A 57506-nucleotide genomic window follows, 5' to 3' on the forward strand; every position below is an offset into this window, starting at 1 on the left:
TAAATGCGGAAGAGATAAGTGCTGAAAGCATCTAAGCACGAAACTTGCCCCGAGATGAGTTCTCCCTGAGACTTTAAGTCTCCTGAAGGAACGTTAAAGACGATGACGTTGATAGGTCGGGTGTGTAAGCGCAGCGATGCGTTGAGCTAACCGATACTAATGAACCGTGAGGCTTAACCTTACAACGCCGAAGATGTTTTGGCGAAGAGACAGATTTTCAGCCTGATACAGATTAACAGAATTTGTCTGGCGGCTTTAGCGCGGTGGTCCCACCTGACCCCATGCCGAACTCAGAAGTGAAACGCCGTAGCGCCGATGGTAGTGTGGGGTCTCCCCATGTGAGAGTAGGGAACTGCCAGGCATCAAATTTAGTGTGCTGATATGGCTCAGTTGGTAGAGCGCACCCTTGGTAAGGGTGAGGTCCCCAGTTCGACTCTGGGTATCAGCACCACTTTATACTTAGGTTAAAGTTCGGCAAGAAGTAAAAGAATTTGTCTGGCGGCTTTAGCGCGGTGGTCCCACCTGACCCCATGCCGAACTCAGAAGTGAAACGCCGTAGCGCCGATGGTAGTGTGGGGTCTCCCCATGTGAGAGTAGGGAACTGCCAGACATCAAACAAGTGAAAAGGCCATCCGAAAGGATGGCCTTTTTGCATTTCTACACGGCACACAGCGTAGGCCGGGTACGGCGAAGCCGCCACCCGGCATAACAAACGACTAGTGAATCACCTGTGACAGGAATGCTTGCGTGCGTTCTGACTTCGGATGCGCAAAGAACTCATCCGGTGGCGCCTGTTCAACAATCTCTCCGCGATCCATAAAGATCACCCGATCAGCCACGGTCCTAGCGAACCCCATTTCGTGAGTCACGCACAGCATAGTCATTCCGGATTGCGCCAGTCCAATCATGGTATCCAGAACTTCTTTCACCATTTCAGGATCCAGCGCTGAAGTTGGCTCATCAAAAAGCATAATTTTGGGCTTCATGCACAGTGAACGGGCGATAGCCACACGCTGCTGCTGGCCACCCGATATCTGGCCTGGAAATTTATTGGCGTGCTCAGCAATACGTACACGTTCCAGATAGTGCATCGCTAACGCTTCAGCTTCCTTTTTTGGCATTTTGCGCACCCAAATCGGCGCAAGCGTACAGTTCTGCAGCACCGTCAGATGGGGGAACAGGTTAAAGTGCTGAAACACCATCCCGACTTCCTGACGCACGCGTTCGATGTTGCGAATGTCTTCATTCAGTTCAATACCATCAACAACAATACGCCCCTGCTGATGCTCCTCAAGGTGATTGATGCAGCGAATGGTTGTCGATTTCCCGGACCCGGAAGGGCCGCAAAGGACAATGCGTTCGCCCTGCTTGACCTTAAGATTGATATCTTTCAGGACGTGAAATTGCCCGTACCATTTATTCACGTTTTCCAGCGTAATCATCGCGTCGGCGGGTGTCATAGTTATTTGGCTCATAATTTCCTCAGTGCGGTGTACGCCCGGTGTTAAAGCGCTTTTCCAGATGCTGGCTATAGCGCGACATGCTAAAACAAAAGATCCAGTAGATCAGAGCAGCAAAGACATATCCTTCGGTGGACATGCCAAGCCAGACAGGGTCAACCGTTGCCTGTTGCACGCTGCTAAAGAGATCGAACAATCCGATAATGATCACGAGGCTGGTATCTTTGAAGAGGGCGATGATCGTATTCACCAGCCCGGGGATAACCAGCTTGAGTGCCTGCGGAAGTATCACCAGCCCCTGTGTTTTCCAGTAACCGAGCGCCAGTGATTCCGCAGCCTCATACTGCCCTTTAGGCAATGCCTGCAGACCGCCACGCACCACTTCCGCAACGTAGGCTGACTGGAACAGAATGACTCCTACCAGGGCACGGATCAGTTTGTCTATCGTCGTGCCTTCTGCCATAAACAATGGCAGCATGACCGAAGACATAAAGAGGACGGTAATAAGCGGTACACCGCGCCAGAACTCAATGAAAATAACCGAGAGCACACGGACAACGGGCATTTTTGAGCGACGGCCAAGCGCCAGTAAAATGCCCCACGGCAGTGCGCCAGCGATCCCAACAGAAGCAATAATCAGCGTCAGCGTTAAGCCGCCCCATTGTCGGGTTTCCACGCGTTCCAGCCCCAGGAAACCACCGTACAACAGCACCCACACAACAATCGGATACACCACCGCCCAGCAGGCGATGTACCGTCCGCGTTGCGGCAGCCTTTTCCAGAACATCACGGCGATGGAGAGCAGCCCAATAACCAGCGCCAGATTGATTCGCCAGCGTTGTTCGTGCGGATACAATCCATACATGAACTGACCAAAACGCTCGTGGATAAACACCCAGCAAGCGCCAGCTTTTGTACAATCTGCCCGGGTTGAACCGACCCAGTTAGCCTGCAAGAAAGCCCAGTTAATGAGTGGCGGGATCAACTCCCACATCAGCCACAGACAAATTATTGTCAGCAGACTGTTACCCCAGCTGGAGAACAGATTCTTACGCGCCCAGAGAATAAAACGCCCACCTGTCGGGTTGGCAGGACGCGAAGAGTGCGACAGTATCGCTTTTGTCATCATAGTTCCTTAGCGCTCAACCAGTGCAATACGGCGGTTATACAGGTTCATCAGCAACGAGATCGCCAGGCTGATAATCAGATAGACGGACATAGTGATGGCAATGGTTTCAATGGCCTGTCCTGTCTGGTTAAGCACGGTTCCGGCGAACAGTGACACCATATCCGGGTAGCCAATAGCGGCTGCCAGCGACGAGTTTTTGACAATATTGAGGTACTGGCTGGTCAGGGGCGGAATGATGACCCGTAACGCCTGTGGAATAATGACCTGTCGAAGCGTTACCGTATGAGGTAACCCCAGAGAGCGTGCTGCCTCGTGCTGTCCATGCGGGACTGCCTGGATCCCCGCCCGAATGATTTCGGCAATAAACGCAGACGTATAAATGGAAAGGGCCAGGGTCAGGGCCGCCAGTTCAGGAATTAATACCATCCCGCCCTGGAAGTTAAAGCCCCGCAGATGTGGGACATCCCAGTGTAACGCGCCACCAAAAAGCCAGTGTGTCAGTAGCGGCAGACCGATAATCAAAAGCGCCGCAATTGGCCATGTCTTGCGAAGCTGCCCGGTTTTGATCTGATGTTTGCGGTTATAGCGAAATAGCCCGGCAGAGAGGGCGAGCGCGATGATAATCGCGGCGATAAAAGCATATATCCCTTCTGCGAGTTCAGGAGAAGGAATATAGAGCCCACGGTTGCTCAGGAAAAACAGATCGAAGGCATCGACAGCCTGACGTGGGCCCGGAAGGTTACGCAGTACGGCGAAATACCAGAAAAAAATCTGCAGCAGCGGCGGGATATTACGGAACGTCTCAATGTAAATGGTGGACAGCTTTCGCAGCAGCCAGTTATCTGACAGGCGAGCGAGGCCAATAAAAAAGCCCAGTATGGAGGCGAAAACAATACACAGCGCGGAGACCAGCAGTGTATTGAGTAAACCGACGAGGAACACGCGGCCGTAGGTATCGCCTTCCTGATAGTCAATAAGATGCTGAACAATGCCAAAACCCGCACTGCGATCCAGAAAAGCAAAGCCGGAGGTAATACCGCGATTATTCAGGTTGGTAACCGTGTTATGAATTAAATAAATGGCGATAAGAACAACCGCAAGAATGGCAATAATCTGGAATAGCCAGGCGCGGACCGCGGGATGAGAAAAGGATAACGATCCTTTTACGGGGGAGCGGCGATGGAACATAAAGAAACCTCGGTAACCATGACTCTGGAGTGGGCACTGCGTTCACAGTGCCCGTTACAGCAAAGACTTAACGTACTGGCGGTGCGTACTGAATACCGCCGTTATTCCAGAGATTGTTCTGGCCGCGTTTGATCTTCAGCGGGCTTTCCGATCCCACGTTGCGCTCAAAGATCTCAGCGTAGTTGCCCACCTGTTTAATGATGTGGTACGCCCACTTGTTATCCAGCTTCAGATCCTTGCCAAAATCGCCTTCTGTGCCCAGCAGGTGTGCCATATCCGGGGTTGAGGGTTTGGCAGCTTTCTCATCGACGTTTTTCGAGCTGATACCCATCTCTTCTGCATTTAACATGGCGAACAGGGTCCAGCGAACGATAGAGAACCAGTCTTCGTCGCCACGGCGAACGACGGGTCCAAGGGGTTCTTTGGAGATGACTTCAGGCAGGACGATCCACTCTGCCGGGTTACTCAGCTTAATACGCAGCGCGTAGAGCTGTGACTGGTCAGACGCCAGCGTATCGCAACGGCCAGATTCCAGCGCTTTGGCTGATTCATCAGAGCGATCGAATGTCACCGGGGTATACTTCATATTATTCGCTTTGAAATAATCGGCGACGTTAAGCTCGGTATCGGTACCGGCCTGAATACACACGGTCGCACCGTCCAGCTCTTTGGCGCTTTTCAGGCCCGCTTTATTGTGGGTAAGGAAACCGATGCCGTCATAATAGGTGACACCGGTGAATGACATCCCCATGCCTGCATCACGGGAGGAGGTCCAGGTGGTATTACGGGAGAGCATGTCCACTTCGCCGGACTGCAGCGCGGTGAAACGTTCTTTGGCCGTCAGCGGGGTATATTTTACTTTGCTGTCATCACCGAAAACGGCAGCGGCGACGCCCCGGCAGACGTCAACATCGATACCGGTAAATTTGCCGTTAGCATCGGCATAAGAGAAGCCAGGCAAACCGTCGCTGATACCGCACTGAACAAAACCTTTCTTTTTCACGGCATCCAGCGTTGTGCCCGCATGGGCCTGACCCGCAACAGCAAACAACATACCCGCAGCGGCCAGGCTGGCTATCATCGTCTTTTTCATAATGCATCCTGTGTGGCTAAATTTATCGTTATTTAGGTGTTTTAAACACTTTTACCCATCTGTGGCGTTGGCCGACGTTTATATAGCAAACGTAATGCCAGGTTTCGCGCTCGATGAAATAAGCGATAAGTGAACGCTTAATGCTGAGTGTAGACAGGCTTAAATAAAAGGAGCGCCCCGAAACGGTGCGAAATTACAACCTGTGCCACAAATCGGAGCAAAACTTTTAAGGAGGGTCAGAAAAAAAGAAGAGATAGTTTCCAGAGTGAATATTGGCCGGGTATTCAATAATATGAATGGGTGAAAATCATCAAAACTGAATACAAAATTAAAAGGGGAAGTGAAAAAGAGGTGACAGGTTTCTGGCTAAAATTAATGGTGTGAATAAATACTGTCTTTTTTTTACTGATTTGATATTACTGCACTCATTCAAAGCAAAAGCGCGGCCAGAGCCGCGCTTTCTGAACAGATGTTATCGGGTCAGGGCAACAATACCCAGCGTCAACCCCGCCACCGCGGCAGCACCACCAGCGATAGCACCTGCTGTTTCCCAGTTATCCTGAGTGGTACCTTTCATACAGGTATTGGTATGAACCAGTCGGCCCTGATCGTCGTATACCGGTACACATGGAGAGTCGTGCGCGCATCCAGCCAGCAGCGCAGCGAGTAGTGCAACGGAAATGAATCTTTTCATGATGTTACCTCAGTATTATTTCGCGTCCGCTATAAAGCCAGGAGGGCTATTAACGAACTGGAGGTTATTTTACCACCGGGATAAGCCCACGTTACACGAGGAATAATCTCAAATTATGTTGTTTGTAAACATCGTGGAGAAAAGCGTTTCGTCAGAACGAATTAATGGAGAAATTATGGAGTAACAACGTGGCGTTCTTACTTAATGCAAACTGACTCTTTTTAACACTGCGATCTTAATACACTGTTTATCTTAAAATAAAAAAGGCACCAGAGGTGCCTTTCAGGTATTCATTACTCTTTATGGCGCGTAAAGCGTCGCCGGACGACCACAAAGAAAACGGGCACGAAGAAGATAGCCAAAAGCGTTGCGGAAAGCATGCCCCCCATTACCCCTGTCCCGACCGCGTTTTGCGCACCGCTCCCGGCGCCATGGCTGATTACCAGCGGCATGACGCCAAGAATAAAGGCGAGCGAGGTCATCAGGATCGGTCGAAGGCGCATTCTCGATGCTTCCAGCGTGGCTTCAATGATGCCTTTACCCTCTTTTTCCATCAGATCTTTGGCAAACTCAACGATCAGAATGGCGTTTTTAGCCGACAAACCAATCGTTGTCAGCAAACCCACCTGGAAATAGACGTCATTGTTTAAGCCACGTAACGCTGCTGCAACCAGCGCCCCAATGACTCCCAGCGGAACCACCAGCATCACTGAGAAGGGAATGGACCAGCTTTCGTAAAGAGCAGCCAGACAAAGGAACACCACAATAAGTGAAATAGCGTACAACGCAGGCGCCTGATTTCCGGAAAGTCGCTCCTGATAAGACATTCCTGTCCAGTCATACCCGATGCCGGAAGGCAGTTTTGCAGCAAGACTCTCCATCAGCGCCATGGCCTCACCAGTACTTTTCCCGGGTGCGGACTCACCGATGATCTCCATGGATGGCATCCCGTTATAGCGCTCCAGGCGAGGTGAACCGTACACCCAGTGCGAGGTGCTAAAGGCGGAGAAAGGAACCATCTCACCATTTGCGCTGCGTACATACAGGTTGCTGATGTCACCAGGCAGCATACGGAAGCGCGCATCGGCCTGGACATAGACTTTTTTCACGCGGCCATGATCGATAAAGTCATTTACATAAGTTCCACCCAGGGCCGTTGAGATGGTCTGGTTGACATCAGAAAGACTGATGCCCAGCGCCTGAGCCTTCTCCTGGTCGACATCCAGTTTAAACTGCGGGGTATCTTCCAGACCATTTGGCCGCACGCGCACCAGCATGTCAGGGTGCGCTTTCACCATTCCGAGCAGCTCATTCCGCGCCTGCGTCAGCGAGGTATGCCCCAGGTTTGCCTGATCAATCAATTCGAAGTCGAAGCCCGTTGCGGTTCCCAGTTCGATAATCGCAGGCAGGTTAAACGGAAATACGAGCCCATCTTTTATCTGACTGAAGGCTTTTGTCGCGCGGCCAACAATCGCCTCAACGCTATTTTCCGCCCCCGGTCGTGCATCCCAGGGCTTCAGGCTAATGAAGGCAATACCGGCGTTCTGGCCCTGGCCGCTAAAACTAAAGCCATTAACGGTAAAGACAGATTCAACATTGGCCTTCTCGTTTTTCAGATAATAGTTCTGGACCTGATCGAGGACCTGCTGCGTACGCGTCTGGGTCGCACCGGCCGGAAGTTGCACCATCGTCATAAATACCCCCTGGTCCTCTTCGGGCAGGAAGGAGGTGGGCAAGCGCAGGAATAACACCGCCATACCACCCACAATGATGATGTACACCACCAGGTAGCGTCCGGTCTTGCGTAAAATGCCGCTCACGCTGTTGCTGTAGTGCTCCACGCTGCGGTCAAAAAGCGCATTAAACCAGCCAAAGAAACCGCCTTTCTTTTCGTGGTGATCGCCGGATACCGGTTTAAGCAGGGTTGCGCACAGCGCGGGGGTCAGGATCAGGGCGACCAATACGGAGAGCGCCATTGCCGAAACGATGGTCAGCGAAAACTGCCGATAGATGGCCCCGGTCGAGCCACCGAAAAATGCCATCGGGATAAAGACCGCCGACAGCACCATGGCTATACCCACCAGTGCGCCCTGAATCTGTTCCATCGACTTCTGCGTCGCCTCTTTCGGCGGCAGTTTGTCTTCTACCATCACGCGTTCGACGTTCTCAACGACCACGATGGCATCATCAACCAGCAAGCCTATTGCCAGCACCATCCCGAACATCGTCAGGGTATTGATGGAGAACCCGAACGCCGCCAGCACCGCGAAGGTACCCAGCAAAACAACCGGCACCGCGATAGTGGGGATAAGCGTCGCGCGCAGGTTTTGCAGGAACAGATACATCACCAGGAAGACGAGAATGATCGCTTCAAACAGGGTTTTTACCACTTCGTGAATAGAGATCTTCACAAACGGCGTGGTGTCGTACGGATAAACCACCTTCAGACCCTGTGGGAAGAATTGCTGCAGTTGCGCCAGCTTACTCTTGATGGCCGCCGCCGTATCCAGCGCATTTGCACCGGTCGCCAGCTTAATCCCCAGGCCGGTTGCGGCCTGCCCGTTGATTTTGGTCACCATATTGTAGTTTTCACCGCCCAGTTCAATGCGTGCGACATCCTTCAGGTGCACCATCGAGCCGTCCTGGTTCACCTTCAGCGTCACGCGGCCAAACTCTTCCGGTGATTTCAGGCGGGTTTGCGCAATGATCGAGGCGTTCAATTGCTGGCCCGGCACGGACGGCGTTCCGCCTAGCTGGCCTGCCGCTATCTGGTCATTCTGGGTTTTCAGTTGATTAATAATGTCCAGCGGCGTCAGCTGGTATTTATTCATCGCGTTACTGTCGAGCCAGATGCGCATTGCATACTGGGCACCAAACAGCTGAACATCACCCACCCCAGTGGTTCGACTAATGGCATCTTTCACATTCGAGGCGACGTAGTCGGAAATGTCATCCTGCGAGAGGCTTTTATTGTCTGAAACAAAGCCAGCCACCAGCAGGAAGCTGCTGCTGGACTTCTCAACGCCGATCCCTTGTTGCTGCACTTCCTGCGGCAGCAGCGGCATGGCGAGCTGAAGTTTATTCTGAACCTGAACCTGGGCGATATCCGGATCTGTACCAGACTCAAAGGTCAGGGTGATGGTGACATTACCTGCAGAATCGCTGGTGGATGACATATACATCAGGTTATCGATGCCGTTCATGTTCTGTTCGATAACCTGCGTCACGGTATCCTGCACCGTCTGCGCATCTGCGCCAGGGTAGGTTGCAGTTATGGCAACCGCGGGTGGGGCGATAGTCGGATACTGCGCTACAGGCAGTTTGAGGATTGCCAGCCCACCTGCAATCATCAAAATGATGGCGAGTACCCAGGCGAAAACCGGCCTCTGGATAAAGAAATTAGCCATGACGTCGTTCCTTAACCGGCTGGAGTCGTAGAGGTATCGGGTGTGGCGACGACGGTAGCCCCAGGTTTGGCTTTTTGTAACCCACTGACAATCACGCGGTCACCGTTTTTCAGCCCCTCTGTGACCAGCCAGCGATCGCCAATGGCCTGAGAGGCAACGACGGTGCGTGACTCAACCTGGTTTTTGTCGTTAACAATCAGGACGGTTGCATCCCCACGCGGCGTGCGGGTGACGCCTTGCTGTGGGATCAGAATCGCATTCGGCTGCGTACCCTCATTAATGCGGGCGCGTACAAACATTCCCGGTAACAGCAGGTGTTGCGGATTCGGGAAAATCGCCCGCAGAGTGATGGAGCCAGTGCTTTCATCAACCGTCACATCAGAAAACTGCAGCGTGCCTTTTAGCGGATAGGGCTGACCATTCTCCATCAACAGCTCGACGGTGCTGGTTGTCTCCCCTTTTTGCAGGCTTGTCTGCTTCAGACGCATAAAATCATTGCTGGACTGGGTGACATCGACATACATCGGATCCAGTTGCTGTACCGTTGCCAGGGCGTTTGCCTGGCCGTTGGTGACGAGAGCTCCCTCGGTCACGCTGGATTTACCAATGCGACCATCGACGGGAGAGGTGACTTTGGTATAGGCAAGGTTGATGCGTGCGCTTTCAACTCCTGCTTTTGCAGCAACGACGCTGGCATCCGCCTGCTGAGCCGTCGCAACGGCCTGGTCGTACTCCTGCTTACTGACATACTGTGTGCCCACCAGCGGGAGATAACGTTTTACCGTCAGGTGCGCAATATTGGCTGCCGCCTGGGCTTTCGCCAGCTCTCCTTTTGCGCTGTCATACGCCGCCTGATAGCTGACGGGATCGATCTGATAAAGTGACTGGCCAGCTTTGACATCGCTGCCTTCGGTGAAATTGCGACGCAGGATAATGCCGCTAACCTGAGGACGCACTTCCGCAACGCGAAACGCATCTGTTCTACCCGGCAGCTCTGTTGTCACAGTGAGGGGGGCACTTTTGACAATGTGTACACTCACCTGAGGCGGCTGCGGTTGATGTTGCTGATTTTCCTGCCCATCGCATCCGGCAAGCAGTGCGGCGCAGACAATAAAACCGGTTAAGGGCAAGCGTCTGAAATGATTCGTCATTACTGTTCCTTTAAATACCCATTAACCGATATTTCCGTGGATCGGTGACAGGGCAGGGGACAAAAACAAAAAATGTAGCTGCGTATAATAATGAGGGTATTTAATGTTTTTTAATTTATAAGTGCGGATAAATGCGGCAGGAAAGAAAATCAGAAGAAGGCTTTGCGTTTACAGCAATATACTTTAACAAAAGTAATCAGGAGAGTGATGTTTCATAGAGGGCATTCATCTGTTTTGTGAATTTAATTATTGGTATGCATTTGCCTCAGTTATAAATAAAGCGAATTGACTTTTTTTGTGCAGAATTCACCTTGTCTTTCATGAATACTTCCGATTACAAAACCCTACTAAACAGCTTAATTCTTGTGAGTAACGAGTAGTCGTCCATGGCGCGTAAAAAGAAAGCAGAGGCTCAACAAACCCGTCAACAGCTGATTGAAGCGGCTATCGGGCAGTTTGCGACACGTGGCGTAACCAACACAACGCTGACGGATATCGCCGATGCGGCAAAGGTGACGCGTGGGGCCGTCTACTGGCATTTCACCAGTAAAACAGAGATATTTAATGCTATCTGGGAACAGCAATTGCCGCTTCGCGATCTCATTCGCGACAGACTTTCTCTTTCCGAAAAAGATGATCCCTTGTTAATGCTTCGTGAGCAATTTATCACTGCGTTGCAATATATTGCGCATGAGCCTCGCCAGTGGGCGCTGTTGCAGATTTTGTATCATAAGTGTGAATTTACCAGTGATATGGTTTCCGAGTATGAAATCAGGAAACGTATTGGTTTCAACAATGATTTTCTACGTGCGACACTGGAGCGCTGTATTTCACGAAACATCATTTCTTCGCAGGTCAATGTGGATTTAACGCTGATAGTGTTCCACGGATTTTTTAGCGGAATAATTAAAAACTGGTTAATGAATAACGACAGCTTCAACCTCTATCAACAGGCACCTGCTCTGGTCGATAACATTCTGGCGACACTCCCGGTGATGCGCGTGTCGCCACGTGAAGAGGCTTACGACTCGGTGTCGGGCAAGATCTCTCCCTGCTCGCAAAGCGTTTCAATGGTCTGCGCACTGACAGGTTTTCCTAACAAATAGCCCTGAAGGGTATTACAGCCCAGTTCTGTCAAAAAGGCTTGCTGTGCTTCGGTTTCTACGCCTTCAGCCACCACTTTCAGATTCAGCGTTTTCGCCAGGGCGACAATCGCGGAGACAATGGTCGCATCTTCGCTTTCTCCACTGAGCTCTTTTACAAACGCCCTGTCGATTTTCAATTCACAGGCGGGTAAGCGTTTAAGATACAGCAGGCTCGAGTAGCCGGTACCAAAGTCATCAATAGAGGCTTTCACACCCGCATTCGTCAGCTCTGTCAGCACCCGCACGCTCTCATCCGGGTTACTCATCGCAGTGGTTTCCGTCACTTCAAGGATCAGCATTTCCGGTGGCACCTGGTGACGTGTCAGACAATCAAGCACCGTACTCACCAGCGAAGGTTGTTCAAACTGAAGTGTCGACAGGTTCACCGCCATTGACCAGTTTTGATGCCCTTTAAGGTGCCATTCCCGCAACTGGCGGCAGGCTTCGTTGATAACCCAGTTGCCAATGGGAATGATCTGTCCCGTTTTTTCCGCCAGCGGCAGGAACAGGTCTGGCGTCAGCAATCCCAGCTTCGGGTGTTGCCAGCGCAGGAGTGCCTCAAACCCGAGTACGGGGCCTGCCGGCGCGTGGAATTTGGGCTGATAATGCAGCTGTAGCTCATTACGATCGATGGCCAGCCACAGATCGTTCATCAGCTGCAGATGGGTTTGCGCCAGCGTGTTCATGGAGGGCTGGAAAAAGTGATAACCGTTACGGCCCATATGCTTGGTGTGGTACATCGCCGCATCGGCGTTAAACATCAGCTCGCGATCGGTTTTGCCATCGTGAGGATAAAGCGCAATGCCAATACTGAGGGTCACCACCAGCTCATACGGATCCACATTGAATGGACTATCGATAGTGCGCACCAGGGCATTGGCAAGGGAGGCTGCATCGTCCGGCCCCCCAACTTCTGCCAGCAGAACAAATTCATCACCGCCAATACGTGCAAGGGTGAACTGGCCTTTCAGAGGGAGCAGCAGGCGTTGCGTAACGGCAACCAGCAGTTTATCGCCGACATCATGCCCGTAGGCGTCATTGACGGTTTTAAAGCCGTCGAGATCCATAAACATCAATGCGAAATGCGTGCCTTCACGATCTGCTTTGTTGATGGCCTGATCGAGTCGATCTTCCAGCAGGATACGATTGGGCAGGCGCGTCAGCGTATCCTGTAACGCCAGCTGGGCCAGCTCCCGGTTTGCTTCCGCCAGAGACGAGGCGAGGAGAGAGGTGCGCGCCTGCAGGCGCGCATCCAGCATCGACACCAGCAGGGTGATACCAAGGATGGCGAGTGCGACAACGCTCACCAGCACGGCCAGCCAACTGCCGTTAATCCCCTCATGGTGAGCCATGGTCGACACTGGAAACTGTGCGGCTTTCATCCCCGCATAATGCATTCCGGCAATCGCAATCCCCATCGTAATTGCAGCACCCATGCGCATCAGCGCGACCTGAGCGGCCTCATGACGCAGGCGGAACGTCAGCCACAGTGCCGCGAGCGATGCAGCAAGCGCAATAGCGACTGATATCGCCACCCATGTTTTATCCCAGATAATACCGGGCGTAACCTCCAGGGCCGCCATGCCGGTGTAATGCATGACCACAATACCGGTTCCCATGACTAGTGCACCGGGCAGCAGACGGCGCAAACGCAGCTGCTCACAGCTGACAAGCCACAGCGCAAACAAGGATGAACCCACGGCGATAACCATCGATAACCCCGTCAGGGTGGCGTTGTAGCTCATGCTCATGGAGAGATCCATCGCCAGCATGCCGATAAAATGCATCGCCCATACGCCAATACCCATTGCAACACCGCCACCGGCCAGCCAGATGCGCGCTGCCACGCCCTGACTTCCCGCCACACGCGCGGCCATATTCAGCGCGGTATAGGCAGCAAGGATAGCGACAACAAAGGAGAGGACGACAAGGATATGGTTGTATTGGCTAACCAGCATGATCGGTTCAACTCGAGTGTGAGGTTACGCAAGGGCGGTGGTGAAGGGCGAGACATTATCATCGTAAGGTAATGACTCAAAGGGATTTAAATCCCCGTTTTTATTAAGTGATTTCGGGGTTTTTGACGACGTTGGCGGCTCAGTCCAGCTCTGAACAATTGACGAGTTTAAGCGGGTTCACGGAATCCATATTGCGACACTTATCGGTTTCGGTGCTCATCAGTTCAATCCACTGCATCAGCAGCGCATCAAAGAGAAAAACTGAGACAGCAAAGACAACCAGCCACCAGTATTTACGAATCATTATGACATTCCGGGAGAAGAGAGCCAGTAAGGTGGTGGAAATATACACGAAAAGCGGCGGTTGAAAAGTGGGGAAAGCGAAGGTTTACAAAGCGTTGACGGTGGCAAATGTGGAGCAATAAAAAAGGCGCATCCCCATGCCAGGTAGCGCCTTTTTAAACAAGCATTTCGCTAACCGAAATTAGTTCATGCCGTATTTTTTCAGTTTCTTACGCAGAGTACCACGGTTGATACCCATCATCAGCGCAGCGCGGGTTTGGTTACCGCGGGTGTATTGCATCACCATGTCCAACAGTGGCTGTTCAACTTCAGCCAGTACCAGCTCATACAGGTCATTAACATCCTGACCATTCAGTTGAGCAAAATAGTTCTTCAGTGCCTGTTTAACCGAGTCACGCAGGGGTTTTTGAGTTACCTGATCCTGAGAGTTAACGGTAGAAACGGTCAGTACGTCAGAATTTACGCGTTGTTCGAACATAGTTCTGTCAGCTCTTTATTTCATTACGCAAGATTTTCGAAGTATGCCTCCAACGCCTCCAGCTGTTCGCTGGCATCCTCTATGGCGTTGAATGTGCGCCGAAACTGGTCATTTGGAGCGTGCTCCTGGAGATACCAGGAGACGTGTTTACGCGCAATTCGGTACCCTTTTGCCTGGCCGTAGTGGTCATGCAGTTCCCGAACATGCGAACAAAGCAAGCGCTTAACCTCTGCCAGTGGCAGCGGGGCAAGCAGCTCCCCAGTGTCCAGATAATGCTGGATTTCCCGAAAGATCCAGGGTCTTCCCTGAGCTGCACGTCCTATCATCAGAGCATCAGCTCCCGTATAGTCGAGCACAGCTCTGGCTTTAAGCGGGTCAGTAATGTCGCCATTCGCGATAATCGGAATGGAAACTTTCTGCTTAACTGCCCGAATGCTGTCGTATTCAGCTTCACCGTTGAACAAACAGGCGCGAGTGCGTCCATGAATGGTCAGGGCCTGAATGCCACAGTCTTCGGCCAGTTGGGCAATCTCTACACAGTTACGGTGTTCCGGCGACCAACCCGTGCGAATCTTCAACGTAACAGGAACGTCCACTGCGCTGACAACCGCCGTCAGGATTGACTTCACCTGGTCGGGGTATTGCAGAAGGGCTGAACCTGCAAGCTTGCGATTCACTTTTTTGGCCGGGCAACCCATGTTGATATCAATAATCTGGGCGCCACTTTCCACGTTAATCCGCGCGGCATCTGCCATCTCTTCAGGCACACTTCCGGCGATTTGCACGGTGCGAATACCTGGTTCATCAATGTGCACCATCCGAAGGCGGGATTTATCGCTTTCCCAGACCTGCGGGTTAGACGACATCATCTCGGAAACGGTTAAACCGGCTCCCATCTCATAACACAGCGTCCTGAACGGCCGGTCGGTAATACCTGCCATTGGGGCTGCGATCAGGCGATTTCTGAGCTGGTGGTGTCCGATGCGCATGAGTTAAGAAATGACCATACTGTGACTGCAAGGCGGCGTATATTACGCATTTTTTGCACGAGATGAAAGGCCAAACTTTGAACAATCCACTGTTGTAGATCAAGGAATCGCCACCCAGTCACAATGATGAAAATTATTTTTTATTTAAATCATTATGTTATGTATTAACGGCGATTTTATGACCGCTTACAATTTCCCGTAACTTCTCATCATTTCTCAAAAAATGAATCCGTTGAGCGGGATATTCTGCTGTTTTTAGCAGCAGATTCTCCCGCTTCTATGCGATCTGCGTCGCATTTTAGAACATCATCTCAGTACGAAAAATGTTCTTATTTTTTACGGCCCGTGATGCGGCACCACTCTTCTTTTTCCACCACCGGATCGAGGGTGAAGAGATCGGCGTAGGCTTCGCAAACGCTGTCAGCCTGGCTTGCCAGGATCCCGGACAGCCCCAGCAGGCCGCCCTCAACGGGCAGCACGCTGATTAACGGTGCAAGCTCGCGTAATGGGCCCGCCAGGATGTTAGCGACCACCACATCGGCTTTCATGGCCTCTGGCTGCGCGTCCGGCAGATACAGCTCAAGGCGATCGGAAACGCCGTTACGCTCGGCGTTATCACGACTGGCCTGAATGGCCTGCGGATCGATATCGATCCCGATGGCTTTTGCGGCGCCCAGCTTCAGGGCGGCAATGGCGAGGATCCCGGATCCACAGCCGAAGTCGATCACGGTTTTCCCTTCCAGATCCAGGCCATCCAGCCACTGCAGGCACAGTGAGGTGGTCGGGTGGGTGCCGGTACCGAATGCCAGACCCGGGTCGAGCATCACGTTGACCGCGTTTTCATCGGGAACTTCGCGCCAGCTTGGGCAGATCCACAGACGCTTGCCAAACTGCATGGGGTGGAAGTTATCCATCCACTCGCGTTCCCAGTCTTTGTCTTCCAGTTGTTCGATTTTGTGCGCAAAACCCGCGCCCAGCAGAGGATGATGTTCCAGAATCGCGACCACTTCTTTCATGTCGGTTTCAGCATCAAACAGGCCAATCACGTCGGTATCGCCCCACAGGCGCGTTTCGCCCGGCAGCGGCTCAAAGACTGGCGTGTCATGCGTGTCCTGGAAGGTGATAGAGACCGAGCCGGCCTCCATCAGCGCATCGCTCAGCTCTTCGGCGTGAGCGCCGGTTGTGTTCAGTTTTAGTTGGATCCACGGCATGGCAAAACTCTTTATTTATTAGTAGACATCATAGCGGGTTGTGGGACGGGTTGACCGAAACGGTTCCCCACCACAAACGCCAGTAAACTTAACAGTAACGAAGGCACAATTGGATGGAAGCCCAGGTACTGGATCTTAAAGGTGGCGAGCACGGCGTACACGACACCGCCAACAATCATGCCGCTTAGCGCGCCCGCAGCATTCGCGCGTTCCCAGTACAGGCCAAGCACCAGCGGCCACAGGAAAACAGCTTCAAGGCCGCCAAACGCAAGCAGGTTCAGCCAGATGATCATCTCCGGTGGACGCCAGGCGGCCAGCAGCAGCAGCGCCCCTAATAACAGCGTAATCACCGCAGACATCCGCTTTAAGCGTCGTTCGTTTTTCAACTGCTCGGGACGCAAATTCAGATAGAGATCTTTGATAATCGTAGCGGAACTTTGCAGCAACTGAGCGTTGATCGTCGACATAATGGCGGCCATCGGTGCGGCTAGGAAAATCCCGGCAGCAAAGGGGGGCAGGACTTTAACCATCAGGGTAGGGATCACCAGGTCGGGCACGGTAAGATCTGGGATCACCGCACGACCTAATGCACCCGCCAGATGCATTCCCAGCATCAGTATCGCCACCACAATGGTCCCGATAATAATGCCGCGATGAACCGCTTTACTGTCCTTATAGGAGATACACCGTACAGCGGTATGCGGCAGTCCAATGACGCCGAAGCAGACCAGCACCCAGAAGGAGGTCATAAAGGTGGGTGAAAGAATGTCATCTGCGCCCTCTGGAGTGACCAGTTTCGGGTCAATCGCTTCAAGGGTTTCAACAGCATGGCTCAGGCCGCCTGCCGCATGGACAATCCCCACCAGCAGCACAATGGTTCCGATGAGCATCACCATGCCCTGCAGGGTGTCGTTCAGTACGCTGGCGCGGAATCCACCAAACGCCGTATAAAGCGCGATACTGATCCCAAAGATAAGCAGGCCAGTCTCGTAAGGGATCCCTGCTGCGGTTTCAAGCAGACGTGCACCGCCAATAAACTGCACCGTCATCGCACCCACAAAGGCGACCAGCAGGCTTAGACTTGCCAGCCATACCAGTAAACGGCTGCGGTAGCGGGCAAACAGCATGTCGTTCAGCGTCACGGCATTATAGCGACGCGCCAGAATAGCGAACTTCTTGCCGAGTATACCCAGCGAAAGCCAGATAGCCGGGAGCTGGATCATCGCCAGCAGCACCCAGCCTAACCCATATTTATAGGCTGCCCCGGGACCGCCAATAAATGAGCTGGCGCTGATATAGGTGGCGGTGAGCGTCATCGCTAACACAATGCCGCCCATTGAACGGCTGCCGAGGAAATATTCGTTCAGGAAGGTGCCGGTTGCCCTTTTGCGCATGGCATACACGGACACGCCAAACACGACCAACAAATACGCGATAAGCGGCAGAATGACTTCAAGCTGCATCGTCGTCCTCCAGCGGGATATCGCGATAAATGAATTTCACCATTGCCCAGCACAGCAGGATAAAAATCAGCGGTACCAGCAGACAGGCCATTTCAAACCAGTGAGGCAGGCCGGTGATGCCAATTGCAGAATCAGGTAAGTAAGCGGTTACCAACCATGCGGCAAGATAGAGAAGGGTCAGCCACAGCGCCCAGCGCGCTTCTTTATGGGCCTGAACAAAACGTTTGTCCATTTTTTGTCCCTTGTGGATGAAGAAAGCGGGGATTGTACATGATGGGCCTTGACGATCCCCAGAAATAAAAAAGGCCGGTTAAACCGGCCTTTTAGCATAGATGCTTTCTTACTTCTCGTTGAGACCGAGTTTTTTCTCCAGATAGTGGATGTTCGTCCCACCATTCTGGAAGTGCTCGTCGCTCATGATGCGCATCTGCAGATCAACGTTGGTTTTGATACCGTCGATGATTAGCTCCTGCAGGGCGTTCTTCATGCGGGCAATCGCCACGTCACGGTTTTCGCCGTAGCAGATAAGCTTACCGATCATTGAGTCATAGTACGGCGGTACGGTGTAACCGGCGTAGATATGAGACTCCCAACGCACGCCAAAGCCACCCGGTGCGTGGAAACGCGTGATTTTACCCGGGCTTGGCAGGAAGGTATTCGGGTCTTCGGCGTTGATACGGCACTCGACCGCATGGCCTTTGACCACTACTTCTTCCTGTTTGATGGACAGAGGCTGGCCGGCAGCGATACGCAGCTGCTCTTTGATCAGGTCAACGCCGGTGATCATTTCGGTAACCGGGTGTTCAACCTGAATACGGGTGTTCATCTCAATGAAGTAGAACTCACCGTTTTCGAACAGGAATTCGAAGGTACCCGCCCCGCGATAGCCGATGTCGACACACGCTTTGGCACAACGCTCGCCGATGTAGCGACGCAGTTCCGGGGTGATGCCCGGTGCTGGTGCTTCTTCGACCACTTTCTGGTGACGACGCTGCATGGAGCAGTCACGTTCTGCCAGATAGATAGCGTTACCCTGACCGTCAGCCAGCACCTGAATTTCGATGTGGCGTGGGTTTTCCAGGTATTTTTCCATATACACCATGTCATTGCTGAAAGCTGCTTTCGCTTCCGCTTTGGTCATGGAGATGGACTGTGCCAGTTCAGCGTCGCTGCGCACTACGCGCATACCGCGACCGCCGCCGCCGCCGGACGCCTTGATGATCACCGGGTAGCCAATGCGTTTAGCATGTGCACGGTTTGCATCCATGTCGTCAGTCAGCGGGCCGTCAGAACCTGGAACGGTTGGAACACCGGCTTTTTTCATCGCGGTGATTGCAGACACTTTGTCACCCATCAGGCGGATGGTGTCAGCTTTCGGGCCGATGAAGATAAAGCCAGAGCGTTCAACCTGCTCAGCAAAGTTGGCGTTCTCGGAGAGGAAGCCATAACCCGGGTGAATTGCCACCGCGCCAGTGATTTCAGCGGCGCTGATGATTGCCGGGATGTTCAGATAGCTTTTTACGGACGGAGCCGGGCCGATACAGACCGTCTCATCCGCCAGCAATACGTGTTTTAAATCGCGGTCCGCGCTTGAGTGCACAGCGACAGTCTTGATGCCCAGTTCTTTACAGGCACGAAGAATACGCAGTGCGATCTCGCCGCGGTTGGCGATAACAATTTTATCCAGCATGTTCGCCTCGTTACTCGATGACGACCAGCGGCTCGTCAAATTCTACCGGCTGACCACTTTCGACCAGAATCGCCTTCACAGTACCTGATTTGTCTGCTTCGATCTGGTTCATCATTTTCATGGCTTCAACGATACACAGGGTATCGCCTACGTTGACTTTCTGACCCACTTCGATGAACGCCTTCGCGTCCGGGCTCGGGGTGCGGTAGAAAGTACCAACCATTGGGGAACGTACGATGTGACCACTGATTTCTGCTGCAGCGGCAGGTGCGGCTTCAGTTGCGGCTGGTGCAACGGCTGCAGAGAGCGCAGGCTGCTGCACTGGCGCAGCATAAGCTTGCTGCATTACCGGGAAGCTAGCGGCTGGGGCTGCACGGCTGATACGTACAGACTCTTCGCCTTCAGAAATTTCCAGTTCGGAGATGCCTGATTCTTCAACCAGCTCGATCAGTTTTTTAATCTTACGAATATCCATGAGTGGGTTCCGTACTCTTGTTTAGTGTGATTGTGACAGGCGTTTTACCGCTGTCTGTAAAGCGTATGAATAACCGTCTGCGCCCAGTCCGCAGATAACGCCAGCGGCGATATCCGACAGATACGAATGGTGGCGGAACGGCTCTCGGGCGTGCACGTTGCTGAGGTGGATCTCGATAAACGGGATACTCACCGCCAGCAGTGCGTCGCGGATAGCAACACTGGTGTGCGTAAACGCGGCCGGATTGATCAGGATATAGTCCACAGTGTCTTTAGCCTGATGAATACGGTCGATGAGTGCGTACTCCGCGTTTGACTGAAAATGATCCAAATCCACATTCAGTGACGTTGCTTCCGTGCCCAAACGGTTAACAATTTCACTTAATGTCAGCGTGCCGTACTTCTCTGGCTCACGGGTGCCGAGCATGTTCAGGTTCGGTCCGTTTAAAACTAAGATTCGGAATTTTTCTGCCATTGTGTCGCTATCTCCTGCGAATCTCGGGTAAAAACCAAAATATACCTTTGAAACGCGAAAGTCACCTGATGACTTTCCTAAAATGCATTCAGGAAAACCAAAGTCGCACATTATAACGATTTCGTAGCATTTGGCAGCTAAATACTGGTCTTATCAGGGAAGATTATCAACCGCTATCCGAAAAAGAATGGCGGTTGATAAGTAATCTGCGGGAAAACGCACAGTTTCGCGAACTATCGCAACCACTGGCGGAACTTCTTGTAACGCCATGCTAAAAGCGCCAAAGCCAGCAGCGCGTAGAGGATGGGCTGAGGCGAGAGGATCTTCACGGACCACAGATAATGGATGGGTGCGAGGATCGCGACAAGATAGACGAAGTTGTGCAGCAGCTGCCAGCGCTTACCCAGTTTTCGCTGCGCATATTGCGTGGATGTCAGCGCTAATGCCAGTAACACCAGCCAACTGACAATGCCCAGCGTCAGATAAGGACGCGTGACCAGTTCGCGGCCCAGCAGTGCCAGGTTGTTAATCCCCAGTTCCAGCAGCGCGTAGCTGGTCAGGTGCAACGTGGCCCAGGCAAAACACCATAGCCCTAATAGCCGACGTGTGCGTATCAATAATGGCTGTTTAGCGTAGCGCGCCAGCGGCGAAACCAGCAAGGTCGCCAGTAAAAATTTCAGAGCCATCCGACCAGTAAAGTGCTGGATATCTTTAGCCGGATCGGCACTAAAGAGCCCCTGGCTGGCGGCCCAGAACAACCAGATAAAAGGGAGCAACCCGGCTAAATGCAGCAGCACTTTCAGCCAGGTTACCTGTTTTGCCGTTAAACGCACTCAGAAGTTCTCCCGTAAATTGAGGCCACGGTAGAGCGACGCCACTTCATCCGCATAGCCGTTAAAAAGCAGCGTGGGCTGACGCTTCACATCCAGCGCACCGCCAGAACCGATAAACCGTTCCGTCGCCTGCGACCAGCGTGGGTGATCGACATGTGGGTTCACGTTGGCGAAGAAACCGTACTCGTCCGGCGCGGCGAGATTCCATGTTGTGGGCGGACGCTCACGGGTGAGCTTGATACTGACGATCGATTTAATGCCCTTGAAGCCATATTTCCACGGTACCGTTAGCCGGATGGGGGCGCCGTTCTGCGGCGGGAGCGCTTTACCGTAAACGCCGACGGTCAGAAGGGTAAGAGGATGCATGGCTTCGTCAAGGCGTAATCCTTCTACATAAGGATATGCAAGCCCACCGCCGATGAACCGGTCCTTCTGGCCTGGCATCTCGTCCGGGGCGTAACGCGTCTGGAATGCGACATATTTCGCATTGCTGGTGGGTTCAACCATTGCCAGCAGCTTATGCAGCGGAAAACCTACCCACGGTACCACCATCGACCAGGCTTCCACGCAGCGCATACGATAGATGCGTTCCTCTAACGGGAAACGGGTGGTGAGATCGTGATGATCCAGCGTTAAGGGTTTTGCCACTTCGCCGTCAATTTTCAACGTCCACGGATCGGTTTTCATGCTGCCTGCATTGGCCGCAGGATCGGCTTTATCAAGCCCAAATTCGTAGAAGTTGTTATAACCGGTGACCTTATCTTCTGGCGTGAGCGTCAGTTTGTTTTGCCACTCGGCAGGTTTCGTAAAGGTGAGCGGGGCACCGGAAGGGGCTTTTAGCCGATCGTTGCCTTTAAACCAGTCGAGCAAATCAGCGTGAGCCGCAGGTGTGAGCGACAACGCGGTGGCACTGATGCCAAGCATTTTCAGGATCTGGCGGCGCTGTAACATAAAGACAGATTCGGACGTTACGTCGGCTTCCGTCAGTTTTCGGGTTTTCATGGCATCCTCCGTCATGCGTTTTTCTAAGCATGACGGAGGAGAAGGATTAGCGCGAATATGTCACGAAAATTTGAAGATTAGGCAATTTTCACCAGCGTGCGGCCATGGAACTGATTATCCATGATCTTACCGGCATATTCCGGCGCCTGGCTGAGGGCGATTTCGGTTGCACTCTGCGTGAAGAAGGACTCAGGCAGGTCGCGCACCAGACGCTCCCAGGCTTCTGCACGACGGGCCGCCGGAGTCATGACGGAATCCACACCCTGCAGGCGCACGTTACGCAGGATAAAGGGCATAACGGTGGTTGGCAGGGCAAACCCGCCCGCCAGACCGCAGGCCGCCACGCAGCCGCCGTAGTTCATCTGCGCCAGCACTTTTGCCAGCACGTTATTTCCGACGGTATCCACCGCTCCGGCCCAGAGCTGTTTTTCCAGCGGACGGGTTTCGGCAAATTCGTCGCGGCCAAGAATGCGGCTGGCACCAAGCTGACGCAGGTAGTCATGGGTGCTTTCACGGCCTGAGACCGCGACGACCTGATACCCCAGTTTGTGCAGTAAAGCCACCGCCGTGCTGCCAACGCCACCGCTGGCCCCGGTCACGACTATCTCGCCTGACTCAGGGCGGATACCGGCATCTTCAAGGGCCATGACGCACAGCATGGCGGTAAAGCCTGCGGTACCGATAATCATCGCTTTGCGGCCATCCAGCCCAGCAGGCATGGGCACCAGCCACTCGCCTTTCACCCGCGCCTGCGTTGCCAGCCCGCCCCAGTGATTTTCGCCGACGCCCCAACCGGTGAGCAGCACCTGCTGGCCGGCATGAAACCGCGGATCTTCGCTGGAATGAACGTGGCCTGCAAAATCAATCCCCGGCACCATCGGGAAATTTCGGATGATTTTACCTTTGCCGGTGATGGCCAGGGCATCCTTGTAATTCAGACTGGACCAGTCGATGTCGACGGTGACGTCGCCTTCGGGCAGACGGCTCTCATCAAGGGCTTGCACCGAGGCAACGGTATTGCCGTCCTGCTGTTCTAAGATCAAAGCCTGCATACAGGATCCTCACTATTCTGATGATTGGAAAATTTGTTCTGAAGACTATACTCGCTCAATGAAACGCTATGCCGATTTAACGCAATAAATTGCCAGATACACCAGGTTTGGTAGTATGGCGCATTTGAAATGCAAGTTAGCGCTTACTCGCTACCCATCAACCCACGGAGTAATCTCAAGGATGCGATTAACGACGAAGTTCTCAGCTTTTATCACGTTGCTGACGGGGTTAACCATTTTTGTCACGCTCCTTGGCTGCTCCCTGAGCTTTTATAACGCCATTCAGGACAAGCTGGTCAACCGGGTTGAGTCTGTTGCGTCAGTTATTGATACGCGTCTGATTACCACTCCGCTACCGGAACTCTCCCGCGAGCTGGATGAATTGATGGTACCGGTTGATATTGTGCAGGTCGACATCACCCAGGGAAAGCATCCGGTGTTAAGCCATCAGCGTCAGGGCAGCTATCGGCCTGCGGGCGTTGTGAGCCAGTATCGGGAAGTGAATGTCCATTCCCTTAAAAATCCGGGGATGACGATACGCCTGGTCTACCTCGATCCCATGGCCAGCTATTTCCGCTCGATGATGACCACCGCGCCACTCACCGTTGCCGTCGCCTTTATTGTCCTGCTGATTTTTCTTGCGGTTCGCTGGCTACGCCGTCAGCTCTCCGGTCAGGAGCTGCTGGAAAACCGCTCCGTGCGAATACTCAACGGGGAGCGCGGCCCGCAGGTGCGGGGGTCGGTCTATGAGTGGCCGTCCAGCACCAGCAGCGCGCTGGATACGCTGCTTTCAGAAATTCAGTTCGCCAGCGATCAGCGCAGCCGCATGGATACGCTGATCCGTTCCTATGCCGCGCAGGATAACAAAACCGGTCTGAATAACCGCCTGTTCTTTGATAATCAACTGGCCACGCTGCTGGACGACCCGGAAAAAGTGGGAACGCACGGGGTCGTCATGATGGTTCGTCTGCCGGATTTCGATCTCCTGCGCGATACCTGGGGACGCCGCGTGGCGGAAGAGAACCTCTTTACGCTCATCAACTTGCTGTCGACTTTTATTATGCGCTATCCCGGCGCGCTGCTGGCGCGCTATCACCGCAGCGACTTTGCGGTGTTGTTACCCCATCGCACACTTAAGGAGTCGGAGAGCATCGCCAGCCAGTTGCTGAAGGCGGTGGATGCGCTGCCGCAGAGCAAAATGCTTGACCGGGATGATATGGTGCATATGGGGATTTGCGCCTGGCGCGGCGGGCAGTCAACTGAACAGGTGATGGAGCATGCGGAAGCGGCAACCCGTAACGCAGTGCTGCAAGGGGCGAACGGTTGGGCGGTATATGACGATTCCCTGCCTGAGAAAGGGCGTGGCAATGTGCGCTGGCGTACCCTGATTGAACAAATGTTGAGCCGCGGTGGCCCCCGCCTTTATCAAAAACCAGCGGTGATGAAAAACGGCCATGTTCACCACCGTGAATTAATGTGTCGCATTTTCGACGGCACGGAAGAGGTTATTTCAGCGGAATATCTGCCGATGGTCCTGCAATTTGGACTCTCCGAAGAGTATGACCGTCAGCAAATTAGCCGACTGATTCCGTTTTTATCTTTTTGGCCTGAAGAAAGTCTGGCATTACAGGTGACCGTCGAGTCGTTAATTCGCCCGCGTTTTCAACGCTGGCTGCGCGATACATTAATGCAATGCGAAAAATCGCAACGCAAACACATTATTTTTGAACTTGCAGAGGCGGATGTTGGTCAACACATCAGCCGGTTACGTCCGGTGGTACGTTTGATCAATGCGCTGGGTGCGCGTGTGGCGGTGACACAGGCGGGCCTGACGCTGGTCAGTACCAGCTGGATCAAGGAGCTGGATGTGGAATTATTAAAGCTACATCCGGGGCTGGTCAGGAATATTGAAAAGCGCACGGAAAACCAGCTGCTGGTGCAGAGTCTGGTGGAAGCGTGTAAGGGAACGCGAACACAAGTATTTGCCACGGGCGTGCGCTCCAGAGGCGAATGGCAGATGTTGACAGAGCGTGGTGTGATGGGTGGTCAGGGGGATTTTTTTGCCGCCTCTCAGCCGCTTGACACCAATGTGAAAAAATATTTGCAAAGATACTCTGTTTGACCTGCCGTTTACGCTGTTTTCACGTAGAATATCGCGCCTGTAGCTTTGAGTATGACGAGCAAAAAGCCAGTGAACGACCTTTAGCGGGTTACAAATGAAAGTGAGGAACGCTACTGTGTACTCAGCCCTGAGGGAGTCAGGGGATGAATTTGTAACAGAAGGAAACGTACTGCACAAATTTTCACCGCAGCAGTTGATTTTTGCGCCTTGTCGCTGCTGCGTGTGGTTGGTAAAGTAAGCGGATTTTGTTTTCCGCCCCAGCTTTCAGGATTATCCCTTAGTATGTTGAAAAAATTTCGTGGCATGTTTTCCAATGACCTGTCCATTGACCTGGGTACCGCGAATACCCTTATTTATGTAAAAGGACAAGGCATCGTATTGAATGAGCCTTCTGTTGTGGCCATTCGTCAGGATCGTGCCGGCTCGCCGAAAAGCGTAGCCGCAGTGGGTCATGACGCGAAGCAGATGCTGGGTCGTACCCCAGGTAACATCGCCGCGATCCGCCCAATGAAAGACGGCGTTATCGCTGACTTCTTCGTGACTGAAAAAATGCTTCAGCACTTCATCAAGCAGGTTCACAGCAACAGCTTCATGCGTCCAAGCCCACGTGTGCTGGTTTGTGTGCCGGTCGGTGCGACCCAGGTGGAACGTCGCGCAATTCGCGAATCTGCTCAGGGTGCAGGCGCGCGTGAAGTGTTCCTGATTGAAGAGCCAATGGCTGCGGCTATCGGTGCAGGCCTGCCTGTTTCTGAAGCTACCGGTTCGATGGTGGTTGATATCGGTGGTGGTACTACTGAAGTGGCCGTTATTTCCCTGAACGGCGTGGTTTACTCCTCTTCCGTGCGTATCGGTGGTGACCGTTTCGATGAAGCGATCATTAACTACGTGCGCCGTAACTACGGCTCCCTGATCGGTGAAGCGACCGCTGAGCGCATCAAGCACGAGATCGGTTCTGCTTATCCGGGTGATGAAGTTCGCGAAATCGAAGTGCGCGGCCGTAACCTGGCGGAAGGTGTGCCACGCGGCTTTACCCTGAACTCCAACGAAATTCTGGAAGCGCTGCAAGAGCCGCTGACCGGTATCGTGAGCGCGGTGATGGTTGCGCTGGAACAGTGCCCGCCTGAACTGGCGTCCGATATCTCTGAGCGCGGTATGGTTCTGACCGGTGGTGGTGCGCTGCTGCGTAACCTCGACCGCCTGTTAATGGAAGAGACAGGTATTCCTGTCGTAGTTGCAGAAGATCCACTGACTTGCGTCGCCCGTGGTGGTGGCAAGGCGCTGGAAATGATCGACATGCACGGCGGCGACTTGTTCAGCGAAGAGTAGTCATGGTGAAAGGGTAGCGAATCGCTACCCTTTCTCTCTGACACGAGAATACGCATAGCCTATGAAGCCAATTTTTAGCCGTGGCCCCTCGCTACAGTTTCGCCTGATCCTGGCGGTTCTGGTTGCGTTTGGTGTCATTATTGCCGATAGCCGCCTCGGTACGTTCAGCCAGATCAGAACGTACATGGATACCGCCGTCAGTCCTTTCTACTTTATATCCAATGGTCCCCGTGAACTGCTCGACTCCGTTTCTCAAACGTTGTCCTCACGTGACCAACTCGAACTTGAAAACCGGGCATTGCGCCAGGAACTGCTGCTGAAAAACAGCGAACTGCTGATGTTAGGGCAATACAAGCAGGAAAACGCGCGTTTGCGTGAGCTGCTTGGATCGCCGCTGCGTCAGGATGAGCAGAAGATGGTGACGCAGGTGATCTCTACCGTAAACGATCCTTACAGCGATCAGGTGGTGATCGACAAAGGTAGCGTGAATGGTGTGTATGAAGGTCAGCCTGTTATCAGTGATAAAGGTGTGGTGGGCCAGGTGGTCGCCGTCGCCAAACTGACCAGCCGTGTACTGCTGATCTGTGATGCCACCCATGCGCTGCCTATTCAGGTTCTGCGTAACGATATTCGCGTCATTGCGGCGGGTAACGGCTGCACGGACGATCTGCAGCTGGAGCACCTGCCAGCCAACACGGATATACGTGTGGGCGACGTGCTGGTCACCTCCGGTCTGGGTGGACGTTTCCCTGAAGGGTATCCGGTTGCGGTTGTCTCTTCTGTGAAGCTTGATACGCAGCGTGCCTACACCGTGATTCAGGCGCGTCCAACAGCGGGTTTACAGCGTCTTCGCTACCTGCTGCTGCTGTGGGGAGCCGATCGTAACGGTGCTAACCCAATGACGCCTGAAGAGGTGCATCGCGTTGCCAATGAGCGCCTGATGCAGATGATGCCGCAGGTTCTTCCTGCTCCGGATGCGATGGGGCCACCTGCGCCAGTACCCGCGCCGGCGACCGGGATAACGGATGCGCCGCCACCGCCTAAACTCTCATCCGGAGGGCAGTAGTGGCCAGTTATCGTAGCCAGGGACGCTGGGTTATCTGGCTCTCGTTTCTCATCGCGCTGTTGCTGCAGATAATGCCCTGGCCGGACGACATTCTTGTTTACCGGCCAAACTGGGTATTGCTCATTTTGCTCTACTGGATCCTTGCCCTGCCGCACCGCGTAAATGTTGGCACAGGCTTTGTAATGGGTGCCATACTGGATCTCATTAGTGGCTCAACGCTGGGTGTTCGCGCGTTATCCATGAGCATCATTGCATATCTCGTTGCACTCAAATTCCAGCTCTTTCGTAACCTCGCGCTCTGGCAACAGGCGCTGGTCGTGATGTTGTTGTCGCTTGCCGCGGATATCGTTGTTTTCTGGGCAGAGTTTTTAGTGATCAACGTCTCTTTCCGACCCGAAGTATTCTGGAGTAGTGTAGTCAACGGTGTGCTCTGGCCGTGGCTGTTCCTGCTGATGCGTAAGGTTCGCCAGCAGTTTGCTGTGCAGTAAAAGGTTTCTATGACGTCTATCTATCTTGCCTCCGGTTCTCCACGTCGTCAGGAGTTGCTCACGCAGTTGGGCATCGCTTTTGAACGTATCGTTACCGGCATCGAAGAAAAACGTGCTGAGGGTGAAAGTGCTCAGCAGTATGTTTCTCGCCTGGCGCGTGAGAAAGCGCAGGCTGGCGTTGCGTGCGTGCCACGCGACCTGCCGGTGCTGGGGGCGGATACCATCGTTATCCTTAACGGTGAAGTGCTTGAGAAACCGCGAGACGCTGAGCATGCAGCACATATGCTGCACAAAATGTCCGGGCAAACGCATCAGGTGATGACCGCGGTGGCGCTGGCGGACAGCAAGCACGTGCTGGATTGTCTGGTGGTGACGGATGTGACCTTCAGAGTACTGACCAACGACGAGATCGCCGCGTATATTGCCAGCGGTGAACCGATGGATAAAGCAGGTGCATACGGTATTCAAGGGCTGGGTGGCTGTTTTGTCAGGAAGATAAATGGCAGCTATCACGCCGTAGTCGGCTTACCGCTGGTGGAAACGTATGAGTTGCTGAGCAATTTTAACTCACTGCGTGAGGGAAGGGATAATTATGACGGCTGAATTGTTGGTAAACGTAACGCCATCGGAAACCCGTGTGGCCTACATTGATGGTGGCATTCTTCAGGAAATTCATATTGAGCGTGAAGCGCGACGCGGAATAGTGGGCAATATCTACAAAGGTCGTGTCAGCCGCGTACTGCCGGGTATGCAGGCGGCTTTTGTAGATATTGGACTGGATAAGGCGGCATTTTTACATGCCTCCGATATCATGCCGCATACTGAGTGTGTCGCAGGCGAAGAGCAAAAGCAGTTTGCCGTACGCGACATTTCAGAGCTGGTGCGTCAGGGGCAGGATCTGATGGTGCAGGTGGTGAAAGACCCCCTTGGCACCAAAGGCGCCCGTCTGACAACCGACATCACGTTACCTTCCCGTTACCTGGTCTTTATGCCCGGCGCGTCGCACGTGGGGGTTTCCCAGCGTATTGAAAGTGAAAGCGAGCGCGAGCGCCTTAAGAAAGTGGTCAGCGCCTACTGCGACGAACAGGGCGGATTTATCATCCGAACCGCCGCCGAAGGGGTTAGCGAAGAGGATCTGGCATCCGATGCGGCTTACCTGAAGCGCGTCTGGACCAAGGTGATGGAGCGTAAGAAACGCAACCAGACCCGCTATCAGCTGTACGGTGAGCTGGCGCTTGCCCAGCGCGTCCTGCGTGATTTTGCAGATGCTCAGCTCGACCGAATCCGCGTGGACTCGCGCCTCACCTACGAAGCGCTGCTCGAATTTACCGCTGAGTACATTCCGGAAATGCCTGGCCTGCTGGAACATTACACCGGGCGTCAGCCAATCTTCGATCTCTATGATGTCGAAAATGAGATCCAGCGTGCGCTGGAGCGCAAGGTTGAACTGAAGTCCGGCGGTTATCTGATCATCGATCAGACCGAAGCAATGACCACCGTGGACATCAACACCGGTGCGTTTGTCGGTCATCGCAACCTGGATGACACCATCTTCAATACCAACATTGAAGCGACACAGGCCATTGCGCGCCAGCTTCGTCTGCGCAACCTGGGTGGCATTATCATCATCGACTTTATCGATATGAATAATGAAGACCATCGCCGTCGTGTGCTGCACTCGCTTGAGCAGGCGCTGAGTAAAGATCGAGTGAAAACCAGCATTAACGGCTTCTCACAGCTGGGGTTGGTGGAAATGACGCGTAAACGGACCCGTGAAAGTGTGGAACATGTGCTGTGTAACGAGTGTCCAACCTGCCACGGACGCGGCACCGTAAAGACGGTGGAGACCGTCTGCTATGAGATCATGCGTGAAATTGTCCGCGTTCATCATGCCTACGACTCCGATCGTTTTCTGGTCTATGCTTCCCCTGCGGTGGCTGAAGCGCTGAAAGGTGAAGAGTCGCACGCGCTGGCGGAAGTGGAAATCTTTGTCGGCAAACAGGTAAAAGTACAAATTGAGCCGCTCTATAACCAGGAGCAATTTGACGTCGTCATGATGTAAGACGCAGTTCGCTGCGTGAAAAAGCTGACAAGGAGAGATGCGTGAGGCGATTGCCGGGGATTTTACTGCTTACAGGGGCAACGCTTGTCGTGATTGTCGCGCTGCTCGTGAGCGGGCTGCGCCTCGTTTTACCGCATCTGGACAGCTGGCGTCCGCAGGTGCTGGCGAAGATCGAATCCGCCACCGGTGTGCCGGTTGACGTGAGCCAGGTCAGCGCCAGCTGGCAAAACTTTGGCCCGACGCTGGATGCCCGGGACATCAGTGCCAGCCTGAAAGATGGCGGCTATCTGAAAATCAAACGCGTGACCCTGGCACTGGATGTCTGGCAAAGCCTGCTGCACATGCGCTGGCAGTTCCGCGATCTCACCTTTTATCAGCTTCAGTTTTTGACCAACACGCCGATCTCTGGCGGGGATAACACGCAGAGCCTTGAAGCCAACCGCCTGAGCGATCTCTTCCTGCGTCAGTTCGATCATTTCGATCTGCGCGACAGCGAAGTGAGCTTTATTACCCTTTCCGGCCAACGCGCCGAACTGAAGATCCCCCAACTGACCTGGCTTAACGGCAAAGAGCGTCACCGTGCCGAGGGGCAGGTGAACCTCTCCAGCCTGAACGGCCAGCATGGGGTCATGCAGGTCCGTATGGATCTGCGTGACGACGACGGCTTGCTCAACAACGGCAAGGTGTGGCTACAGGCTGACGACGTGGATGTGAAGCCGTGGCTCGGCGACTGGCTGCAGCAAAACATGCAGCTGGAAACGGCCCGTTTTAGCCTGGAAGGCTGGATGACCCTGACGAAAGGCGTGTTCGCCAGCGGTGATATCTGGCTGAAGCAGGGCGGTGCAAGCTGGCAAGGCGAAAGCAAGCAGCATCAACTCTCTGTAGATAACCTCACCGCACATGTGACGAAAGAGAAAGGGGGCTGGCAGTTTGCCATCCCGGATACGCGCATCACCATGGACGGCAAACCCTGGCCGCGCGGCGCGCTGACGCTGGCATGGATGCCTGAGCATGATGTCGGCGGCACGAATAATAAGCGTAGCGATGAGCTGCGTATCCGCGCCACGCATCTCGATTTGGCGGCCATTGAAGGGCTGCGCTCCATGGCAGCGAAGCTCTCTCCGGATTTGGGTGACGTTTGGCTGGCAACGCAGCCAAGTGGGGAAATTGACGCCCTCGCGCTGGATATCCCGCTGCAGGCAACCGAGAAAACCCGCTTCCAGGCGACGTGGAAAGATCTGGCCTGGAAACAGTGGAAATTGCTGCCGGGGGCTGAGAACTTCAGCGGCAAGCTGGAGGGCAGCGTTGAGAACGGCAGGCTGACCGTTGAGATGCATGACGCCAAAATGCCTTATGAAACGGTCTTCAGGGCACCTCTGGAAATTGAAAAAGGCAACGCGGTGCTTAACTGGCTGCGCAACGATAAGGGCTTCCAGCTTGATGGCCGCCATATCGATGTGAAAGCCAAAGCGGTTCATGCCCGCGGGGATTTCCGCTATTTAAAGCCTGAAGGTGAAGAGCCGTGGCTGGGTATTCTGGCGGGGATCAGCACCAGCGACGGTTCTCAGGCCTGGCGTTACTTCCCGGAAAACCTGATGGGTAAAGCGCTTGTGGACTACCTGAGCGGGGCGATCCAGGGCGGTCAGGCGGATAACGCCACCCTGGCCTATGGTGGTAATCCGCATCTTTTCCCATACAAACATAACGAAGGTCAGTTCCAGGTGCTGGTGCCGTTGCACAACGCTACCTTTGCGTTCCAGCCGGGTTGGCCTGCACTGAAAAACCTCGATATCGAGCTTAATTTTCTCAATGACGGGTTGTGGATGAAGTCAGACAGCGTCGCGCTGGGCGGCGTGACGGCCACCAACCTGACGGCAAATATCCCCGATTACTCAAAAGAGAAACTGCTGATTGATGCCGATATCAACGGGCCGGGCAAGGCGGTCGGTCCCTATTTTGAAGAGACGCCGCTGAAAGCTTCGCTGGCTGCCACGCTTGAGCAACTCCAGCTTGATGGCGATGTGAATGCTCGCTTACATCTGGATATCCCGCTGGACGGCGAAATGACCACCGCCAAAGGTGACGTCCGCCTGAACAACAACAGCCTGTATATCAAACCGCTGGAAAGTACGCTGAAGAACCTCAGCGGACAGTTCAGCTTTGTGAACGGCAACCTGAAGAGTGAGCCGCTCACAGCCAACTGGTTCAATCAGCCCGTCAACATCGACTTCTCGACCACCGAGGGGGAGAAGGCCTACCAGGTGGCTGTCAATCTGGACGGTAACTGGCAACCCTCGCGGATGGATGTACTGCCGAAACCCATTCAGGAGTCGGTTGATGGTGCAGCCGCCTGGAAGGGGAAGGTGGATATTGAACTGCCCTACCACGCCGGTACGAAGTATAAGGTCGACCTTACTGGCGATCTGAAAAATCTCAGCAGCCAGTTGCCTGCACCGCTGGATAAACAGGCCGGACAGGCGCTGCCCGTGAAGCTTAACGTCGTGGGCAACCTGAACAGCTTCGAGTTAACCGGCAGCGCGGGTGGCACGAATCATTTCAACAGCCGCTGGCTGCTCAACCGTAAGCTGACGCTGGACAAAGCCATCTGGACGACGGACAGCCGAACCACGCCTCCGCTCCCGGATCACCAGGGCATTGAGCTGAATCTCCCGCCGATGGATGGCGCGCAGTGGCTGGCGCTGTTCCAGAAAGGTGTCGGGCAAAACGTGGATGAGGCGGCGCAGTTCCCGCAAACCGTCACCGTGCGCACACCGTCGCTCACGTTGGGTGGGCAACAGTGGAACAACCTGAGTATCGTCTCTCAGCCCACGGCTAACGGCTCGAAAGTAGAGGCTCAGGGCAGGGAGATCAACGCCACCCTGACCATGCGCGATAACGCCCCGTGGCAGGCGGCAATCCGCTATCTCTACTACAACCCGGCAACGGCGGGCGGGAAAGATCAATCGACTCCGGCATCGCCGTTGAGTAACACTTCCCGCGTGGACTTCAGCGGCTGGCCGGATCTGCAACTGCGCTGTGCTGAGTGCTGGCTGTGGGGACAAAAATATGGCCGCATTGACGGTGACTTCGCGATTCAGGGCAACACGCTGAGCCTCACCGGTGGGCTGGTGGATACCGGCTTTGGTCGTCTGACGGCCGCGGGCGAGTGGGTGAATAACCCAGGCGAACAGCGCACCTCGCTGAAAGGCGACATTAAGGGTAACAAACTGGATGCAGCAGCCAATTTCTTTGGTATCAGCACGCCGCTGCGCGGCTCGTCATTTGACGTCGATTACGATCTTCACTGGCGTGACGCGCCGTGGAAGCCGGATGAGGCCTCGCTTAACGGCATACTGAAAACCCGCTTCGGAAAAGGTGAAATTGCCGATGTGAGCACGGGACGCGCCGGGCAGATCCTGCGTCTCCTGAGCTTTGATGCACTGCTGCGTAAGCTGCGTTTTGATTTCAGCGATACCTTCAGTGAAGGGTTCTACTACGATTCCATCCGCAGTACGGCATGGATCAAGGACGGCGTTATGCATACGGACGACACGCTGGTGGACGGCCTGGAAGCGGATATCGCCATGAAGGGCTCGGTTAACCTTGTACGTCGCGAGCTGGATATGGAAGCCGTGGTGGCACCAGAAATCTCCGCGAGCGTGGGGGTGGCAGCCGCCTTTGTGGTGAACCCGATTGTTGGTGCTGCGGTGTTTGCCGCCAGTAAAGTGCTGGGGCCGCTGTGGAGCAAAGTCTCTATTCTGCGCTACCGCATCACCGGTCCGGTGGATAAACCGCAGATTAATGAAGTGCTGCGCCAGCCGCGCAAAGATGCACAGCAATGATTTGACGTGGGCAGGTAATTGCCTCACTCTCAATAAATACGATCTTTATACCGCCACAGGCGGCAACGAACGAGTAGCAATACGATGAGTCTGAACCTGGTAAGTGAACATTTGCTCGCAGCGAACGGCCTGAGCCATCAGGACCTGTTCTCCATTCTTGGTCAACTGACCGAACGCCGTCTCGACTACGGCGATCTCTATTTCCAGTCGAGCTATCACGAATCCTGGGTTTTAGAAGACAGCATCATCAAAGATGGTTCTTACAACATTGACCAGGGCGTTGGCGTGCGCGCCATCAGCGGTGAGAAAACCGGTTTTGCCTATGCGGACCAGATAAGCCTGGCTGCGCTGGAGCAGAGCGCGCAGGCGGCACGTACCATCGTGCGTGACGCAGGCGATGGCCGTGTTAAAACGCTGGGTGAGGTGCAGCATTCTGCGCTCTACACCAGCATCGACCCGCTGCAGAGCATGAGCCGTGAAGAGAAGCTGGATATCCTGCGCCGCGTGGACAAAGTGGCGCGTGCTGCTGATAAACGTGTACAGGAAGTGTCTGCCAGCCTGAGCGGTGTCTATGAACTGATTCTGGTCGCGGCGACGGATGGCACCCTGGCGGCGGATGTCCGTCCGCTGGTGCGTCTCTCGATCAGCGTGCAGGTGGAAGAGGACGGCAAGCGCGAGCGTGGCTCAAGCGGCGGCGGTGGTCGTTTTGGTTATGACTGGTTCCTGGGTGACGTCGACGGTGAAGCCCGTGCGGACGCGTGGGCAAAAGAAGCCGTGCGTATGGCGATGGTCAATCTTTCTGCCGTGGCGGCACCTGCGGGGACATTCCCGGTGGTACTGGGCGCTGGCTGGCCGGGCGTGCTGCTGCATGAAGCCGTGGGGCATGGTCTGGAAGGGGACTTTAACCGCCGCGGCACCTCCGTATTTAGCGGTCAGATAGGGCAGCTTGTCTCCTCTGAACTGTGCACGGTGGTGGATGACGGTACCATGGTTGATCGCCGTGGCTCTATCTCCATCGATGATGAAGGTACGCCGGGTCAGTACAACGTGCTGATCGAAAACGGTGTGCTGAAAGGCTACATGCAGGACAAACTGAACGCGCGCCTGATGGGCGTGGCGCCAACGGGTAACGGCCGTCGTGAATCTTATGCACATCTGCCGATGCCGCGTATGACCAACACCTACATGCTGCCAGGCCAGTCCACGCCGCAGGAGATCATTGAGTCTGTTGATTACGGGATCTTCGCGCCAAACTTTGGCGGTGGTCAGGTGGACATCACCTCCGGTAAATTCGTCTTCTCTACGTCAGAAGCGTATCTGATCGAAAAAGGCAAAGTGACCAAAGCGGTGAAAGGCGCGACGCTGATTGGTTCCGGTATCGAAGCCATGCAGCAGATCTCCATGGTCGGTAACGATCTCAAGCTGGACAACGGCGTGGGCGTCTGCGGTAAAGAGGGCCAGAGCCTGCCAGTGGGCGTGGGCCAGCCGACACTGAAGGTCGATAACCTCACGGTGGGCGGCACGGCGTAATTTTCTCCCCTCACCCTAACCCTCTCCCCAACGGGGAGAGGGGAAATACCTACTCTTTCCTTCTTCCCCGCATGCCCTGAAACAGTTCCGCAACCTCCACAAAATACTCGGTCAGATAGTTAATGCACACCTGCACCTTAAGCGGCAGTTTGTCTTTTTCGGTATACAGGGCATACACCGGACGCGGATCGGACTGGTAGCGAGGGAACAGGATCTCCAGCACTCCGCTGTTGATCTCATTGATCACCCACATTAACGGGACGTAAGCGATCCCGGCGCCCGCCACCAGCCAGCGCGAGATGGTCATCGGGTCGTTGGTGACAAACCGTCCTTCCGGCAGCAGTCGGGTAGAAATGCCTTCCGGGGCAATCAGTTCAAATTCATTATCGGGGCGGACGCTGTACTCCAGCCAGGAGTGGTTGGCGAGATCGGCTGGTTTCTCCGGCACGCCGTACTGCGCCAGATAGCTCTTCGAGGCACAGACCACCATCGGCATACTCCCGAGTCGACGGGAGAAGAGGCTGGAGTCCTGCAGCGCGCCAACGCGGATCACCACATCCAGCCCGTCTGCGATCAGGTCCGGGGCGGGAATACCGGTAACCAGATTCACGGTTAATCCCGGATATTCTTTCAGCATCTCTGCGGTCATGGCGGCGAGAACATTTTGTGCCATAGTTGAAGAACAGCCAATCCGCAGTGTCCCGATGGGCGTGTTGTTAAAGGCATAGAGCTGCTCGTGAACATCCTGCACTTCATGCATCATGCGGCGACAGCCCTGATAGTAAATTTTACCCGCCTCCGTCAGACCAATACTGCGGGTGCTGCGGTTGAGCAGCTTCACCTGCAGTTCATCTTCCAGTTTTGACACCGTCTGACTGATGGAGGAGACGCTCATCTGCAACTGCCGGGCAGCAGCAGTAAATGAGCCAAGTTCAACCACTTTGGCGAAGACCGACATGCGTTTTAAACGTTCCATTGTTCACTCTGGCTTAAAAGTGATTTAGATCACATATTATAGATAACAGCATAACAGTTACGTTAATATATTATTAATTACATAACGGCTGCGCCATTCTCGCCCGGCGTTTCTTGCTCTCCCGCGGTGGCGTGCGCTAAAAATTCTGAAGCCTGCACTCTCTCTTATCAAGGTCAACATGAGTCTGTTTCCCGTTATCGTGGTGTTCGGTCTGTCGTTCCCACCGATATTTTTCGAGCTTCTTTTATCACTGGCGATCTTCTGGCTGGTGCGCAAGGTGCTGGTTCCTACCGGGATCTACGATTTCGTCTGGCACCCTGCATTGTTCAATACCGCGCTGTATTGCTGCCTGTTCTACCTGATATCGCGCATGTTTGTCTGAGGTTGATGTGAAAACGCTAACAAGAAAAATCTCCCGCACCGCCATCACCATGGCGCTGGTTATCCTCGCGTTCATCGCTATTTTTCGCGCCTGGGTCTATTACACCGAATCACCGTGGACGCGTGACGCGCGTTTTAGCGCCGATGTTGTGGCGATCGCCCCCGACGTGGCCGGTCTTATCACGGCGGTTAACGTCCACGATAACCAGCTGGTGAAGAAAGACCAGGTGCTGTTCACCATTGACCAGCCGCGTTACCAGAAAGCACTGGAAGAAGCGGAAGCGGATGTCGCCTATTACCAGGCGCTGGCTGCGGAGAAACGCCGCGAGGCGGGCCGCCGTAACCAGCTGGGGGTTCAGGCGATGTCCCGGGAAGAGATCGATCAGTCTAACAACGTGCTGCAAACCGTGCTGCATCAGCTGGCAAAGGCGCAGGCGACGCGCGACCTGGCGAAGCTCGATCTGGAGCGTACCGTGATCCGCGCACCTGCCGATGGCTGGGTCACCAACCTGAATGTCTATGCCGGTGAGTTTATCACCCGCGGTTCAACCGCCGTGGCGCTGGTGAAACAAAACTCATTCTATGTGCTTGCCTATATGGAAGAGACCAAACTGGAAGGCGTTCGTCCTGGCTACCGCGCAGAGATCACGCCGCTTGGCAGCAACCGCGTCTTTAAAGGTACCGTAGACAGCGTTGCGGCTGGCGTCACCAACTCCAGCAGCTCCAATGATGCGAAAGGGATGGCGACGGTTGATTCCAACCTGGAATGGGTGCGCCTGGCCCAGCGTGTGCCGGTACGTATTCATCTGGACGAACAGCAGGGCAACCTGTGGCCTGCGGGCACAACCGCGACGGTGGTGATCACCGGTGAGAAAGACCGGGACGCCAGCCAGGACTCTATTTTCCGTAAAATCGCCCATCGTCTGCGCGAGTTTGGTTAATCGCTATGGGGATCTTTACTATCGCCAGCCAGCACATTCGCTTCGCCGTGAAGCTGGCGAGTGCCATTGTGCTGGCGCTGTTTGTCGGCTTTCACTTCCAGCTGGAAACCCCCCGCTGGGCGGTGTTAACGGCGGCGATTGTCGCGGCTGGCCCGGCATTCGCGGCAGGTGGGGAGCCTTATTCCGGGGCGATCCGCTATCGCGGGATGCTGCGTATCATCGGGACGTTTATCGGCTGTATGGCCGCGCTCACCATTATCATTTTGATGATCCGCACGCCACTGTTGATGGTATTGGTGTGCTGTATCTGGGCGGGCTTCTGCACCTGGCTCTCCTCTCTGGTGAAGGTCAAAAACTCTTACGCCTGGGGGCTGGCGGGTTATACCGCACTGATTATTGTCATCACCATTCAAACCGAACCGCTGCTCGCGCCGCAGTTTGCCGTGGAACGCTGCAGTGAGATCGTGATTGGTATCGTCTGCGCAATCGTTGCTGACCTGCTTTTCTCCCCTCGATCCATCAAACAGGAGGTGGATCGCGAACTGGATGCGCTGATCGTCTCCCAGTATCAGCTGATGCAGCTCTGCATCAAGCACGGTGACAGCGAAGAGGTGGACAAAGCCTGGAGTGGACTGGTTCGCCGCACGCAGGCGCTGGAAGGGATGCGCAGTAACCTTAACATGGAGTCCTCGCGCTGGGCGCGCGCCAACCGTCGTCTTAAAGCGATCAATACCGTCTCCTTAACGCTGATTACCCAGGCGTGCGAAACCTACCTTATTCAGAACACCCGCCCGGAATCGGTTACCGATACCTTCCGCGAACTGTTTGCCGAGCCGGTGGAAACGGTGCAGGACGTACATAAGCAGCTCAAACGCATGCGGCGGGTCATTGCCTGGACCGGAGAGCGCGACACACCGGTGACCATTTATACGTGGGTTGGCGCCGCGACGCGCTACCTGCTGCTGAAACGGGGCGTGATCGGCAATACGAAAATCAGCGCGGCGGAAGAGGAAGTCCTGCAGGGTGAAGTGGTGATCAAGGCGGAGTCGGCCGAGCGCCACCACGCGATGGTCAACTTCTGGCGTACGACGCTTGCCTGTATGCTCGGCACGCTGTTCTGGCTGTGGACTGGCTGGACCTCCGGCAGCGGCGCGATGGTCATGATTGCCGTCGTCACGGCGCTGGCAATGCGTCTGCCCAACCCGCGTATGGTCGCTATCGATTTCCTGTACGGCACGATTGCCGCGTTACCGCTTGGCGCGCTCTATTTCCTGGTGATCCTCCCGTCCACGCAGCAGAGCATGTTGCTGCTCTGTATCAGTCTTGCGGTGATGGCATTCTTTATCGGGATAGAAGTGCAGAAGCGCCGTCTGGGATCGCTCGGTGCCCTCGCCAGTACTATTAACATTCTGGTGCTGGATAACCCCATGACGTTCCATTTCAGCCAGTTCCTCGACAGCGCCCTGGGTCAGCTGGTGGGCTGTTTCCTGGCGATGATGGTGATTCTGCTGGTGCGCGACAATTCCCAGGCGCGAACAGGTCGCGTGCTGTTGAACCAGTTCGTTTCGGCGGCGGTCTCCTCCATGACCACCAACACTGCGCGCCGTAAAGAGAACCATCTGCCTGCGCTCTATCAGCAGCTGTTTTTACTGTTGAATAAGTTCCCTGGCGACATTGCCCGCTTTCGTCTGGCGTTAACCATGATCATTGCGCATCAGCGTCTGCGTAACGCACCGGTGCCCATCAACGACGATCTGTCGGCATTCCACCGCCAGTTGCGCCGCACCGCGGACCATGTGCTTTCCGCCTCCAGTGATGACAAACGACGCCGTTACTTTAAGCAGTTGCTGGAAGAGCTGGATGTCTACCAGGAGAAGCTCAGGGTCTGGGAAGCACCTCCTCAGGTGACCGAGCCGGTAGCGCGGCTGGTGTTTATGCTGCACCGCTACCAGAATGTCCTGACGGATAACTGACTGAAGTAAAAAACCGACGCCAAAAGCGTCGGTTTTTTTGTGGCTATACTTATTTCTGCAGGCTCTTACATTCAGAAAGGGAGGACACATGACTACCCAGGCGCTTCAGGACCACATTCTTTTTCAGACCGGTTATCTGGTTAACGGCATATGGAAAACGCTGGACACGACGTTTGATGTGTTGAACCCGGCCACCGGTGATGTTATCGCCAAAGTGGCGAAAGCCGGTAAAGCAGAAACCGAAGAGGCGATTGCCGCCGCCGCGAAAGCCTTCCCGGCCTGGCGGGCCAAAACCGCGAAAGAGCGCTCGACCATTCTCTATCGCTGGTATGAACTGATTATTGAGAATAAAAGCTGGCTTGGTCGGTTAATGACCACCGAACAGGGCAAACCCCTGAAAGAAGCTGAAGGCGAGGTGGAGTACGCCGCCAGTTTTATTCAGTGGTTTGCCGAAGAGGCCAAGCGCGCTAACGGTGAAATTATTCCGCCGATCAAACCGGGCTCCCGCATTCTGGCTACTCGTGAGCCTGTGGGGGTGGTGGCGGCAATTACGCCGTGGAACTTCCCGATGGCGATGCTCACCCGTAAGCTCGGCCCGGCGCTGGCCGCGGGGTGTACCGGGGTCATCAAACCGGCAAACAACACCCCGCTCAGCGCGTTTGCGCTGCTCACGCTGGCGAAACAGGCCGGTGTGCCGGATGGCGTCCTCAACGCCGTGGCCGGTAATACGCATGAGATCAGCGACGCGATTATGGCGAGCCACGAGGTGCGGAAAATCTCGTTTACCGGCTCCACTTCCGTCGGCAAAACGCTGGTGCGTAACGCCGCGGACACCATGAAAAAAGTTTCGATGGAGCTGGGGGGGAATGCCCCGTATATCGTGTTTGAAGATGCGGACATCGATGCTGCCGTCAAAGGGGCAATCGCCAACAAATTCCGTAATGCCGGACAGGTCTGCGTCAGCGTTAACCGCTTCTATATTCAGGAAACCGTCTACGACAAGTTTGTGAACAAACTGGCCGATGCGGTGAACGCGCTGAAGGTGGGAAATGGCCTGGAAGACGGTGTGGTCGTAGGCCCGCTGATTGAACCCTCCGCGGTGAACAAAGTGCGCGAGCATGTGGAAGACGCTGTTGCCCGGGGGGCGACTGTCCTGGCGGGCGGTAAACCACATCCGCTTGGTGGCAATTTCTGGATGCCCACCGTGCTGGGCGACTGTCATGAAGGCATGAAACTGGCGGAAGAAGAGACGTTTGGTCCCGTTGCCGCCTGCTTCCGTTTCACTTCTGAAGATGAAGTCATCCAGCGCGCCAACAACACGCCTTATGGTCTGGCGGCTTACTTTTATACTCAGAATCTGTCGCGCGTTTTCCGCGTCTCGCAGGCAATCGAAAGCGGGATGATTGGGATTAATGAGTGCGCCGTTTCCACGGAGCTTGGACCTTTTGGTGGGGTAAAAGAGTCTGGCCTGGGTCGAGAAGGGTCCGTGCTGGGGCTGGAAGAGTATCTGGAAGTCAAAACCCTGCATATCGGGGGATTATAATAGACAGGGCGGCATCTGCCGCTCGCCTGGACTGGGTGGCTGGCAATGAAAACCTATACCTTTGATTTTGACGAGATCGACAGTCAGGAAGACTTCTATCGTGAATTTATCCGGGCGTTTGATCTGGAACGGGAAAGCGTCACGAATCTGGATATGCTGTGGGATGTGGTGACCGGCAGTCAGCTGCCGTTACCGCTGGAAATAGAGTTTATTCATCTGCCCGATAAGCTGCGCAGGCGATTTGGGGCGCTGATTTTATTGTTTGATGAAGCAGAAGAAGAGCTGGAAGGGCAGTTGCGTTTCAACGCGCGCCATTGATTACGCGAAAAAAAGCCCCTGACCAGCGAGACCAGGGGCAAGTCGTATGATGAGATACGACGAGGGTTTATTTATACAGTTCTGCCGTAGCGTGCCAGTGGTCACCCTGATTCAGTTCGGTGACGCGGTAGCTGCTGGCACCTGCTTTTTCAGCTTTTGCAGCCAGCTCCTGACGGATATCCATCGGAGAGCCGGTGACGGACGTTACGGAAACACTACCCATAGACTGCAGATTTTGCGCCTGCTCGGTATTCACCTGCTGGACGGCTGCGCTTGCGCCGAAAGAGAGAACCGATGCCAGACCGAGGGTTGCGATGATTAATTTGGTTTTCATAGTCTTTGCTCCTGAAGAGGTTTTTGCTCAACGGCGAGAAGGGTTGAACTGCTATTTTTATGCCTGGTGCCGTTGAGTGGAGATAGTCGTCTTCTGTTATTACTAAACCTTATTTATACAGCTCAGCGGTAGCGTGCCAGTGGTCACCGGAACGCGCTTCAATGATGCGATAGGATGATGCACCTTGTTCTTCCGCTTTTTTGTTCAGCATCTCATGCATGTCCATTGGAGACGTGCCGATTGCGCCGACAGAAACCGTACCGATAGCCTCACGGGATTGCGCCTGATCGGCATTAATGGAATCTGCTGCGAAAGCACCGAATGACAGGACAGACAGGACGCTCAGCGCCGCTACAGTTGTTTTGATTTTCATGATTTTTACCTCGTCGAATTTTTTAGTGGGGTCTTTGTTTCGTGACCCTCATCACAAAATCAAGTATACACTAATAACGGTAAAAATTAATACCAGACTAATTGTTTCATGGGTAATTACGTGTTAAACAGCGCAATTTTTATAACCTAATGGCATAATGTTGGTTGTTTTCTGTTCACCTTGGCGTGTTATATCTAAGTAAATCATATGGATAAATGATTTTGATATTTTGTGCGATTCTTTGATTTATCATTCACTGGCTGAATGTTAATGAGTGGTAAAAAGCACTATTTGTTAAATTGAGGACAGGAGAAAACAGGGGAAAACGCAGCGGGGGCAGAATGAACCCCGTAGCGACGCTACGGGGAGAGAGGATTACAGCTCCTGTTCGAACAGAACCAGGATCGCCTCGTGGAGATCTTTCACCGAAAAGCCGTTGGCTGGCGTGGTAAAGATGGTGTCATCACCGGCGATGGTACCGAGAATCCCTTCCGTTTTACCCAGAGAGTCCAGCATGCGGGCAATCAGCTGTGCGGCGCCAGGGCTTGTGTGGATCACCACAACGGCATCGTTGTGGTCGATATCCAGAACCAGATTCTTCAGCGGGCTGGAGGTTGTCGGCACGCCAAGTTCAGCTGGCAGGCAATAGACCATCTCCATTTTGGCGTTACGGGTACGCACCGCGCCAAATTTGGTCAACATACGGGAGACTTTCGACTGGTTGATATTGTCGAAGCCTTGTTCCTGCAGCGCCTGAACAATTTCTCCCTGAGAACTGAATTTCTCTTCTTTGAGTAGCGCTTTAAACGCCTTTACTAATTCTTCTTGCTTAGACGAGCTTCGCATAAGTCACCCGGAATATGACGATAGAAACAACATTATTATGCATGTGGATGAATTTTTATGCAAATTATCTACCAGGCAGCAGCCTGAAATAATGTTATGAAAGGGAGTGATATTATCAGATTTCGTTATCGGAAAACATGCCTGGGTCACGCCACGCAAATAAGCTTAAAAGTAAATTAAATGTTATCAAAATGATGTTGTTTTGGTGGCGTGGCAGGGTGTATTGTAACCACCTCTTAATTCGTTGCCGTCTGTTGTCAGAGAGTCTTCTGGGAAGAGAGAAAGTCGCGTGACCTCAAATTCTTTAGCTACGAAAATTGTAATTAATTACCTGCTGAATTAAGGTCGCCGCAACGGATTTACAGATACTTAAGTTAACCATAATAAGGAGTTTAGGATGAAAGTCGCAGTCCTCGGCGCTGCTGGTGGTATCGGCCAGGCGCTTGCCCTACTACTGAAAACCCAACTGCCTTCAGGCTCAGAACTCTCCCTGTACGACATTGCTCCGGTAACCCCAGGTGTGGCGGTTGACCTGAGCCACATCCCGACCGCTGTTAACATCAAAGGCTTCTCCGGCGAAGACGCGCGTCCTGCGCTGCAGGGTGCTGACGTTGTGCTGATCTCCGCTGGTGTGGCGCGTAAGCCAGGTATGGATCGTTCCGACCTGTTCAACGTCAACGCAGGCATCGTGAAAAATCTGGTGCAGCAGATCGCTGAAGTGTGTCCGAAAGCGTGCATCGGTATCATCACTAACCCGGTGAACACCACGGTCGCTATTGCGGCAGAAGTGCTGAAGAAAGCAGGCGTTTACGACAAGAACAAACTGTTCGGCGTGACCACGCTGGATATCATCCGTTCTAACACCTTCGTGGCTGAGCTGAAAGGTAAGCAGCCTACGGAAGTTGAAGTGCCGGTCATCGGTGGTCACTCAGGTGTGACGATTCTGCCGCTGCTGTCGCAGATCCCTGGCGTGAGCTTCACCGAGCAGGAAGTGGCTGACCTGACCAAACGTATCCAGAACGCAGGCACCGAAGTGGTGGAAGCGAAGGCGGGTGGCGGTTCTGCAACGCTGTCTATGGGCCAGGCGGCTGCACGTTTCGGTCTGTCACTGGTTCGCGCGCTGCAGGGCGAGAAGGGCGTGGTTGAATGCGCTTATGTTGAAGGCGATGGCGAACACGCGCGCTTCTTCTCCCAGCCGCTGCTGCTCGGTAAAAATGGTATCGAAGAGCGTAAGCCAATTGGCACGCTGAGCGCGTTTGAACAAAACGCGATGGAAGGCATGCTGGACACGCTGAAGAAAGATATCACGCTGGGCGAAGAGTTCGTTAACAAGTGATCTTGTCCCGGTAAAAAAACGGAGCGCTACGCTCCGTTTTTTTATGCCCGTCAGTTGGTGGCCGGGTATTCCTGAATGGTCACATGCAGCGTCAGTTTCTTATCGTTGCGCATGACTTCAACCGGGATGATGGAACCCGGGCGAATTTCTGCCACCTGGTCCATCGTCTCAAGCGCAGAGACCGCCGGTGTGCCGTTGACCGACAGAATGACATCATTAACCTGAATGCCCGCATTGGCAGCCGGTCCGCCAGGCGCCACTTCGTTAACCACAATCCCCTGAATCTGATCGATCCCGCCACCCTGCGTATGCATAGGGGCAATTTCGCGACCACCAATCCCGATGTAACCGCGGATCACGCGACCGTCCCGGATCAGCTTGTCCATAATTTTGGTTGCCAGCTGGAACGGAATGGCAAAGCCGATCCCTTCCGGCGTCTCGCCATCGTTGCTTTTATCGAAGGAGAGGGTGTTGATACCCATAAGCTCGCCCAGCGAGTTGACCAGCGCGCCGCCGGAGTTCCCGTGGTTGATGGAGGCATCGGTTTGCAGGAAGTTCTGCCGTCCCGATGGGTTCAGACCGATGCGACCCGTGGCGCTGATGATCCCCTGGGTGATGGTCTGCCCCAGGTTGTATGGGTTACCGATAGCCAGAACCACATCGCCAATGTGCGGAGTGCGTTTTCGGTTGATCGGAATCACGGGCAGCCCGCCGGTGGCGTTGATTTTCAGCACGGCCAGATCGGTCAGGCTGTCAGAGCCGACAAGTAAGGCCTCAAACACGCGGCCATCCTGAAGTGCGACGATGATCTGGTCAGCATCGTTGATCACGTGCTTGTTGGTAATGATGTATCCGCGATCGTCCATAATCACGCCGGAGCCGAGGGTACGGATCTCCAGCTGGTTATGGGCTGAACTGTTAAGACCACGGTTGTAGACGTTCACCACTGCGGGTGCGGCACGGCGAACGGCCTGATTATAGGTGGCAGGCGTTTCATCCGCGCTGTCAAACTGGGGAGCCGACAGCTTGTTGAACTGGCGTAAAGACGGCATGGCCGCTAACAGCAGGCCCGCAACAATCAAACCGATGGCAATGGAACGAAAGAGCTTTAAAAGCATGATGCGCGTGTCGTTAAAAAAGGAACGGTTTGCAGCATAACATGAGTTATCCCGGACATCACACGCGGCGGTGATACCCGGGATAGCAAATGCTTAGCGCAACAGAATATAGATAGATTCGTTGCCGCGCATAATTTGCAGGGCAATGACCGTTGGTTTACTTTCCAGCACCTTGCGCAGCTCAGCGATAGACTGCACGCGGGTGCGATTCACGCCGATGATCACATCATCCTGATGCAATCCCGCCTGCGCGGCAGGGCTGCTCTTCTCTACGGTATCGATGCTGATGCCTTTGGTGCCGTCTTTAAGCTGCCCGTCGCTGAGGGTCGCGCCCTGCAGTGCCGGGGCGATAAGCTCCGCACTGGCGGAGGAAGAGGTGCTCTTGTCCAGCGTCACTTCCACATTCAGCGGTTTGCCGTCACGAATCAGGCCCAGCTTCACTTTGGCGCCCGGTTCGGTGGTGGCGATACGTGAGCGCAGCTCTGCAAAGCTGCTCAGTGGCTTATCATTCAGGCTGACGATCACATCACCTGATTTAATGCCCGCTTTTGCCGAGCCGGAATTGGGCAGCACTTCACTGACGAACGCACCGCGCTGCACGTTGATGTTGAACGCTTTTGCGATATCGGCGCTCATCTCCATCCCTTTGATGCCCAGCAGGCCGCGTTTGACTTCACCAAACTGGATAAGCTGCTGTGCCAGCGTTTTGGCCATATTGCTGGGAATGGCAAACCCGATCCCGATACTGCCGCCACCTGGCGCGAGGATTGCTGTGTTAATACCAATCAGCTCGCCGTTAAGGTTCAGCAGCGCCCCGCCGGAATTCCCGCGGTTAATTGAGGCATCGGTCTGGATAAAGTTTTCCAGGCCTTCAAGATTCAGGCCGCTGCGCCCCAGCGCGGAAATGATCCCGGAGGTCGCCGTTTGTCCTAAACCAAAGGGGTTGCCCACGGCAACAGCAAAGTCGCCGACGCGCAGTTTGTCGGAGTCCGCGATGGCAATCTGGGTCAGATTACTTGGGTTTTGCACCTGCAACAGCGCGATGTCGCTCTGGTCATCGCCGCCGATCAATTTGGCATCAAATTCCCGACCATCATTCAGCTGCACGCTGATTTTATCGGCCTGGCTGATAACGTGGTTGTTGGTCAGAATATAGCCTTTGGCCGCATCAATGATGACGCCTGAGCCCAGCCCTTCAAAAGGCTGAGCCTGCTGGTCGGGCGACTCATCGCCAAAATATTTTTTCAGTTCTTCAGGTACGCGCTGGCTTTGCACGGCAGTGCCTTCTACCTGCACGCTGACTACCGCAGGCAACACTTTTTCCAGCATGGGTGCGAGGCTCGGAATCGCCGTCTGGCCCGGCACCTGCGAGGGAAGGGCGGCAAAGGCAGGGAAGGACGCCGAGAGAGATAACCCGACACTTAACGCTAACGCGCTCAACAGCTGGTTCTTTTTCTTCATCGATGCTGACTCTCGTAACCTGGAGTAAAGGAAAAAACGGGCCCAAAAACACGTTGATGTTATTGAATTTTAAACCGCTGAACAATGAGGTGTTTAACTAAATAATAGCTGGGGTCAGGAAGAAAGGACGGGCGCAATCGCTGCGCCCGTAAAATAATTTCAGGTTGTGTGATTAATCGCGCTTAACACCGCCGCGCAGCAGGCCGGACGCGCCATCAGAATAGTCGCGAGGCATCTGAACAGGGGCCTGATCGTTACCGGCCTCAGAGTCTGCCAGACGGTTGCGGAACGGGTTGGTTTCCGCGGTCATTTCCGGCAGCAGGCTGCTGGAGCTTTTTGCCATGTGCTGATACAGCTGGCGGTAGTCGGTCGCCATATTGTCCAGCAGCTCAGCGCTACGGGCAAAGTGGCTGACCAGCTCTTCGCGGTACTCTTCCAGCTCGGCTTTGTTCTTTTCCAGTTCGTATTGCAGTGACTGCTGCTGACGCAATTTGCGATTACCGAAACGCATGGCCACAGCACCGATCACGATGCCGACGACTAAACCGATTAGCGCATATTCCCAGGTCATGAACTTCTCCCGTTGTCTTGTTGTTCCGTAGGGTGTTGGCTCGGCTCCTGCCTGTGCCTGATATTGCCACTATAACCGCTATTTCTGCAGAAGTGGAATCCTGACGTATCATCGCGTAGTGTAGAACGGCCTTTTTTTCATCAGTCACGCCTGCTGATGAGGTTTAATTGAAGGAATAACAACAAGATTATGCAAAACCTGTCCCCCGCATCGCGATATCAACTGGCCCTGGACGAGGGCTCACATCAGCCGGATGACGTTCAACGTGAAGCGGTTAACCGTCTGGATACCCTTTTCCATGAGCTTACGGCAAAACCTGCGGAAGCAGGGCAGAGCGGTGGGCTGAAGGCGGCATTGAGCCGACTGCTCGGAAAAAAAGAGCCACAGGCTAACGCTCCGGCACGCGGTTTATATATGTGGGGCGGTGTCGGTCGCGGGAAAACCTGGTTGATGGATCTGTTTTATCAGAGCCTGCCGGGTGAGCGTAAACAACGCCTGCACTTCCACCGCTTTATGCTGCGGGTGCATGAAGAGTTAACGGCGCTGCAGGGCAAAAGCGATCCGCTGGATATTGTGGCTGACAGGTTTAAGGCCGAAACGGACGTCCTTTGTTTCGATGAGTTTTTTGTTTCGGATATCACCGATGCCATGCTGTTGGGCGGCCTGATGAAAGCGCTGTTTGCCCGCGGAATCACGCTGGTCGCCACCTCGAATATTCCGCCGGATGAGCTGTATCGTAACGGCCTCCAGCGGGCGCGTTTCCTGCCTGCCATTGATGCCATCAAACAGCATTGTGACATTATGAATGTTGATGCGGGCGTGGATTACCGTTTGCGCACGCTGACTCAGGCGCACCTGTGGCTCTCACCGCTGAATGCCGAGACCACCCGCCAGATGGATAAACTGTGGCTGGCGCTGGCGGGGGCAAAGCGCGAAAACGCCCCGACGCTGGAGATTAACCATCGTCCGTTGCCTACGCTCGGTGTTGAAAACCAAACGCTGGCGGTCTCTTTTGCGACGCTGTGCGTGGATGCCCGCAGTCAGCACGACTACATCGCCCTTTCGCGCCTGTTCCACACGGTGATGCTGCTGGATGTACCCGTCATGACACGGCTGATGGAAAGCGAAGCGCGACGCTTCATTGCGCTGGTGGACGAGTTTTACGAACGCCACGTCAAGCTGGTGGTGAGCGCCGAGGTGCCTTTATATGAGGTGTATCAGGGGGAACGTTTGAAGTTTGAGTTCCAGCGCTGCCTGTCGCGCCTGCAGGAGATGCAAAGCGAGGAATACCTGAAGCTGGAGCATATGCCTTAAATGCTACCCTCTCCCCGTGGGAAAGGGGCTGGGGGTGAGGGCACCGGACCGCAAAAACTCGCCCCCCGAAAAACCCATTCCAAATCACATTTAAGGGTCGATCTTTGACCTCAACTTCTCTATAATCTTGCGACCCCACGTTACGAGAAGGTTTTTTTCCCGAAACTTTCTATGTGTCGGCATGAGCTATTCGAAGGGGTAGGTTTGCCGGACTTTGTCGTGTGAACCTCAACTGACTAAACGTTTGGGTGTTCACCAACGTGTAACTTATTATTTGGGTAAGCTTTTAATGAAAACTTTTACAGCTAAACCAGAAACCGTACAACGCGACTGGTATGTTGTTGACGCGACCGGTAAAACTCTGGGCCGTCTGGCTACTGAACTGGCTCGTCGCCTGCGCGGTAAGCACAAAGCGGAATACACTCCGCACGTTGATACTGGAGACTACATCATCGTTCTGAACGCAGAAAAAGTTGCTGTAACCGGCAACAAGCGCGAAGACAAAATGTACTACCACCACACTGGCCACATCGGTGGTATCAAAGAAGCGACCTTTGAAGAGATGATTGCTCGCCGTCCTGAGCGTGTGATTGAAATCGCGGTTAAAGGCATGCTGCCAAAAGGCCCGCTGGGTCGTGCTATGTTCCGTAAACTGAAAGTTTACGCAGGTAACGAGCACAACCACGCGGCACAGCAACCGCAAGTTCTTGACATCTAATCGGGATTATAGGCAATGGCTGAAAATCAATACTACGGCACTGGTCGCCGCAAAAGTTCCGCAGCTCGCGTGTTCATCAAACCGGGCAACGGTAAAATCGTAATCAACCAGCGTTCTCTGGAACAGTACTTCGGTCGCGAAACTGCCCGCATGGTAGTTCGCCAGCCGCTGGAACTGGTTGATATGGTAGAAAAACTGGATCTGTACATCACCGTTAAAGGTGGTGGTATCTCCGGTCAGGCAGGTGCGATCCGTCACGGTATCACCCGCGCTCTGATGGAGTACGACGAATCCCTGCGTTCTGAACTGCGTAAAGCTGGCTTCGTTACTCGTGACGCTCGTCAGGTTGAACGTAAGAAAGTGGGTCTGCGTAAAGCACGTCGTCGTCCACAGTTCTCCAAACGTTAATCATTTTCTGCTCACGCAGAACGATTGGCGAAAAACCCGCTTCGGCGGGTTTTTTTATGGGTAATGCTCAGGTTATCCACATTATCAATGCATATATCTCCTCTTTTTCCGCATTTCCAGAATCCCCTCACCACAAAGCCATCAAAATCTGGTAAACTATCATCCAATTTTCTGCCCAAATATCGGTGAATACTCGATTTTTGTTCGATTCTTGAACAATGTGTCTTCTCTGGGATGGGCGCTACATCATCTGGCTGGCCCCACCGGGCCGGTAGCAGTAAAAATTCTGAATATACCTGGAGGTTTTCATGGCTGTCGCTGCCAACAAACGTTCGGTAATGACGCTGTTTTCTGGTCCTACTGACATTTATAGCCATCAGGTTCGTATCGTGCTGGCCGAGAAGGGTGTCAGTTTTGAGATCGAGCATGTGGAAAAGGATAACCCACCTCAGGATCTGATCGATCTCAACCCGAGCCAAAGTGTACCAACGCTGGTGGATCGCGAGCTGACCCTGTGGGAATCCCGTATCATTATGGAATACCTGGATGAGCGTTTCCCGCATCCACCGCTGATGCCTGTTTACCCTGTGGCGCGTGGGGAAAGCCGCCTGTACATGCAGCGTATCGAGAAAGACTGGTACACGCTGATGAACGTGATCGAAAACGGCTCTGCTTCAGAAGCAGACGCTGCACGTAAACAACTGCGTGAAGAGCTGCTGGCGATTGCCCCTGTGTTCGGCCAGAAACCGTTCTTCCTGAGCGATGAGTTCAGTCTGGTGGACTGCTACCTGGCACCGCTGCTGTGGCGCCTGCCGACACTTGGCGTTGAATTCAGCGGCCCGGGCGCAAAAGAGCTGAAAGGCTATATGACCCGCGTCTTTGAACGCGACTCCTTCCTGGCATCCTTAACTGAACCGGAACGTGAAATGCGTCTTGGCCGAGGCTAATGACTGTGGAAATGTCACAACTTTCACCACGCCGTCCGTATCTGCTGCGCGCCTTCTATGAATGGCTGCTGGATAACCAGCTCACGCCGCACCTGGTTGTGGATGTGACGTTGCCGGGCGTGCTGGTTCCGATGGAATACGCGCGTGACGGACAGATCGTTTTGAACATTGCCCCCCGTGCGGTGGGTAATCTTGAACTGGCGAACGACGAAGTGCGTTTTAACGCGCGTTTCGGCGGCGTACCACGTCAGGTTTCCGTGCCGCTGGCCGCGGTGCTGGCTATCTACGCGCGGGAAAACGGCGCGGGTACGATGTTCGAGCCGGAAGCGGCTTACGATGAAGACGTTGCCAGCCTGAATGAAGACGATGCAACCGGGGAGCGAGACAGCGACACGGTGATGTCGGTTATTGACGGCGACAAACCTGACCGCCAGGATGAAAACGATCCTGATGACGATCCGCCACCACGCGGCGGGCGTCCGGCTCTCAGAGTGGTAAAATAAGCGTCATCCATTATAAAATCCAGCCCTCCTCAGTCGGCTGGATTTTTTTTGTCGATGTAAAGATTAAGCGCCTGTTGAACGAATATTTTTTCTATGTATAGATTTGTACAAAATTAAGACAGTGCAATGCTTTATTCTATATGACAGAAATTTTGGAATACAAAGCCAGCGAAAATAAATCATCGCAAGCAATAATTATTCTGAATACAAATGGTCTAAAAAGAACTGGAAACCTCTGTTTTATAAACCCTGCCTATTGTTTGAGTAAATCTAAAAAGAAAAGTTAATAAACCTAAGTTGCATGTATTTATGATTTCTATATTATCGCACCATGCATTTTGCAAACGGAGGTAATAGCGACTATCAAGGATGAATTCAGTCGAATTTTATTTTCTTTAAATCATAAGTTATGGATTAACTCGTGAAAAAAATTCTATTGGCTACAGCATTATTCCTTTGCGTAAACTCTACGTTTGCCGCTGAAACCGCGATATTGAAAATTAAAGGGACGTTGACAGCCTCGGCCTGTACTCCTGAATTTAGCAATGGCGGCGTGGTGGACTATGGAAATATCCGCTTAGGTGAATTGTCCTCTACGGCGGTGAACCAGTTAGGGCAACGGAATATCGATCTCACCATTACCTGCACGGCAGCAACAAAAGTGGCCTGGAATATGATAGACGATCGCGCCGACTCTAACGCAGGATTAACCGTTTCTGCCGGTACATTTACGGGTGGGGCACAGAGTGCGACTAACCAGACCTATGGCGTTGGCAAAGCAGGCACGGTAAATATTGGCTCTTATGCCATGTTTATGAAGGTGAATAGCGTTACTGCAGACGGAAAATCTGTCGATCCAATATATCAGCAGAATGGCTCAACGACCTGGGCTAAGAGTACTGATGGTTCAAGTCAGGGTGAAAATAATCGTAATATTACCGTCGCATTAGCGGGAAGTATTGACCCGCTTGCTTTCCAGACAGCAACATTTCCGCTGGTAACGTCTCTGGCTATTCAGAATACCACAACGCTTGCCATTACCGATGATACCCGGCTGGATGGTCAGTTGACGATCAGCCTAAAGTATCTGTAATTCTTTCAAATTTAAAGTGAGTTAAATTTAATGCAGAGGGAATACGCTTTCTCTCAAAAATAAGCGCCATCAACACGGAATGTTAAGTAGTGCTTTCAAGGAATATACATATGACATGCTCTAAAAAGGTTTTATTTAAAACACTCGCTGCCGCAGCTTTATTCTCTGCACAGTTTGGCGTACATGCAGCCGGTATGGTGCCAGAAACCAGTCTGCTGGTGATTGATGAAGCGACCCACAGTGGCACCATCAACGTCAAAAATACCGATAGCCATCCGTCGCTACTGTACACCGACGTGGTGGATCTGCCGGATGATAAAGGCCTGAAACTCGTCACGACTCAGCCTGTGGTACGACTCGAGCCCGGTCAGACTCAGCAATTGCGCTTCATCCTGCAAACCAGCAAACCGCTGGACGTTGAGCACTACAAGCGTGTGACCTTTGAAGGGATCCCGCCGAAGAGCGATGACAATAAAGTGAAAATTGGCATCAATATTCGTCAGGACCTGCCCGTACTGATTCGCCCTGCGAAGCTGGCCGTGGTAACCGATGCGTGGAAATTCCTCGAATGGACCGCGTCAGGCACGTCCGTCACGGTAAAAAACCCAAGCAAATATGTTGTGCGTCTGGCACAGAACGTGGTGCTGCAGCCTTCAGGCATCAGCGGATCGCTTGTCAAAACCTACATTTTACCCGGTGAAACCATGACGGTTTCTATGGGCAAATCCGTCAGTGGAAACACGAAAGTGAAGTTTTTCCCGGCCAGCCGCTATGGGGTCGAAGTGCCCAGCTTTATCTCGGATCTCAATAAAAAATAAAGGATTATGGCGGTGCGTAAAAAAAGCCAACTTGCACTTTTTGTGCGCGCTGTGATTTATAGCGCAATACCTCTGATGTTGCTTGATGCTCCCTCCCTCCACGCGAGGGAGGTGACGTTTGATACTGATATCCTGAAATCACGTGGTCTTGGGGCCGATCTAAACCGCTATTTTGCACAAGCGCCGCGCTTTTTACCGGGGACGCATTCCGTTTCTGTCAAAGTGAACGGTAACGATCGCGGAACAGCGGCCGTACGCTTCAGTGAAGACGGGACGATGTGCGTTGATAACGACTTCCTGGAATTTGCAGGTCTCATGCCGGTGCCCATAAAGGCGAATGAGACCTGCCATGATCTGCGTAGCGATTACGCTCAGGCGGTGATCAATCCCTTGCCAAACCAGGAAGCGGTCGAGCTTTATCTGCCAGCGGAAGCACTTAACAGCCTGAGCGCTGATGTCAAAAATTTCCAGCATGGCGGCACGGCAGGCATGCTTAACTACTCGCTCTTCAGCACCAAAAACGAATACAGCGGAAGTGACAGCAGCAGTAACCGTTACTCACAGGCAAGCCTGGAGGCGGGCTTCAACGCGATGGACTGGTCGCTACGCAGCCGCTATATCCTGACGGATGACAACGGCAACCGAAACGCAGAGAGTATTTATACCTACGCAGAGCATGTGTTTGTTCCTCAACGCCTGACCATGCAGGTGGGGGAAATTAACGCCATGTCAGATGTGTTAAGCGGCGTCCCGATTACCGGTGTGCAGTTAATGCCGACCAGCGGTCTGCAGAAAGACAGTTCGGGGGTGAGCGTATCCGGTATTGCCCGAACCTCGCAGGCGCGCGTTGAAGTGCGTCAAAACGGAAGACTCATTTTTAACACGTTAGTACCGGCGGGCCCGTTCACGCTGGATGACGTCCCGATGGTCCGTAACAACGTCGATCTTGACGTCACCGTTGTGGAGTCCGACGGTTCGACCAACCACTACATTGTTCCCGCCGCATCCGTAAAAGCCCGAAATCTTTCAAAACCAAACGGCCTGACCGTTTCGGCGGGCCAGGTGCGTGGTATAGACAGTGACTACAGCGATCCGCTGGTGTTCAACGTATCCGATGGCTGGCGAATTTTCCCCTGGATGAACCTGCTTGCCTCCGGCGTGGTGGCCGAAGATTACCAGGCCGCGGGGGCGCGCACAGAATTTATGGTTACCGATGGCTGGAACGTCTCTACCAGTATGGCCGCCAGCAACGCGCAATTTGGCGACAGTAATAACGGTATCAAAAACGAACTCCAGAGCGATTACTCGTTGACTGAGAATGTCGGCCTGTCTGCCAGCGTGGCGCATTACAGCGGTGATTATCGTGAACTCGCAGATGCCATGGATGATGATTATCAGGGCTATGACAACAGTTATTCGGCCAACGTACGTTGGTCCACAGAATTGGCCGGGGCATTTAGTGCGGGCCTGAGCTACAACCAGGCCGCAGGAGACGGCGAAGATTCCCGCTACTTGCTTCTGTCGTGGGGAAAAACCTTCAAATACGCTTCAATCAACGTGAACTGGCAAAGCGCAGTGGGCAGCACGGATGACGACCAGGACGACGATCTGCTCTATATCAACCTCAGCATTCCGTTAGGTGGTTCGCAGAGCCTGAGTTCGTATATGCGTAAGCAGGGCGACAGCACCAGCTATGGTCTGGCGAACAGCGGGTCGCTGGGGGAGAACACCAACTACTATATTTCTGCCGATCGTGATGACGAATCGCAGGAAAACAGCTTCAACGGCAACATCAACACTAATCTTCACTACACCCAGCTTAGCGTTGGGGGCGGTACCAGCGGCGATCATCAGCGTAACTACAATGCGACCCTGTCTGGCGGCATTGCGATGCACAAAGACGGTGTGACCTTCTCGCCGTATTCCATCAAGGACACGTTTGCCATCGCCAGACTCAGCGAACCGAAAGCGGGCGTTGAGATCACCACGCCGCAGGGCACCGTCTGGACCGACCGCTGGGGCCAGGCTGTCATTCCCGGCCTGACTGAATGGCGTAACTCACGTATCGAAGTGGATGCGAACAAGCTACCGCAGAGCATGACCCTGGCGAACGGGACCAAATATATTGCTGCTGCACATGGCTCGGTAAGCGAAGTGAGCTTTAAAGTATTGAACAGCCGCCGCGTGATGTTACGTATTAAGCAGGCCGACGGGAAGCCGCTGACGAAAGGTCTGTCGGTGGTGGATGATAAAAATAACTACGTGGTGACGGTGGTTGATGACGGACATGTCTTCCTGAACGATGCCGATCAGATTAGCGCGCTTTATGCCGTTGATGATGACAATAACCGTCTGTGCAAACTTGATTTTACGCTTCCTGAAAAGCACGACGAAGACGCGTTTTACGAAGAAGTTAACGGAGTATGTCGATGAACATTCAACGTCTGGCTGCGCTATTGCTGCTTGCTTTACCGTGCCTTTCTTATGCTGACGATTGTCAGCTAACGCTCTCTCAGCCGGTTGTGGATTATCATCAGATGCGGCGTGACAGCATTGTCACCAGCCAGCAGAGCTGGAACAAAATGCCGGAAAAAGACATAAATGTCAGCGTCTATTGCCCGGAAAAACAGCAGATGGCGACGCTGTTACAGGGGGCTTCTGGTCAGAAAGGGCGTTTTCAGTTTGGTCAGAACGGTGGTGTGGCGATAAAGGTCAGCAACCTGACGCTGGATGGTAAAAGCTACAACGTAGGGAAAACAACGGATCAGGTGAATTTTACGCCGGATACTGATAATGGGTCATCGCTCTATATCCGCAATAACGAGGCTGTCGTGGCGGTTGAAAACGGCAGGGTACCCAGCGGCCAGCAGATGAACTTTACCGTCACCATTTTCCCGGTACTCAATGACAGCGCGTTTAACCATATTTCGGATCAAACCGCGCTGGAGACCGATTTAACCTGGCAACTGCTTAAAAAATAAAAGTTGGCCCGGCAATCGCCGGGCCAATTTTTACACTTCCAGATAATTCAGTATACCGTCTGCCGCCTTACGGCCTTCGGCAATTGCCGTCACCACCAGGTCAGAACCACGAACGATATCACCACCGGCGAAGATTTTCGGGTTGCTGGTCTGGAACGCATTGTCGCTGCCTTCTGGCGCGATAATACGACCCTGCGAATCCAGCTCAACGCTGTGCTTCGCCAGCCACTCCATGCTGTGAGGACGGAAACCGAACGCCATGACGACCGCGTCAGCCGGGATCACGTGCTCAGAACCAGCCACGATCTCCGCGCGACGGCGGCCTTTGGCATCCGGGGCACCCATCTCGGTGCGCGCCATCTTCACGCCGCTCACTTTACCGTTGGCATTCACTTCAATACCCAGAGGCTGGATGTTGAACTGGAACTCCACGCCCTCTTCACGCGCGTTTTTCACTTCGCGTTTTGAGCCCGGCATGTTCTCTTCGTCACGACGGTAAGCACAGATTACGTGCGCCGCGTTCTGACGAATAGAGGTACGCACGCAGTCCATCGCGGTGTCACCACCGCCCAGCACCACCACGCGTTTGCCTTCCATGCTGACGTAAGGCTCATCGGCCGTTTCGCCATATCCCATGATCTGCTTGGTGTTGGCAATCAGGAACGGCAGCGCGTCGTACACGCCTGGCGCGTCTTCGTTCTCGAGCCCGCCACGCATGGACTGATAGGTACCCACGCCCAGGAACACGGCGTCGTAATCCTTCAGCAGATCGTCGAGCTGCACGTCGCGGCCCACTTCTACATTCAGTTTGAACTCAATGCCCATGCCGGTGAAGATTTCACGGCGACGGGTCATAACCTCTTTCTCCAGCTTGAAGGCCGGGATACCGAAGGTCAGCAGGCCGCCGATCTCCGGATGACGG

General features: G+C 53.8%; 52 protein-coding genes, 1 tRNA gene and 3 rRNA genes (1 of these 56 running past the window's edge). 28 read left to right on the plus strand and 28 right to left on the minus strand.

Annotated elements, in window-relative coordinates:
• From ACOTZF_RS14235 to rrf (ACOTZF_RS14250), 4 genes are all read left to right on the plus strand, one after another.
• A 23S ribosomal RNA gene (locus ACOTZF_RS14235) occupies window positions 1-181 on the plus strand; the annotation flags it as partial.
• A gap of 64 nt (window positions 182-245) precedes the next feature.
• Window positions 246-361, plus strand: a 5S ribosomal RNA gene (rrf, locus tag ACOTZF_RS14240).
• Window positions 362-375: 14 nt separating this feature from the next.
• Window positions 376-451, plus strand: a tRNA-Thr gene (locus ACOTZF_RS14245).
• 43 nt (window positions 452-494) lie between these two features.
• Window positions 495-610, plus strand: a 5S ribosomal RNA gene (gene rrf / locus ACOTZF_RS14250).
• Window positions 611-716: 106 nt separating this feature from the next.
• On the opposite strand, the gene ACOTZF_RS14255 is transcribed toward rrf (ACOTZF_RS14250), so the two are convergent.
• From ACOTZF_RS14255 to ACOTZF_RS14285, 7 genes are all read right to left on the minus strand, one after another.
• Complete coding sequence (locus tag ACOTZF_RS14255) at window positions 717-1475, minus strand: amino acid ABC transporter ATP-binding protein (RefSeq protein WP_013099005.1); 759 nt, start codon at window positions 1473-1475, stop codon at window positions 717-719.
• A gap of 7 nt (window positions 1476-1482) precedes the next feature.
• Window positions 1483-2586: an amino acid ABC transporter permease gene (locus tag ACOTZF_RS14260; RefSeq protein WP_020687396.1), complete on the minus strand. Its 1104-nt coding sequence runs from the start codon at window positions 2584-2586 to the stop codon at window positions 1483-1485.
• 9 nt (window positions 2587-2595) lie between these two features.
• Complete coding sequence (locus tag ACOTZF_RS14265) at window positions 2596-3777, minus strand: amino acid ABC transporter permease (RefSeq protein ID WP_129253379.1); 1182 nt, start codon at window positions 3775-3777, stop codon at window positions 2596-2598.
• Window positions 3778-3844: 67 nt separating this feature from the next.
• Entirely contained in the window at window positions 3845-4870 is a 1026-nt protein-coding gene (locus ACOTZF_RS14270; RefSeq protein ID WP_013099002.1) for an amino acid ABC transporter substrate-binding protein, read from the minus strand.
• Between the two features lie 472 nt (window positions 4871-5342).
• Window positions 5343-5564 carry a lipoprotein gene (locus ACOTZF_RS14275; RefSeq protein WP_013099001.1) on the minus strand — a complete coding sequence of 74 codons (222 nt, stop codon included), beginning with the start codon at window positions 5562-5564 and terminating at the stop codon, window positions 5343-5345.
• A gap of 293 nt (window positions 5565-5857) precedes the next feature.
• Window positions 5858-8971 carry an efflux RND transporter permease subunit gene (locus tag ACOTZF_RS14280; protein WP_029883258.1) on the minus strand — a complete coding sequence of 1038 codons (3114 nt, stop codon included), beginning with the start codon at window positions 8969-8971 and terminating at the stop codon, window positions 5858-5860.
• 11 nt (window positions 8972-8982) lie between these two features.
• Entirely contained in the window at window positions 8983-10122 is a 1140-nt protein-coding gene (locus tag ACOTZF_RS14285; RefSeq protein ID WP_114519290.1) for an efflux RND transporter periplasmic adaptor subunit, read from the minus strand.
• A 386-nt stretch (window positions 10123-10508) separates the two neighbouring features.
• Between ACOTZF_RS14285 and envR the strand changes: the two genes are divergently transcribed.
• Window positions 10509-11228 (plus strand): acrEF/envCD operon transcriptional regulator, encoded by a 720-nt coding sequence (gene envR, locus ACOTZF_RS14290; protein WP_114519289.1) that lies wholly within the window; start codon window positions 10509-10511, stop codon window positions 11226-11228.
• Here the strand turns inward: envR and ACOTZF_RS14295 are convergent.
• The 13 genes from ACOTZF_RS14295 to ACOTZF_RS14355 all read right to left on the minus strand — a co-directional run bounded on the left by ACOTZF_RS14295 (window position 11144) and on the right by ACOTZF_RS14355 (window position 23195).
• Complete coding sequence (locus ACOTZF_RS14295; RefSeq protein ID WP_129253377.1) at window positions 11144-13225, minus strand: putative bifunctional diguanylate cyclase/phosphodiesterase; 2082 nt, start codon at window positions 13223-13225, stop codon at window positions 11144-11146. The two genes, envR and ACOTZF_RS14295, sit on opposite strands and share 85 nt — an antisense overlap.
• A gap of 139 nt (window positions 13226-13364) precedes the next feature.
• Window positions 13365-13529 (minus strand): DUF2556 family protein, encoded by a 165-nt coding sequence (locus ACOTZF_RS14300; protein ID WP_013098997.1) that lies wholly within the window; start codon window positions 13527-13529, stop codon window positions 13365-13367.
• A 180-nt stretch (window positions 13530-13709) separates the two neighbouring features.
• Entirely contained in the window at window positions 13710-14006 is a 297-nt protein-coding gene (gene fis / locus ACOTZF_RS14305) for a DNA-binding transcriptional regulator Fis (RefSeq protein WP_000462905.1), read from the minus strand.
• Window positions 14007-14029: 23 nt separating this feature from the next.
• Entirely contained in the window at window positions 14030-14995 is a 966-nt protein-coding gene (gene dusB / locus ACOTZF_RS14310; RefSeq protein ID WP_013098996.1) for a tRNA dihydrouridine synthase DusB, read from the minus strand.
• A 329-nt stretch (window positions 14996-15324) separates the two neighbouring features.
• Window positions 15325-16206 carry a 50S ribosomal protein L11 methyltransferase gene (gene prmA, locus ACOTZF_RS14315; RefSeq protein WP_014833498.1) on the minus strand — a complete coding sequence of 294 codons (882 nt, stop codon included), beginning with the start codon at window positions 16204-16206 and terminating at the stop codon, window positions 15325-15327.
• Between the two features lie 11 nt (window positions 16207-16217).
• The gene (panF, locus tag ACOTZF_RS14320) at window positions 16218-17669 is read right to left on the minus strand and encodes a sodium/pantothenate symporter (protein ID WP_129253375.1); all 1452 of its coding nucleotides are present in this window, start codon (window positions 17667-17669) and stop codon (window positions 16218-16220) included.
• Complete coding sequence (locus tag ACOTZF_RS14325) at window positions 17659-17901, minus strand: YhdT family protein (RefSeq protein ID WP_013098993.1); 243 nt, start codon at window positions 17899-17901, stop codon at window positions 17659-17661. Before ACOTZF_RS14325 ends, panF begins: the two co-directional genes overlap by 11 nt.
• A 108-nt stretch (window positions 17902-18009) precedes the next feature.
• On the minus strand, window positions 18010-19359 hold the full coding sequence (accC, locus tag ACOTZF_RS14330; protein WP_003860388.1) for an acetyl-CoA carboxylase biotin carboxylase subunit: 1350 nt from the start codon (window positions 19357-19359) through the stop codon (window positions 18010-18012).
• A 10-nt stretch (window positions 19360-19369) separates the two neighbouring features.
• Complete coding sequence (accB, locus tag ACOTZF_RS14335; RefSeq protein WP_013098992.1) at window positions 19370-19834, minus strand: acetyl-CoA carboxylase biotin carboxyl carrier protein; 465 nt, start codon at window positions 19832-19834, stop codon at window positions 19370-19372.
• A gap of 21 nt (window positions 19835-19855) precedes the next feature.
• Complete coding sequence (aroQ, locus tag ACOTZF_RS14340; RefSeq protein ID WP_040021895.1) at window positions 19856-20308, minus strand: type II 3-dehydroquinate dehydratase; 453 nt, start codon at window positions 20306-20308, stop codon at window positions 19856-19858.
• A 233-nt stretch (window positions 20309-20541) separates the two neighbouring features.
• A complete protein-coding gene (gene msrQ / locus ACOTZF_RS14345) occupies window positions 20542-21141 on the minus strand; it encodes a protein-methionine-sulfoxide reductase heme-binding subunit MsrQ (RefSeq protein ID WP_013098990.1) in 600 nt (199 codons plus the stop codon).
• Window positions 21142-22143: a protein-methionine-sulfoxide reductase catalytic subunit MsrP gene (gene msrP / locus ACOTZF_RS14350; protein ID WP_129253373.1), complete on the minus strand. Its 1002-nt coding sequence runs from the start codon at window positions 22141-22143 to the stop codon at window positions 21142-21144.
• A 77-nt stretch (window positions 22144-22220) separates the two neighbouring features.
• Window positions 22221-23195, minus strand: coding sequence for an MDR family oxidoreductase (locus tag ACOTZF_RS14355; RefSeq protein WP_020687386.1), 975 nt, complete (start codon window positions 23193-23195; stop codon window positions 22221-22223).
• Window positions 23196-23376: 181 nt separating this feature from the next.
• On the opposite strand from ACOTZF_RS14355, the gene csrD reads away from it, so the two are divergent.
• The 8 genes from csrD to tldD all read left to right on the plus strand — a co-directional run bounded on the left by csrD (window position 23377) and on the right by tldD (window position 35631).
• Complete coding sequence (gene csrD, locus ACOTZF_RS14360) at window positions 23377-25317, plus strand: RNase E specificity factor CsrD (protein WP_013098987.1); 1941 nt, start codon at window positions 23377-23379, stop codon at window positions 25315-25317.
• A 282-nt stretch (window positions 25318-25599) separates the two neighbouring features.
• Entirely contained in the window at window positions 25600-26643 is a 1044-nt protein-coding gene (gene mreB / locus ACOTZF_RS14365; RefSeq protein WP_000913396.1) for a rod shape-determining protein MreB, read from the plus strand.
• Between the two features lie 61 nt (window positions 26644-26704).
• On the plus strand, window positions 26705-27709 hold the full coding sequence (gene mreC / locus ACOTZF_RS14370) for a rod shape-determining protein MreC (protein ID WP_129253369.1): 1005 nt from the start codon (window positions 26705-26707) through the stop codon (window positions 27707-27709).
• Window positions 27709-28197 carry a rod shape-determining protein MreD gene (gene mreD, locus ACOTZF_RS14375; RefSeq protein WP_013098985.1) on the plus strand — a complete coding sequence of 163 codons (489 nt, stop codon included), beginning with the start codon at window positions 27709-27711 and terminating at the stop codon, window positions 28195-28197. The genes mreC and mreD overlap by 1 nt, the downstream gene beginning before the upstream one ends.
• A 9-nt stretch (window positions 28198-28206) precedes the next feature.
• Complete coding sequence (locus tag ACOTZF_RS14380) at window positions 28207-28800, plus strand: Maf family protein (protein ID WP_038420713.1); 594 nt, start codon at window positions 28207-28209, stop codon at window positions 28798-28800.
• Window positions 28790-30259, plus strand: coding sequence for a ribonuclease G (gene rng, locus ACOTZF_RS14385; RefSeq protein ID WP_014833490.1), 1470 nt, complete (start codon window positions 28790-28792; stop codon window positions 30257-30259). The genes ACOTZF_RS14380 and rng overlap by 11 nt, the downstream gene beginning before the upstream one ends.
• A 41-nt stretch (window positions 30260-30300) precedes the next feature.
• Window positions 30301-34101: an AsmA2 domain-containing protein YhdP gene (gene yhdP, locus ACOTZF_RS14390; protein WP_129253366.1), complete on the plus strand. Its 3801-nt coding sequence runs from the start codon at window positions 30301-30303 to the stop codon at window positions 34099-34101.
• An 84-nt stretch (window positions 34102-34185) separates the two neighbouring features.
• A complete protein-coding gene (gene tldD, locus ACOTZF_RS14395) occupies window positions 34186-35631 on the plus strand; it encodes a metalloprotease TldD (RefSeq protein ID WP_020687383.1) in 1446 nt (481 codons plus the stop codon).
• A gap of 49 nt (window positions 35632-35680) precedes the next feature.
• On the opposite strand, the gene aaeR is transcribed toward tldD, so the two are convergent.
• A complete protein-coding gene (aaeR, locus tag ACOTZF_RS14400; protein WP_013098979.1) occupies window positions 35681-36607 on the minus strand; it encodes an HTH-type transcriptional activator AaeR in 927 nt (308 codons plus the stop codon).
• A 178-nt stretch (window positions 36608-36785) separates the two neighbouring features.
• Between aaeR and aaeX the strand changes: the two genes are divergently transcribed.
• The 5 genes from aaeX to ACOTZF_RS14425 all read left to right on the plus strand — a co-directional run bounded on the left by aaeX (window position 36786) and on the right by ACOTZF_RS14425 (window position 41763).
• The gene (gene aaeX, locus ACOTZF_RS14405; protein ID WP_003860416.1) at window positions 36786-36989 is read left to right on the plus strand and encodes a p-hydroxybenzoic acid efflux pump operon protein AaeX; all 204 of its coding nucleotides are present in this window, start codon (window positions 36786-36788) and stop codon (window positions 36987-36989) included.
• Between the two features lie 7 nt (window positions 36990-36996).
• The gene (gene aaeA / locus ACOTZF_RS14410) at window positions 36997-37929 is read left to right on the plus strand and encodes a p-hydroxybenzoic acid efflux pump subunit AaeA (RefSeq protein ID WP_013098978.1); all 933 of its coding nucleotides are present in this window, start codon (window positions 36997-36999) and stop codon (window positions 37927-37929) included.
• 5 nt (window positions 37930-37934) lie between these two features.
• The gene (gene aaeB / locus ACOTZF_RS14415; RefSeq protein WP_129253364.1) at window positions 37935-39902 is read left to right on the plus strand and encodes a p-hydroxybenzoic acid efflux pump subunit AaeB; all 1968 of its coding nucleotides are present in this window, start codon (window positions 37935-37937) and stop codon (window positions 39900-39902) included.
• 88 nt (window positions 39903-39990) lie between these two features.
• A complete protein-coding gene (locus tag ACOTZF_RS14420; protein WP_023620890.1) occupies window positions 39991-41445 on the plus strand; it encodes an NAD-dependent succinate-semialdehyde dehydrogenase in 1455 nt (484 codons plus the stop codon).
• Window positions 41446-41490: 45 nt separating this feature from the next.
• Window positions 41491-41763, plus strand: coding sequence for a barstar family protein (locus ACOTZF_RS14425; RefSeq protein ID WP_013098975.1), 273 nt, complete (start codon window positions 41491-41493; stop codon window positions 41761-41763).
• Window positions 41764-41830: 67 nt separating this feature from the next.
• On the opposite strand, the gene yhcN (ACOTZF_RS14430) is transcribed toward ACOTZF_RS14425, so the two are convergent.
• From yhcN (ACOTZF_RS14430) to argR, 3 genes are all read right to left on the minus strand, one after another.
• Entirely contained in the window at window positions 41831-42097 is a 267-nt protein-coding gene (gene yhcN, locus ACOTZF_RS14430; protein ID WP_013098974.1) for a peroxide/acid stress response protein YhcN, read from the minus strand.
• 109 nt (window positions 42098-42206) lie between these two features.
• The gene (yhcN, locus tag ACOTZF_RS14435) at window positions 42207-42470 is read right to left on the minus strand and encodes a peroxide/acid stress response protein YhcN (RefSeq protein ID WP_013098973.1); all 264 of its coding nucleotides are present in this window, start codon (window positions 42468-42470) and stop codon (window positions 42207-42209) included.
• Window positions 42471-42845: 375 nt separating this feature from the next.
• Window positions 42846-43316, minus strand: coding sequence for a transcriptional regulator ArgR (argR, locus tag ACOTZF_RS14440; protein ID WP_013098972.1), 471 nt, complete (start codon window positions 43314-43316; stop codon window positions 42846-42848).
• 397 nt (window positions 43317-43713) lie between these two features.
• On the opposite strand from argR, the gene mdh reads away from it, so the two are divergent.
• Window positions 43714-44652: a malate dehydrogenase gene (gene mdh / locus ACOTZF_RS14445; RefSeq protein ID WP_020687375.1), complete on the plus strand. Its 939-nt coding sequence runs from the start codon at window positions 43714-43716 to the stop codon at window positions 44650-44652.
• A 50-nt stretch (window positions 44653-44702) separates the two neighbouring features.
• On the opposite strand, the gene degS is transcribed toward mdh, so the two are convergent.
• From degS to zapG, 3 genes are all read right to left on the minus strand, one after another.
• Window positions 44703-45770, minus strand: coding sequence for an outer membrane-stress sensor serine endopeptidase DegS (gene degS / locus ACOTZF_RS14450; protein WP_013098970.1), 1068 nt, complete (start codon window positions 45768-45770; stop codon window positions 44703-44705).
• 93 nt (window positions 45771-45863) lie between these two features.
• Complete coding sequence (gene degQ, locus ACOTZF_RS14455) at window positions 45864-47231, minus strand: serine endoprotease DegQ (protein ID WP_013098969.1); 1368 nt, start codon at window positions 47229-47231, stop codon at window positions 45864-45866.
• 172 nt (window positions 47232-47403) lie between these two features.
• Window positions 47404-47802, minus strand: a complete 399-nt coding sequence (gene zapG / locus ACOTZF_RS14460; protein ID WP_008502832.1) for a Z-ring associated protein ZapG — start codon at window positions 47800-47802, stop codon at window positions 47404-47406.
• A gap of 189 nt (window positions 47803-47991) precedes the next feature.
• Between zapG and zapE the strand changes: the two genes are divergently transcribed.
• From zapE to ACOTZF_RS14505, 9 genes are all read left to right on the plus strand, one after another.
• Window positions 47992-49116, plus strand: coding sequence for a cell division protein ZapE (gene zapE, locus ACOTZF_RS14465; protein WP_058680245.1), 1125 nt, complete (start codon window positions 47992-47994; stop codon window positions 49114-49116).
• A gap of 289 nt (window positions 49117-49405) precedes the next feature.
• Window positions 49406-49834: a 50S ribosomal protein L13 gene (gene rplM, locus ACOTZF_RS14470; protein WP_013098967.1), complete on the plus strand. Its 429-nt coding sequence runs from the start codon at window positions 49406-49408 to the stop codon at window positions 49832-49834.
• Between the two features lie 15 nt (window positions 49835-49849).
• Complete coding sequence (rpsI, locus tag ACOTZF_RS14475; protein ID WP_000829818.1) at window positions 49850-50242, plus strand: 30S ribosomal protein S9; 393 nt, start codon at window positions 49850-49852, stop codon at window positions 50240-50242.
• 308 nt (window positions 50243-50550) lie between these two features.
• Window positions 50551-51189 (plus strand): stringent starvation protein SspA, encoded by a 639-nt coding sequence (gene sspA / locus ACOTZF_RS14480; RefSeq protein WP_013098965.1) that lies wholly within the window; start codon window positions 50551-50553, stop codon window positions 51187-51189.
• A gap of 5 nt (window positions 51190-51194) precedes the next feature.
• Window positions 51195-51692, plus strand: a complete 498-nt coding sequence (sspB, locus tag ACOTZF_RS14485; RefSeq protein WP_013098964.1) for a ClpXP protease specificity-enhancing factor — start codon at window positions 51195-51197, stop codon at window positions 51690-51692.
• A 421-nt stretch (window positions 51693-52113) separates the two neighbouring features.
• A complete protein-coding gene (locus tag ACOTZF_RS14490) occupies window positions 52114-52785 on the plus strand; it encodes a DUF1120 domain-containing protein (protein WP_038983653.1) in 672 nt (223 codons plus the stop codon).
• A 110-nt stretch (window positions 52786-52895) separates the two neighbouring features.
• Window positions 52896-53603, plus strand: a complete 708-nt coding sequence (locus tag ACOTZF_RS14495; protein ID WP_038983651.1) for a fimbria/pilus chaperone family protein — start codon at window positions 52896-52898, stop codon at window positions 53601-53603.
• 6 nt (window positions 53604-53609) lie between these two features.
• Window positions 53610-56036 carry a fimbrial biogenesis outer membrane usher protein gene (locus ACOTZF_RS14500; protein WP_038983649.1) on the plus strand — a complete coding sequence of 809 codons (2427 nt, stop codon included), beginning with the start codon at window positions 53610-53612 and terminating at the stop codon, window positions 56034-56036.
• Window positions 56033-56584 (plus strand): membrane protein, encoded by a 552-nt coding sequence (locus ACOTZF_RS14505; RefSeq protein WP_013098960.1) that lies wholly within the window; start codon window positions 56033-56035, stop codon window positions 56582-56584. Before ACOTZF_RS14500 ends, ACOTZF_RS14505 begins: the two co-directional genes overlap by 4 nt.
• A 30-nt stretch (window positions 56585-56614) precedes the next feature.
• On the opposite strand, the gene gltD is transcribed toward ACOTZF_RS14505, so the two are convergent.
• On the minus strand, window positions 56615-57506 hold the 3' portion of the coding sequence (gene gltD, locus ACOTZF_RS14510; RefSeq protein ID WP_013098959.1) for a glutamate synthase subunit GltD. Its footprint extends 527 nt past the window's final position; 892 of the gene's 1419 nt are visible here — the last part of the coding sequence; the start codon falls outside the window, past its right edge — the gene reads right to left on this strand; its stop codon occupies window positions 56615-56617.

This window comes from Enterobacter cloacae complex sp. SHL021 (assembly GCF_049237765.1).
Taxonomy (GTDB): Bacteria; Pseudomonadota; Gammaproteobacteria; order Enterobacterales; family Enterobacteriaceae; genus Enterobacter; species Enterobacter cloacae.

What these genes read in the sequence shown, in the direction of transcription:
- ACOTZF_RS14355 (WP_020687386.1), bottom strand. Translation starts at nt 23,195, where the DNA reads ATGCAGGCTTTGATCTTAGAACAGCAGGACGGCAATACCGTTGCCTCG.
- sspA (WP_013098965.1), top strand. Translation starts at nt 50,551, where the DNA reads ATGGCTGTCGCTGCCAACAAACGTTCGGTAATGACGCTGTTTTCTGGT.
- mreB (WP_000913396.1), top strand. Translation starts at nt 25,600, where the DNA reads ATGTTGAAAAAATTTCGTGGCATGTTTTCCAATGACCTGTCCATTGAC.
- panF (WP_129253375.1), bottom strand. Translation starts at nt 17,669, where the DNA reads ATGCAGCTTGAAGTCATTCTGCCGCTTATCGCGTATTTGTTGGTCGTG.
- yhcN (WP_013098973.1), bottom strand. Translation starts at nt 42,470, where the DNA reads ATGAAAATCAAAACAACTGTAGCGGCGCTGAGCGTCCTGTCTGTCCTG.
- ACOTZF_RS14380 (WP_038420713.1), top strand. Translation starts at nt 28,207, where the DNA reads ATGACGTCTATCTATCTTGCCTCCGGTTCTCCACGTCGTCAGGAGTTG.
- rng (WP_014833490.1), top strand. Translation starts at nt 28,790, where the DNA reads ATGACGGCTGAATTGTTGGTAAACGTAACGCCATCGGAAACCCGTGTG.
- ACOTZF_RS14495 (WP_038983651.1), top strand. Translation starts at nt 52,896, where the DNA reads ATGACATGCTCTAAAAAGGTTTTATTTAAAACACTCGCTGCCGCAGCT.
- ACOTZF_RS14295 (WP_129253377.1), bottom strand. Translation starts at nt 13,225, where the DNA reads ATGCTGGTTAGCCAATACAACCATATCCTTGTCGTCCTCTCCTTTGTT.
- zapG (WP_008502832.1), bottom strand. Translation starts at nt 47,802, where the DNA reads ATGACCTGGGAATATGCGCTAATCGGTTTAGTCGTCGGCATCGTGATC.
- ACOTZF_RS14260 (WP_020687396.1), bottom strand. Translation starts at nt 2,586, where the DNA reads ATGACAAAAGCGATACTGTCGCACTCTTCGCGTCCTGCCAACCCGACA.
- ACOTZF_RS14270 (WP_013099002.1), bottom strand. Translation starts at nt 4,870, where the DNA reads ATGAAAAAGACGATGATAGCCAGCCTGGCCGCTGCGGGTATGTTGTTT.
- accB (WP_013098992.1), bottom strand. Translation starts at nt 19,834, where the DNA reads ATGGATATTCGTAAGATTAAAAAACTGATCGAGCTGGTTGAAGAATCA.
- mreC (WP_129253369.1), top strand. Translation starts at nt 26,705, where the DNA reads ATGAAGCCAATTTTTAGCCGTGGCCCCTCGCTACAGTTTCGCCTGATC.
- msrP (WP_129253373.1), bottom strand. Translation starts at nt 22,143, where the DNA reads ATGAAAACCCGAAAACTGACGGAAGCCGACGTAACGTCCGAATCTGTC.
- ACOTZF_RS14420 (WP_023620890.1), top strand. Translation starts at nt 39,991, where the DNA reads ATGACTACCCAGGCGCTTCAGGACCACATTCTTTTTCAGACCGGTTAT.
- yhcN (WP_013098974.1), bottom strand. Translation starts at nt 42,097, where the DNA reads ATGAAAACCAAATTAATCATCGCAACCCTCGGTCTGGCATCGGTTCTC.
- degS (WP_013098970.1), bottom strand. Translation starts at nt 45,770, where the DNA reads ATGCTTTTAAAGCTCTTTCGTTCCATTGCCATCGGTTTGATTGTTGCG.
- accC (WP_003860388.1), bottom strand. Translation starts at nt 19,359, where the DNA reads ATGCTGGATAAAATTGTTATCGCCAACCGCGGCGAGATCGCACTGCGT.
- rpsI (WP_000829818.1), top strand. Translation starts at nt 49,850, where the DNA reads ATGGCTGAAAATCAATACTACGGCACTGGTCGCCGCAAAAGTTCCGCA.
- aaeX (WP_003860416.1), top strand. Translation starts at nt 36,786, where the DNA reads ATGAGTCTGTTTCCCGTTATCGTGGTGTTCGGTCTGTCGTTCCCACCG.
- aaeR (WP_013098979.1), bottom strand. Translation starts at nt 36,607, where the DNA reads ATGGAACGTTTAAAACGCATGTCGGTCTTCGCCAAAGTGGTTGAACTT.
- ACOTZF_RS14255 (WP_013099005.1), bottom strand. Translation starts at nt 1,475, where the DNA reads ATGAGCCAAATAACTATGACACCCGCCGACGCGATGATTACGCTGGAA.
- aroQ (WP_040021895.1), bottom strand. Translation starts at nt 20,308, where the DNA reads ATGGCAGAAAAATTCCGAATCTTAGTTTTAAACGGACCGAACCTGAAC.
- csrD (WP_013098987.1), top strand. Translation starts at nt 23,377, where the DNA reads ATGCGATTAACGACGAAGTTCTCAGCTTTTATCACGTTGCTGACGGGG.
- argR (WP_013098972.1), bottom strand. Translation starts at nt 43,316, where the DNA reads ATGCGAAGCTCGTCTAAGCAAGAAGAATTAGTAAAGGCGTTTAAAGCG.
- ACOTZF_RS14285 (WP_114519290.1), bottom strand. Translation starts at nt 10,122, where the DNA reads ATGACGAATCATTTCAGACGCTTGCCCTTAACCGGTTTTATTGTCTGC.
- prmA (WP_014833498.1), bottom strand. Translation starts at nt 16,206, where the DNA reads ATGCCGTGGATCCAACTAAAACTGAACACAACCGGCGCTCACGCCGAA.
- tldD (WP_020687383.1), top strand. Translation starts at nt 34,186, where the DNA reads ATGAGTCTGAACCTGGTAAGTGAACATTTGCTCGCAGCGAACGGCCTG.
- mdh (WP_020687375.1), top strand. Translation starts at nt 43,714, where the DNA reads ATGAAAGTCGCAGTCCTCGGCGCTGCTGGTGGTATCGGCCAGGCGCTT.
- rplM (WP_013098967.1), top strand. Translation starts at nt 49,406, where the DNA reads ATGAAAACTTTTACAGCTAAACCAGAAACCGTACAACGCGACTGGTAT.
- ACOTZF_RS14280 (WP_029883258.1), bottom strand. Translation starts at nt 8,971, where the DNA reads ATGGCTAATTTCTTTATCCAGAGGCCGGTTTTCGCCTGGGTACTCGCC.
- ACOTZF_RS14275 (WP_013099001.1), bottom strand. Translation starts at nt 5,564, where the DNA reads ATGAAAAGATTCATTTCCGTTGCACTACTCGCTGCGCTGCTGGCTGGA.
- fis (WP_000462905.1), bottom strand. Translation starts at nt 14,006, where the DNA reads ATGTTCGAACAACGCGTAAATTCTGACGTACTGACCGTTTCTACCGTT.
- envR (WP_114519289.1), top strand. Translation starts at nt 10,509, where the DNA reads ATGGCGCGTAAAAAGAAAGCAGAGGCTCAACAAACCCGTCAACAGCTG.
- ACOTZF_RS14500 (WP_038983649.1), top strand. Translation starts at nt 53,610, where the DNA reads ATGGCGGTGCGTAAAAAAAGCCAACTTGCACTTTTTGTGCGCGCTGTG.
- ACOTZF_RS14325 (WP_013098993.1), bottom strand. Translation starts at nt 17,901, where the DNA reads ATGGACAAACGTTTTGTTCAGGCCCATAAAGAAGCGCGCTGGGCGCTG.
- ACOTZF_RS14505 (WP_013098960.1), top strand. Translation starts at nt 56,033, where the DNA reads ATGAACATTCAACGTCTGGCTGCGCTATTGCTGCTTGCTTTACCGTGC.
- dusB (WP_013098996.1), bottom strand. Translation starts at nt 14,995, where the DNA reads ATGCGCATCGGACACCACCAGCTCAGAAATCGCCTGATCGCAGCCCCA.
- zapE (WP_058680245.1), top strand. Translation starts at nt 47,992, where the DNA reads ATGCAAAACCTGTCCCCCGCATCGCGATATCAACTGGCCCTGGACGAG.
- ACOTZF_RS14300 (WP_013098997.1), bottom strand. Translation starts at nt 13,529, where the DNA reads ATGATTCGTAAATACTGGTGGCTGGTTGTCTTTGCTGTCTCAGTTTTT.
- ACOTZF_RS14265 (WP_129253379.1), bottom strand. Translation starts at nt 3,777, where the DNA reads ATGTTCCATCGCCGCTCCCCCGTAAAAGGATCGTTATCCTTTTCTCAT.
- aaeB (WP_129253364.1), top strand. Translation starts at nt 37,935, where the DNA reads ATGGGGATCTTTACTATCGCCAGCCAGCACATTCGCTTCGCCGTGAAG.
- ACOTZF_RS14425 (WP_013098975.1), top strand. Translation starts at nt 41,491, where the DNA reads ATGAAAACCTATACCTTTGATTTTGACGAGATCGACAGTCAGGAAGAC.
- degQ (WP_013098969.1), bottom strand. Translation starts at nt 47,231, where the DNA reads ATGAAGAAAAAGAACCAGCTGTTGAGCGCGTTAGCGTTAAGTGTCGGG.